This is a genomic window from Aequitasia blattaphilus (genome assembly GCF_024721305.1).
Taxonomy (GTDB): Bacteria; Bacillota; Clostridia; order Lachnospirales; family Lachnospiraceae; genus Aequitasia; species Aequitasia blattaphila.
In genome coordinates, this window is the sequence record NZ_JAMXOD010000011.1 from 1 (window position 1) to 57305 (window position 57305).

Consider the following 57305-nt stretch of genomic DNA (forward strand, 5'->3'; position numbering starts at 1 on the left):
AAGGCTTTGAATCTTACATTGAACGGTTCAAAAAGGGACTTGCCATTGAGCAATCAGCTATTGATCACTTTAAAGAATAATATAGAAAAAAATAAATACAGCCTGGGAGAAGAAATCAAGTTCTCTCAGGCTGGTTTTATAAGTGTAAATCTTCTATCAAATCAATAATTGCATCGATAGAATTCTGTTGTCCGGAATTCTGCATATTCTGAATAAAATCCTGTCGTTTCTCGTAAAGGCAGTTAATTCTCTCAACCAATACGGAAGTAGTCATATCATCTTCATTTAAAACCATACTAAAACCTTGATGTTCAAAAGAAGCAGCATTTAAAAGCTGGTCTCCACGGCTTGACTTTGCAGGAAGAGGAATCAAAAGATTAGGCTTTCGAAGTGCCAGCAATTCACAGATTGCATTTGCACCCGCTCTGGAAACCACAAGGTCAGCCAGGGCAAATATATCTTTCAACTCTTCTTTTATGTATTCAAATTGAGCATATCCTGTCGTACCTTCTAAAGCTTTATCCAACTTACCCTTTCCGCATAGATGAACCACTTGATAAGTCTTCAAAAGCTCAGGAAGAGCAGAACGAACCGCCTCATTCACAGAAACGGCACCAAGACTTCCGCCGGCTACTAAAATCACAGGTTTATCTCCCGTAAAGGATAAAAAGTTTTGTGCATTAATTTTATTTCCAGAAAGAAGCTCCTGACGAATTGGAGATCCTGTCAAAATGGCTTTCTTTTCAGGAAGAAGACCTACAGTTTCTGGGAAATTACAGCAAATCTTTGCAGCAGTTCGAATCGCTAATTTATTGGCAAGTCCAGGGGTCATATCGGACTCATGAATAATGACTGGAATTTTTCTGCTTTTAGCAGCATAAACAACGGGAACCGTTACAAAGCCTCCCTTTGAAAAAACAATCGCAGGATTTAAAACCTTCATCAGGCTTCGCGCCTCTTTGAAACCCTTTAAAATCCGTATGGGATCTGTAAAATTCCGAAGACTGAAATATCTTCGAAGCTTACCGGAAGATATTCCGTGATATGGTATTCCAAGTGTTTCGATTAAATCTCTTTCAATGCCATCATAAGTGCCAATATAGTGAACATCATAGCCAAGCTCCCTTAGTCTGGGAAGCAAAGCAATATTTGGTGTTACATGTCCGGCAGTTCCTCCGCCGGTTAAAACAATTCGTTTCATAAACGCACCTCGTTTTGGTTTGTCTGTCTTATGAAATTATAGCAGAATGGCACTAATAATTCCAGTAATAAGTTGAAAAGATACCCCTTTATAACGTATAATTTGAAGTTAGAGAAGGGAGTGGTTAAAATGATAGGAATTATTGGAGCAATGGAAGAAGAGGTTGCAGCTTTAATCGGAGAAATGAAAGAGATTTCATCGAAAGAAAAGGCCTCCATGATTTTTTATACAGGAAAGCTAATGGATCAGGAAGTTGTTATTGTTAGAAGTGGTATTGGAAAGGTAAATGCAGGTATCTGTACGCAGATTCTTGTGGACGAGTATCAAGTGGAAAGTGTCATTAATACAGGAATCGCAGGATCCCTGGATCCAGATATTAATATAGGAGACATCGTAATCTCCTCAGATGCGGTGCAGCATGATATGGATGCAACTGGATTCGGGTACGAAAAGGGACAGATTCCCAGAATGGACACAAAGGAATTTACAGCAGACAGGGAATTAGGAAAACGAATGAAAGTGGTGAATGAAGAAGTAAATCCAGACATCCAAACCTTTATGGGACGAATAGCAAGTGGAGACCAGTTTATTGCAGATGGGAAAATAAAGAACGACATTATTGAGGAGTTCCAAGCGAAGTGCGTGGAAATGGAAGGTGGGGCAATTGCTCAGGTGGCCTATTTGAATCACATTCCCTACGTAATCATTCGTGCAATATCAGATAAAGCAGATAATAGTGCAGAGGTAGATTATCCAACTTTTGAGAAACAGGCAATTCTCCATGTGACAAGATTGATGAAAGCGTACCTAAAAAGCCTATAATCTTGATAATATCAATCTGATTTGTTAAAATATAACGGCAACTAAAAACACAATAAAAGGAAACGAGGATTATACCAATGAAAAAAATCACTTTTGATTATTCTAAAGCAAGCAAATTTATTGCGGACCATGAAATGGAAAGCATGAAGAAAATAGCGTTGAATGCAAAGGATGAATTGCTTTCAAGAGAAGGTGCAGGAAATGATTTTCTTGGATGGATTGATTTACCTGTTCAATATGATAAAGATGAGTTTGCCCGTATCAAGCAGGCAGCAGATAAAATAAAATCAGATTCAGAAGTTCTGATTGTAATCGGAATTGGCGGTTCTTATCTTGGTGCAAGAGCAGCGATTGAATTCTTACGTCACAGCTTCTACAATACTGTGTCAAAGGAAGTTCGTAAGACACCAGAGATTTACTATGCTGGACAAAACATCAGTGGAACATACTTAAAAGAACTGATTGAAGTGATTGGTAACCGGGATTTTTCCGTAAACATAATTTCAAAATCTGGAACAACTACTGAGCCGGCGATTGCCTTCCGTGTATTTAAAGAAATGTTAGAAAATAAGTACGGGAAAGAAGAAGCAGCAAAGAGAATTTACGCAACGACAGATAAAGAACGTGGAGCCCTTAAAAATCTTGCCACTGAAGAAGGCTATGAAAGCTTTGTGGTACCAGATGATGTAGGTGGACGCTTCTCAGTATTAACTGCAGTAGGCCTTTTACCAATCGCAGTAAGTGGAGCGAACATAGACGCGTTGATGGAAGGTGCTCAGGAAGCAAGAGAAGAAGCTTTACAGGCAGACTTTGAAAACAATAATGCGCTTAAATACGCAGCAGTCCGTAATATCCTGTTCAGAAAAGGAAAGCTCGTTGAGATTCTGGCAAATTATGAACCAAACCTTCACTACGTATCGGAATGGTGGAAGCAGCTCTTCGGGGAAAGCGAAGGAAAAGATCAAAAAGGTATTTTTAATGCCAGCGTTGATTTGACAACAGACCTACATTCCATGGGACAGTTTATTCAAGATGGAAATAGAATTCTTATGGAAACAATTTTAAATCTGGAAGCACCATCAAAAGATATCGAGTTAAAAGAAGAAAAGGTTGATTTAGATGGATTGAATTACCTTTCCGGAAAAACAATGGACTTTGTCAATAAGAATGCTATGAATGGAACCATGCTTGCACATACGGATGGAAATGTTCCAAACCTTATGGTAAACATTCCAGCACAAGACGAACATTCATTAGGACAGCTGTTCTATTTCTTTGAGTTTGCAGTAGGAATCAGTGGATATATCCTGGGAGTAAATCCATTCAATCAACCAGGGGTAGAAAGCTATAAGAAAAACATGTTCGCACTTCTTGGAAAACCAGGATTTGAAGCAGAAAGAGAAGAACTTCTTAAGAGGCTATAAATGGAAAAGTTATACCAGAAACTTTGGAATTATTCAAATTCAGATTATTATGGATTTCATATGCCAGGGCATAAGCGAAACAAAGAGCTGATGAAAGAAAACTTTCCTTTCGAAATCGATATAACAGAGATTGAAGGATTTGATGACTTACATCATCCAAGAGAGATTTTAAAAGAATATCAGGATTTGGCGAAGAAAATATATAAAAGTAAAGCAGCCTATTTTCTGGTGAATGGAAGTACCGTAGGGATTTTGGCAGCCATTGCCAGTGTTGCAGGGAGAGGGGAAACTCTTTTGGTTGCCAGAAATGTCCATAAGTCTGTGTATAATGCCTTGGAGCTGTTTGACATACGTCCCGAGTATATATTGCCAAAGAACGGCATGATAACAGCGGAAGAAGTACAGGATGCTATTGCAAAAAATCCTCAGATAAAAGGACTTGTAATGGTGTCCCCTACATATGAAGGAATTGTTTCTGATATACAGAAAATTGCAGGCGTTCTTCATGAAAGTGGATTGCCTTTGATATTGGATGAGGCTCATGGAGCTCATTTTGGGTTTCATCCTATTTTTCCAAAGTCGGGAAATGAGCTAGGAGCGGATCTTGTGATTCAAAGTCTTCATAAGACCCTTCCTGCTCTTACCCAGACAGGACTTTTACACGTAAATGGACAAATTGTATCTTCAGACAAGGTGAAAAAATATTTGAGCATGCTTCAAAGCAGCAGTCCTTCTTACGTGCTTATGAGCAGTATTTGCAGCTGTCTTGATTTTTTAAAAGAAAAGAGTCAAGAGGCCTTTTTCTTGTATGGAAAAAACTTAAAGAAGCTCAGAGAAGAACTAAGAACCCTTCGGCATTTGAAGCTGTTGGAAGGCCATGAAATAGAGCCATCGAAGATAGTCATATCCACAAAGGGAACGAACCTTTCGGCGAAGAAGCTCTATGAAATTCTCTATGAAACGTATCATCTTCAAATGGAGATGACAGGAGCCGATTATGTACTGGGAATGACCAGTGTGGGGGATACAAAGGAAGGCTTTGAACGGCTGAAAAAAGCCTTGGTTGAGATTGATCAAGAATTGCAGTATCAGGAAGAAACTGAAAATGAAATAAATGAGGTCTTTCTTCCGGAAGTAATATTTACCCCCGGGGAGGCAAGTCAAAAGCCTGGTGAAAATTGTATGCTCCAAGACTGCAAGGGACGGATCGCAAAGAACTCGGTCTATTTGTATCCACCTGGAATTCCTATTTTGGTTCCGGGAGAAAGAATTACAAAAGCAGTCTATCATATGTTATTATGGTATAGTAAGAATGGATATATTTTAGAAGGGTTAAAAGAAACAGAGGTTGAGGTTGTGAAAAATGAATAAGCTATTTTATATCATGGGAAAGAGTGCTACCGGGAAAGACTCTTTGTATAAGCATATTAAGGAAGAAATTCCTTCTCTGAAAACGGTGGTTCCCTATACAACAAGACCAATTCGTGAAGGCGAGAAAGATGGGGAAGAGTATTACTTCGTAACAGAAGAGGATTTTAAAAAATTTAAAGAAGAAGGACGCATGATCGAGCAGCGTGCTTATCATACCGTTCATGGTGTCTGGCGATATGCCACTGTGGATGATGGACAAATTGATTTAAACAAAGGAAATTATTTAATGATTGGAACCTTGGAGTCCTATCAGAAGATGAAAGAATATTATGGAGAAAAAAATATTCTTCCATTATATATAGAGGTTGAAGACGGAGAACGCCTAATCAGGAGCATTGAACGAGAGAAAAGACAAAATGTTCCCAAATACGCAGAAACCTGCAGAAGATTTTTGGCAGATGAACAGGATTTTTCCAAGGAGAACTTGGAACAGGCAGGGATTACAAGAAAATTTACAAACGACAACATAAGGAAGGTCTTAGATGAGATCACAGAGGTAATCGTCAATGGAGAGCTTTAAAGACGTAATTGGACACAGTGAAATAATTGAATATATACGGAATGCAGTAAGCAGTGACAAAATAGCCCATGCTTATATTGTAAACGGAAATCAAGGGGCAGGGAAAAAGATGTTGGCAAAGCTTTTTGCAATGACGGTGCTTTGTGAAAACTCCAATACAGACCCATGTGGAACATGCCCATCTTGTTTACAGGCAGAAAGCATGAATCATCCTGATTTGATTTGGGTGAATCATGAAAAGCCGGCAACAATAGGTGTTGATGATGTAAGAGCTCAGATTAATAACACGATACATATAAAGCCTTACAAAAGTGAATACAAGGTTTATATTATGCCAGAAGCAGACAAGATGACGGAGCAAGCACAGAATGCATTACTTAAAACCTTAGAGGAACCGCCTTCCTATGTAATATTTTTACTCCTGACATCAAATGCAAAAGCATTGATGTCCACGATTACTTCCAGATGTGTGATTTTAAGGTTACGAAATATAAAAGAAACCTTGATTAAGAAGTACCTAATGGAGAACATGAATGTTCCGGATTATCAGGCCGAAGTAAGTGCAGCTTTTTCCCAAGGAAATTTAGGACAGGGAATAATGCTGGCAAAATCTGAGCACTTTAATGCTCTTATGGAAAGCGCTTTGCGCTTCTTAAGAAATGAAGACTCTTTGAAAATGGATGACTTGATAGAAGCAGTCAAAGAATCAACAAACTATAAAGTAGACTATTGTGATTATCTTGATATTTTTACGATATGGTATCGAGATATCTTATTATATAAAGCAACGAAAGATATTGATAAATTGATTTTCAAAAATGAAATTTCAAAAATAAAAGAGATGGCAAAGCATAAATCCTACGAAGATATTGAATTGGTTTTAAAGGGAATTGAGAACGCAAAAGAAAGACTAAGAGCCAATGTAAATTTCGATCTGGTAATGGAATTACTTTTCCATACAATGAAGGAGACAAATAGATGATAGAAGTGATTGGGGTGCGTTTTAGACCGGCAGGGAAAATATATTTTTTTGACCCGGGAAAATTCAATATCCACGTAAATGATAACGTAATTGTTGAGACCGCAAGAGGTATCGAATTTGGTCTGGTGGTGACTGGCAAGATTGAAGTTGAAGAAGAGAAGGTGATGCAGCCATTAAAACCAGTTATTCGAGTTGCAACAAAAGAAGATAAAAGAAAAGAAGAAAGAAATAAAGAAAAGGAAAAAGAAGCTTTCCGTATCTGTCTTGAAAAAATCAGAAGCCATAAGCTTGAAATGAAGCTTATTGAGGCAGAATATACTTTTGATAATAACAAGGTGCTTTTTTACTTTACAGCAGATGGAAGAATTGATTTTAGAGAGCTGGTAAAGGATTTAGCCAGTGTTTTCCGAACGAGAATTGAACTGAGACAAATTGGAGTCCGCGATGAAACGAAGATACGTGGTGGAATCGGAATATGTGGGCGGGCACTTTGCTGTCATACGTATTTGTCTGAATTTTCACCTGTGTCCATTAAGATGGCAAAGGAACAAAATCTATCCTTGAATCCGACAAAAATATCAGGAGTATGTGGAAGGTTGATGTGTTGTCTTGCGAATGAGGAAAAAGCATATGAAGAACTCAATCGGAAGCTTCCTTCGGTGGGAGATAGAGTCACAACTCCAGAAGGTTTAAAAGGCGACGTACAAAGCATTAATATTTTACGGCAATTGGTAAAAGTCGTTGTGGTTTTAGATGATGATGAAAAGGAAATCCGAGAGTATAAAGGAAGTGAATTGAAATTCAAAAAGGAACATAAAAAGAAGGGAATGAACCTTTCAAAAGATGAAATGAAGCAGCTTAAAAACCTTGAAGAAAAGAATGTAGAATCGAAATTAGATGATGAGTAGCAAAAATATAAAAGAACGAATAGATGACTTACAGGTAAAAGGATATGAGCTTATTCAAAACCAAGACCAGTTTTGTTTTGGAATGGATGCAGTTCTGTTATCTTCTTTTGCAAAGGTGAAGGCTGGAGAAAAGGCAATTGACCTGGGATGTGGAAATGGAGTAATACCCATTCTTTTAGAGGCAAAAAACAAAGGCGCACATTATACTGGATTGGAGATTCAAAAGGACAGTGCAGATTTAGCAATTCGAAATGTTGGCCATAATAAGCTTACGGATAAAATAGAGATTGTGGAAGGAGATATTAAAGAGGCAACCAAAATATTTGGTGCCTCATCTTTTTCTGTTGTTACGACGAATCCTCCTTACATGATTGCAGAGCATGGGTTACGGAATGAAAACAAGTACTTGGAAATTGCACGACATGAAGTTCTGTGCAAATTGGAAGACATTATCAGAGAAAGTGCAGGATTATTAAAGGAGAGAGGTCGTTTCTATATGGTACACAGACCTTTTCGCCTTGCAGAAATCATGAGTCTGATGACCCAATACAGGATTGAGCCAAAAAGAATGCAGCTTGTTCACCCCTACGTGGATAAAGAACCCAATATGGTTCTGATTGAAGGGTGTAAGGGCGGAAATAAGCGTCTTAAGATAGAGAAACCTCTTATTGTTTACAATAAGGATAAAAGCTATACGAAAGCACTATTAGAAATGTATGGAGAATAGAATGCGGGGAATATTATATTTATGTGGGACTCCCATTGGCAATTTGGAAGATATTACGCTAAGAGCCCTTAATATTTTAAAAGAAGCAGATGCTATTGCAGCAGAAGATACAAGAAACACAAAAAGACTGCTCAATCATTATGAGATACAAACACCTCTGACCAGTTATCATGAGCATAATAAGTATGATAAGGGAAGAATATTGATTGAAATGTTAAATGAGGGGAAAAGCATTGCTCTTGTAACAGATGCAGGAATGCCTGGAATTTCAGATCCCGGAGAAGAGTTAGTTAAGATGTGTATTGAAGAAGGGATTGAAGTGACGACAATTCCAGGACCCACCGCATTTGTGTCGGCTCTTATCTTATCTGGATTATCCAGCAGAAGATTTGTATTTGAAGCCTTCCTTCCAAGAGATAAAAAGGAACGAAGAGAGGTTCTTAATGGTCTTAAGAATGAAACGAGAACCATCATTCTTTATGAGGCACCTCATAGGCTGGCTCGTACTTTAAAAGAATTAGAAGAAACATTAGGAAACCGCAAGGCAGCGGTTGTAAGAGAACTGACAAAGAAATTTGAAGAAGCCATTCGTATGAATCTGACGGAGATCATTCAATCTTATGAGGAAACGCCTCCCAAGGGAGAGTGTGTCATTGTGTTGGAGGGGAAGAGCAAAGAAGAGGTAAAAAAAGAAAGCATTGAAATGTGGGAACAACAGTCGATTGAAGAGCATATGAACCATTATTTAAAAAAGAATTATGCTCAGAAAGATGCAATGAAAGCAGTTGCGAAGGACAGGGGCATTTCAAAGCGGGATGTATATAAACATCTGCTGGCAGACAAGGAGGATGAATAATGGCAAGTGTATCGCTGAAACAGGTGCATAAAACTTTTCCAAATGGATTTGAAGCGGTAAAAAATATAGATTTAGATGTAGAGGATGGAGAGTTTGTGGTCTTTGTAGGACCCTCAGGATGTGGAAAGTCAACAATTATTCGGATGGTGGCAGGGCAGGAAATGGTTACCTCCGGTGAAATAAAAATTAATGGTAAGCAGCTGAAGGAAATCAATCCAAAGGAACTGAGTATGGCCATGGTATTGCAAAATTACGCACTGTATCCCAAATTGACGGTGGAAGAAAATCTGGCATTTGGATTGGAAAAAAGAGGATATCCCAAAGAAGAGATTGAAGCGAGATCCAGAGAAGTGGCGGCAGACTTACATCTGGCGGATATATACAATAAGAAACCGAAATCATTAAGTGCAAGTCAGAGGCAAAGAGTTGCCTTGGGAAGAGCACTTATTTTGAAACCGGATTTATTGATATTAGATGAGCCCTTAGCTGGGCTGGAAAAAGAGATACGGGAATCAGTTGTGCAAAGTATGGCAAAAAAGCATGCTGAGATTAAGAATACAATTCTCTATGTAACACACAGTGTAAAGGAAGCAAAGATATTAGCATCTCAAATTGTGGTTATGAAAAGAGGAGAGGTAATCCAAAAAGGTACCTATAAAGAACTCTATTATAAACCAGAAAATGCCTTTGTTGCAGAGTTTATTAATGAGCCAGATATCAATCTGATTGATGGACAGTATGAAGTTCTGGAAGGAAGAGCCTATATTACAACTGAATTGGGAGAGTTTTATATAAAGCTTGAACAGAAAGAAATGGAAGAAATCCATAAGAGAAAAAGAGAAGTGATTGTGGGAATTCGACCGGAAGATATTACCCTTGGAAAAGGAAGAGAAAAAGATTCTGTTCGTTTCAGTAAAAGAATCGAAGGCGTTTTAAAAGAAGAGGAAAGTACACTTCTAACCATGCGCGTGGCAAACAGAAGCTTTAATACTCTGATGCGGGGGGAATATAAGGGGAAAGCAGATGCAGTCGAAGAATTTTGTGTTGAGACAGACCGCATCTACGTATTTGATCGCAAGACAAAGGAGCTTATCTTAGCAGAGAGTAAACTGAATATTAAACCAAATCAGTACTGCTGGAAAAGCTAAAAACGAATCCGATTACAAGAGTGATAATCTCCGTAATAGGAAATGAGAGCCACACCCCTGTCAAATGAAAGAGATAGGACAGACCCAGGGTGATGGGGAGAATAAGCAAAGCACCGCGGAGAATTGAAAGAATAAATGCCTGCTTAGCTTTGGTGATGGAATTCAAAATTGAAATGAGTACAATGTTCGTTCCGGCAAAAAAGAAAGCCGTAAAGTACCAGGTGATACCTTCTTTTGCAATGGTGGCCAGTTCAAGATTGTTTTCTTTATTGAAAATATTGACAATTGGAGTTTTAAATACAACCAGCAGTACGTAAGAAGCAGCGGCCAAAATAAGTGACATAATGAGAGCGTATTGACATATTTTCCTGATGTGAACTTTGTTCTTTCTTCCGTAAGCGTCGCTTAAAAGCGGCTGTATTCCCTGGGATATCCCCACAAATATGGAAGTAACCACAAGGGAAAGATTGGCAATAATTCCATAAGCGGCGACCCCAATATTTCCAGCAAGAGAGAGAATCACCATATTAAAGACAATCATTACAATGCCTGAGGCCAGTTCGGTTACGAAAGAAGAAGCCCCAAGTGAAAGGGTAAAAAAAGCTTTTTTAATTGAGTTGAAATCTTTTTCTAAATGAAAGGTGTTTTTCTTTTTCAGCAAATGAGTGGAGAGGATAAGCATGCTGATAATTGGTGACAAGCCAGTGGCAAAGGCAGCACCGAAAATCCCCATCTTAAGGGGAAATACTAAAATGTAGTCCAGTATGATATTGGAAAAACTGCCGATTAACATTCCTGCCATAGAGAGCTTGGGATTTCCGTCATTGCGGACAAAAGCAAGGAATACATTGTTTAAAATAAAAGCCGGTGAGAAAAGCAATAATACCCGGAGATAGGTTTGAGTCATTGCAAATACTTCCTCATTTGCCCCAAGTCTGGTGGCCAGAAAGGAAGAGCCAAAGAGCCCGAGAAAAACAAACAGAAGAGCAAAGAGCAAGGTCAGAATTAAGGAACAGGAAAAAATCTGATTGCCCTCTTTGCTATTTTTTTTTGCCTTTGCAATGGAGAAAGCGGTAGCTCCACCAATTCCAATCATCAGCCCACTTCCGTTAATAAAATTAAAGACAGGAATGGCCAGATTCAAAGCAGTAAGGCCCTTTGTTCCAAGACCAGCAGATACAAAAAAAGTATCGGCCAGAATATAACAGGATATGCCAATCATTCCCATAATATTTGCAGATGTATATTTAAAAAAAGATGATAGTAAATGATCTTGTCTCATGATTTTCCTCCATTAAAAAAACGTCACAATCTGCACCTTCAAAGACCTAATGGCGCAAATTACAACGTATTTCAACTTTACCCGGTGGCAAAGTAATATCCTCATTAAATTCCTGTTCATGATACTAAAGTCGTGTTTAAAAGTCAAGAAAAAGCAGGAAAAAAATTTCAGGTATTAGACAAGAGTTGCTTTCCTGTGTTAAAATGGTAGCTGGTTAAACGCAGGAAGATATAGGAGGAATACACATGATTCAGTTGTACGAAAAAGGTGTCTATCTTATCAGTGGTGTAGACATAGTAGAAAATGAGAATGAAGTAAAAAGCAGAATTGGCAAAGAGGTCTGCCAGGAAGAGGCAGCAAAAGGAACCATAGCTTATAGCATTTTAGAAGAACATAATGTTTCCGGAAATATGGAAAGACTTGAAATAAAATTTGATAAGTTAACCTCTCATGATATTACCTTTGTGGGAATTATTCAAACAGCAAGGGCTTCGGGATTAGAAAAGTTTCCGATTCCTTACGTACTGACAAACTGTCACAATTCACTTTGTGCAGTAGGCGGAACGATTAATGAAGATGATCACATGTTTGGACTTACTTGTGCAAAAAAATATGGTGGGATTTATGTACCTCCTCATCAGGCGGTTATTCACCAATATGCCAGAGAAATGCTGGCAGGCGGTAAGAAAATGATTTTGGGCTCTGATTCTCATACCAGATACGGTGCTCTTGGTACCATGGCTATGGGAGAAGGTGGACCAGAACTTGTAAAACAATTGTTAAATAAAACTTATGATATTAAAAAACCGGAAGTAGTAGCGATCTACTTGGATGGCAAGGTTTCAAATGGAGTAGGTCCTCAGGATGTTGCCCTGGCTATTATTGGAGCAGTGTTTGAAAACGGCTACGTAAATAACAAGGTTATGGAGTTTGTAGGTCCTGGAGTAGAGCATTTAAGCGCAGACTTTAGAATCGGTATTGACGTTATGACTACGGAGACAACGTGTCTCTCATCTATTTGGAAAACAGATGAGAAGATTAAGGAGTTTTACGATATTCACGGAAGAATAGAAGACTATGAAGAACTGAATCCAAAAGATGTTACCTACTATGATGGATGTGTTTACGTGAATTTAAATGAAATCAAGCCAATGATTGCTATGCCCTTCCATCCATCAAATGTATATACCATTGAAGAGGTGAATCAGAACTTAAAGGATATTCTTCATGAAGTGGAAAAGAAGGCAGCAGTCAGTCTTGGAGATGCAGTGGATTATCAGTTGATGGATAAAATTGTAGATGGAAAACTCTATGTGGAACAAGGAATCATTGCAGGTTGCGCCGGTGGAGGATTTGAAAATATTTGCGCGGCAGCAGATATACTAAAAGGAAAATACATTGGTTCAGATGCATTCACCTTAAGTGTTTATCCTGCCAGCACACCAATCTACACAGAACTTGCGAAAAACGGTGTCATTGCAGAACTGATGGAAAGTGGTTCTGTTGTTAAGACAGCTTTTTGTGGACCTTGCTTTGGAGCAGGTGATACACCGGCGAACAATGCATTCTCCATTCGTCATACTACAAGAAACTTCCCAAACAGAGAAGGCTCAAAGCTTCAGAATGGACAGATTTCCTCCGTTGCTCTGATGGATGCCAGATCTATAGCTGCAACATCTGCCAATAAAGGTTTCTTAACTTCAGCAGCAGATATAGATGTAGAGTATAAAGGTCAAAAATATCATTTTGACAAGAGAATATATGAGAATAGAGTATTTGATAGTCATGGAGAACCCGATCCAAGTGTAGAAATCCAGTTTGGACCCAATATTAAAGATTGGCCGGAGATGTCAGCTTTACCGGATAATCTTTTAATTAAGGTTGTTTCAGAAATACATGATCCTGTTACAACGACAGATGAATTGATCCCTTCAGGAGAAACATCTTCTTACCGTTCGAATCCTTTAGGACTTGCAGAATTTACTCTTTCCAGAAAAGACCCTGCATACGTAGGAAGAGCAAAAGAAGTGCAAAATGCCCAAAAGGCAATTGAAGCAGGAGGAAATCCCAAAGAAGCCAACGAAGAAGTGAAAAAGATTCTTGAAATATTGGAAAGTAAATGTCCGGAAAGCCAGTCAGGGGTCTTGGGAGTTGGAAGTACAATTTTTGCAAGAAAACCAGGAGATGGCTCTGCAAGAGAACAAGCAGCATCCTGCCAGAAAGTTTTAGGCGGCTGGGCAAATATTGCAAATGAGTATGCCACCAAGAGATACCGCTCGAATCTGATTAACTGGGGAATGCTTCCATTTATTACGAAGGAGAATCATGAGAACCTAAATTTCCATGATGGAGATTACATCTTTATACCAGATATCCGGAAAAGAGTTATCGATAAGGATACGGATATAAAGGCATATGTGGTTGGAGAAAACTTGAAGGAAGTTTCTTTCACGCTGGGAGATTTAACGGATGGGGAAAGAGATATTATTCTAAAAGGATGCTTGATTAACTACTACAGAGGATAGTAAAAGGACTGTTGCAAAGTATGACAAAAAAATATTTTGTAACAGTCTATTTTTTGCAACACTTTAGATCCATTTTTACTCTAATATATAGAAGACCCAAAAAAAGGGGGACAATTATGGAAAGCCAGAAGGAAAAATTCGAAAAACTTTATCAAGAGGTATACAAAGATTTGTATCGGTTTGCCCTGTGTATTGTAAGAGATGCAAGTGAAGCGGAAGATGCTGTATCAGAAGGGGTATTAATTGCCTATGAAAAATTTCATCAATTAAGGGATATTGGGTCTTTTCGCAGCTGGATTTTTACCATTGTTTCAAATGAGTGTAAGAGAAGCCTTAAGAGACGAAAAAAGGTGGTTTCAAATGCTATGAATCTGGTGCAGGAGCAAGAAGGGAAAGAGGTCAATTATGATTTACCAATTGATGTAAGAAATGCTCTTATGACATTGCCGCAGGACGAGAGGGCTATCATAGGTTTTTCTGTATTTGGAGGATACAATAGTGTACAAATCGGTGAAATGATGGGACTAAATGCCTCCACAGTCCGATCAAAAAGAAGCCGTGGTCTTCAAAAACTTGGTCCGTTGCTTCAGTAGAAAGGGGTTTGATGATATGGATAAAAATGAAAGAGAAATCCTGGATAAAATAAAAGAAAAGGTTTCCGATGTTGAGATTCCAAAAGAGATTACACCAGAAGAAATTAGTAAAAAGCTGGAACAGAAAAATAAAAGAAACACAGGGAGTATCACAAAGATTCTTGCAGCTGTTTTTGTATTGGTATTAATCAGTGGGGTTGTAGTATCCGGAGTTTTAAGACAGGTAAGTAAGAAAAATGAAGGAACAGACACACAAAAGGAGAGGGGTGTCACAGAGGCAGAACCCTATAGTGAGATTGCAGATTATCTGGAAAAATATTATGAAGGCATTAAAGCGGAGCCTTTTTTAGGCGATGGGATGATAATGGGAAAATCTGAGGAAGCAACAGGAACAACAGAACCTGCAGCAGAGGATATACAAATTACTGGAGCAGATTCATCCTACTCAGATACGAACCAACGCCATGGTGATGTAGGGGAAGGGGATATTGTAAAGACAGATGGGGAATACCTTTATATCCGGCGATCCAACCAAAATCAAGTTGAAATTGTTCAAGCTGATCAAGGTACTCTGAAGAAAATATCAACGATTCAGATGGAGGAAGAAGACTTAAAAATCAGTGAACTCTATCTCTGTGAAGATAAACTGATTATTACAGGTACAATCGGTGAAATGTGGGTATGGGGCGGATACGCTAAAGATACAGAAAGTGAGACCAAAGAAACTCAAGCTGTCGTCATGACATATAGTGTGGCAGATCGCAATAAGCCTGAATTAATTGGAGAATATACTCAAAGCGGATATTTGCAGTCGAGTCGGTTTGTAGACGGATATATGTATCTGTTCTCCGAATATATGGTTCCCTATGAATTTAACCGTGATCAAATTGATACTTTTATTCCAAAAGCCAATGGTGATTTTATCAAAGAAGCAGATATCTACATGCCTGGCGTTAAGCAGGCAAATCAATATCTCGTGGTATCCTCAATTGATATGGAGCATCCAGATGAAAGCATTGAGACAAAAGCTGTTTTATCAGAATACGGACAACTGTATGTCAGTGGGAATAGTATATTCGTGTATTCTCAAACATGGAAAGATGAGCAAAACCAGACAGAAATAAGAAAAATGTCCTATAAAGATGGTCGTATCAAAGGCTCCGGAAAAGCAACGATTGAAGGGTACATAAATGATAGCTTCTCTTTGGATGAGTATGAAGACCATTTGCGTCTGGTGATTACCAATAATGAGGATAATGCTCTTTATATATTAGATAAAGAAATGAAAATCACAGGAAAGATTACGGGACTTGCAAAAGGAGAGCAAATCTATTCGGCAAGGTTTATGGGAGACATAGGATATTTTGTAACCTTTAGACAGGTGGATCCTCTTTTCAGTGTGGATTTATCCAATCCTGAAAACCCAAAAGTCTTAGGTGCATTAAAAATCCCGGGCTTTTCAGAATATCTTCATCCTTATGGTGAGAATCTTTTACTGGGAATCGGATTGGATATGAGCGAAGATGGTATGTCAAATGGAGTGAAGCTTTCCATGTTTGATACAACAGATAAGGAAGATGTAAAGGAGGAAGATAAGATCATCTTAGAAGGAATTTTTTACAGTGATGTTTCCTATGATTACAAGGCGGCATTGGTTGACGTAGAGAGAAATCTGATTGGGTTTGGAGTAGATGGAGGAAACAAATATGTTCTGTATCGCTACTCAAAGGAAGAGGGATTTACAAAACTTTTAGAGGAAGAACTGATTGGAGGTTATGATGCCTCTCGTGGAATCTATATTGACGACTATCTTTATCTGATTAAAGGAGATGCAATTAAAAGCTATAGTTTAGAAGATTATAAAGAAGCAGGACAACTTATTCTTTAAGGAAAAACGCCTTCCCTACTGTATGTGGGAAAGGCGTTTTTGAATAACGGGACCAATGATCATTGCAATAACAATTTTAATAATATCCAAAGGAATGTAGGGAAGAACACCAATCGGAAGTCCTGCCAAAAAGGTAATGCCTAATTGGTGAGATAGCCAAAGAGTTCCAAAAGTATAAAGAATTGCTGTGGATATTACCATAGAAATAAAAATCAATACGAGATTTAATTTTTTCTCAACGGCATAGCCGGCAATAATACAGATAAACAAGTATCCAATAAGATAGCCGCCAGTAGGGCCTGCAAGCTTTCCGAAACCACCTGAAAATCCGGAGAAGACAGGAAGTCCAACCAGACCTAAAAGTAAATAAATACAACAGCTAATGACGGAGCCCTTCCAACCAAGTACATATACTCCAAGTAATAATACTAATGTAGTCAGGGAGATGGGAACCGGACTAATGGGTAAGGCGATTGATATAGGTGCTAAAATACAGGTGATTGCAGTAATAAGTGCAATAAGCACAAGTTTTTTTGTTGAAAAAAATGATTTTGTTTGTTCCATGTGAATAATACCTCTTTCCTTTTTTGTCTAAAAACAGTATATAAAGTCGAAAGAGAATTGTCAACCACTAAAATTAAAAGGTTGACAATGGAAGAGGATTGCATTTTATAAGAGAGTGATTTATGATATTTTACGAGAGTAGTCGTAATTAGCTATGCAGAATTTGAGGGAAAAGAGAATGAAATTGCTTAAAGGTGAAAGTAAATCAATCAAATCATTATACTATATGTTTTTTGTTGCATTAATTGTGATACCAATTTTAGTCACTCTAGGACTGGTACTCCTTTTCTTGAACCATCAGGTGACACAAAAAGGCAAGGAAAATATTGAACAGACACAAGAAAGTTTAGCATCTCTTCTACAGACAGAGATAAAAAATACATCTCTAAAACTATCACACCTCGTATATGTAAATGATAATGAAATTGTCAACATGGCATCGGGGATGGAAAACATTTCGGAAGATGAACAGTATAATTATAAAAGGAAAATGACTGAAACAACAAATTTTGTGATAGAACCGGTCAAGGATATTGTGTCTATAGGTTTTTATATGAAGAGTAACAAGAAGATTTTTTTTCGAAATGACATTGATATATCCATTGCATCTTTGCGAAAAGAAGATTGGTATAAAGAGGCTCAAAAAGAAAAAAATCAAATAGTTATAGGGGCCTATGATATTGGAGAAAAGAATCAGCTGATACAGAATGGAGGAAGAAATACCCTAATCCTGGTCTATTCTCTTTCGCCAAATAATTTCATAGACAGGGAGGAAAGGGTTGAGGCAATTTGTGCATATCAAATTTCAGGAGTTGTTGATAGAATTAAAAAGTATAACACAAAATATGCAAATGGAAAATCAGCATTAGGAATTACACAAATTGTGGATCAAAAAGGGAAGGATGTTTTTTCAGATGATAACATGGCAGGGCTTGAGAAAGGAAATATCGTCATTCAAACCCCTTTGTCAGTAGGAAATAATACATGGTATATAGAAAGCTATGTAAATCAGTCCGATTTGTCCGGTGGAAAATGTTATTGAATCACTGAAGGCGGTGGAAGACGGAAATTTAAATGTCAGAGTAGAGCCAAAGGGAACCAAAGAAATAAAAATGATGGCACATCAATTTAATGCAATGGTTAAAAGGTTAAGAAATTTGATTGCTGAATATGAAGAGAGAGTCAATAGCAAGGAGTTAACAGACGAAATACTCTTTGCAAAATTGTTACGAAATGAAATTGACTTTAAAATTATCAAACGGAATAATCCTGACTTGTTAACAGAGTCTTATATCTTACTAAAGTTTCACTTTGAAGAAGGCAATGAAAATGTATTGGAAATACTGGAACGAAACAATCGATTTGTAACAAGGTGTATTTCATATTTGCCGGATTCACACAGTATGCTATGTTATTACAGGGTGAATGAGGAAGACTATGAATATAAGCTGCTTCAAATGATTTCTGTATTGCAAAAGGCAGTGAATAAGGATAAGAACATCTCGTTTTCTGTATGTATCAGTACTTTACATCAAGGAATCATAGATATTTATGATACAGCAGACGAAGTAGATCAATTTATGCATGTGAGGCATCTTCTTGGGAAAAACTCAGTTATTAATTTACCAAGAGATATTGAATTTTGGAATCAAATAATTCGGCTGGAGTCACGATATGAAGAACTGGCAAAGGCGGTGTACGCATGCGATGAGAAGAAAATGAACGATGGAAAAAAGGAACTATTTACTTATTTTAATTCAGAGAATCTTGAAATAGGAAAGATGCATGTATATGCTGCCATACTGGCAATTTCAAAACAACTGGAGATTCACCAGGAAAGAATGACAGAGATATTCATGGAAGAATATAATTATATTGACAAAATTGATCGTATTATCAATATTAGGAATCTGCAGTTATGGGTTACAAACTATTTTGCGTGGATTATGGACTATTCTATGGCAAAACTAAAGATTAATGAGACAGATGTTATTGTAAAAGCAAAACGCTACATTGCAAATCAGTATGAGAACCCAGGGCTAAAGCTAAAGGATGTTGCGGAGTATGTGGGATTAAATGAAAAATACTTTACAAATCAGTTTTCTAAATCAGAGGGTGAGACCTTTACAAACTATCTTTTGGGGATACGCATGGAAAAGGCGAAAGAATTATTAAAGACAACAGACTTTAAAGTCTATGAGATTGCAGAGATGGTAGGATATCGAAATGTGGAACATTTTACAAGGTTATTTAAAAAATCAGAAGCAATTAGCCCAACCCAATATAGAAAAACGAAAGAAATATCATAAATGCAAACGATTCAACAAGGTGTCAAATATAAAGAAAATAACAATATATCAAGAAAAATTATAATAGAACAAGGTAAAATAGCAAGGATAACTCTATAATTCTCATTAGTAATTCGAAAACAAATGATGAGAAGGAGGAAAACAATGAAGAAGAAAATTGTATCATTACTATTAGTGGGTACACTCTTACTATCCATGACAGCGTGTGGTGGAAAGAAAGAAGAAGGGGGAAGCGGTTCCGGAGGCAAAAAGACGACAATTACATTTGCAATCTGGGATAATAACCTGAATGATTTTATTGAACAAGAAGATATGGTAGGTAAGTTTCAAGAAGAATATCCAGATATTGATGTCGAAGTCGAGAAACTAAAAGATGACTCTGAGTATTGGAATGCAATGAAAATGCGCTCATCTGCAAATGAATTACCAGATGTTATGTTTAACAAAACTTTTACATTATCAAGATTTAAAGATTATTTAGTGGATTTGTCAGATACAGAAGCCGCAAAGAATAATGAGCTGGCTGAAGGATATGGAATTGATGGGAAGATTCTTGGAGTTCCAATGACTGCAGGTTACGAATACGTATATTATTGGAAAGATATGTTTGAAGAGGCAGGAGTAGAAGTGCCAACAACCTGGCCACAGTTTATGGAAGCTGCACAGAAACTTCAAGATTACTATGGAAAAGATAATCCAGATTTTATGGGACTGGCAATCGGATTAAAAGATACCTGGACAGACTATCCATTTATGGAGTTCATGCCTTCTCTTGAATCTGGAAATGGACAAAATTGGAATACGATGGCAACAGAAGATGAACCCTTTAAAGAAGGAACAGATGTATATAATGCATTTAAAAAGGTAGATGAATTATTTAGTTCTTCTTCACTTGGTAAAGATCCATTGGGACTGGGAAATGATCAGGTGACAAGCCTGTTTGCTGCCAAGAAGGGTGGAATGATTGCTCTTGGTGATTGGGGACTGCAAAATATTGAAACCAACGCAGGTGATATTTCCCAGCTAGGCAGCTTCTATTTGCCAGCAAGAAATACAGAGTCGGATCCATTTAATGTAATCGTACAAGGAGATTCCTTCATGGGAGTTACCACACATAGTAAAAATCAGGAAGCAGCAATTAAATTTGTTGAGTGGTTTTATTCGGATGCATGGTATCCAGATTATTTAGATTACATCACTTCCGCATCTGCAATGACAACATTTCCAAAGGAGAAGCATGAGGTGCTTCAAGAAGCAGATGAATTAGCAGAGGATGCAAATTTTGTAATGTATGATGGAGGCGGGGATGATTTTCAGGCATTGCAAAATGAAACTACTTTTGACTACAAAAATTTAGGTGCGCAGATGGCTACAAAAGATTTTGATTTGGATAAGGCTCTTTCTGAATTAAATACAAGCTGGAAAGCAGCAAGAGAGAAGCTAGAGATTAAATAAACCAAAAAGGGCTGCTGTATAGCAGCTCTTTTAATTTGAGGAGATTGAGACATGAATAAGTTAACAAAGAAAAGAAGAAATTTCATTATTGTTTCTCTGATTATTCCAGTCGCTCTTTTAGTAGGCTTTGTACTATTTCCAGGTTTGGATCTATTTCGCATGAGTTTTACTAATTGGGATGGCTATTCACCAAAGATGGATTTTATTGGTTTTGATAATTTTGTAAGTATGTTTAAAAATAAGGATTTATGGTTGTCTTTAAAAAATAATGCTGTGTACTTTTTTATTCATTTATTAATGATACCAATTGAGTTAGGGTTTGCCGTACTTTTAACCAGCAAACTTCGGGCAGCAAAATTCTATAAAACTGTAGTATTTATGCCATATATTATTAATGGAGTGGCAATTGCATATGCATTTTCCTACTTTTTCTCACCAGTAAATGGAGCATTTAATTCAATCCTGAGTACAGTAGGGCTGGAGTCATGGATTCGGAACTGGTTATCAGACCCTAAGATTGTGAACTTCGTGCTGTCTTTTGTGTCTCTGTGGAGATTCAGCGGATATCATATTATTCTGTTTATTGCAGCATTACAGTCGGTACCTCAGGATACAATAGAAGCAGCAAGGGTAGACGGAGCAAACACTTTACAGATTTTTCGCTTCATACAAATTCCAGCAATAATGCTAATGGTAGATTTTGTTCTTTTTGATAATATAAGAGGAGCATTACAAGTCTTTGATATACCATTTGTCATGACTGGAGGAGGACCAGGATATGCGTCTTCCACCTTTACACTATACACGATTAACACCGCGTTCCAGTTCTCAAACTTTGGTTTGGCTTCAACAATGGCAATTGCAATTATGTTAATGATTATTGTCATCTACTTTATTCAAAATAAGTTGATACATGGAATAATCTTAAGAGACGGAGGTGGAAAAAATGACTAAAAGAGTGGCGCAGCAAGTGATAAAACAGCTGATTTGCATCGGAATGGTATTGGTCGTTATTGCACCAATCATATTGACCCTGTTTGCATCCTTAAAGACAGGGGCAGACATGGTGAACTCTTCTCCTTTAAGCCCGGGAAGTAATATCACCACAGAGAATTACGAAAACGTGCTTTCAAACCGATATCTTTTGGTTGGATTTAAAAATACAGGAATTATATTGGCAGTCTCTTTAGTATTTAACGTATTGTTTGGTACAATGACAGCGTATGTAATCGAACGCTTTGAGTTCAAAGGAAAGAAGCTTGTAGTAGGGTTGTTTTTTATGGGAATGCTGATTCCAACATTTGTAACAGAAATAGCCAGATTTCAAATCATCCAAAAGCTCGGACTCTATAATACATTAGGAGCTCCTATTGTGATATACATTGCATCGGATTTAATGCAGCTCTATATTTATCGGCAATTTATTCAAGGCTTACCGGTCTCACTAGATGAATCTGCATTATTAGATGGCTGTTCTTATTTCCGATTGTTCCGGTCTATTATTTTTCCTTTACTGAAACCGGCAACAGCCACTGTTTGTATTATTAAGGCAATTAACATAATAAATGATATGTATATTCCCTATTTGTATATGCCCAATAATAAACTTCGGACAGTAACAACATTTTTAATGAATTTTGCGAATGCCCAGCAAGGCTCTTGGCAAAAGCTGGCAGCAGGAATTATCATTGTTATGATTCCAACAATCATTATATATTTGATATTCCAAAAGTATATTTTGGCTGGTATATCAGCAGGAGCGGTTAAAGGCTAAGGAGGTTAGAAAATGGATAAAATTGTATGGCTGGATGACCCGGAAATTTATCGTGTCAATCAAATTGATTCTCATAGTGATCATGTGTGCTATGCTTCAAAAGAAGAAAGTGAGAGAGGAAAGAGTACATTAAGCCAATCTCTTAACGGGTCATGGTCATTTTTATACTCGGTCAATGCTAAAGTACGGCCAAAAGAATTCTACAAAGCTGATTTTGACAGTACAGGGTTTGATGAAATTCAAGTTCCAAAGCACATTGAGCTTGCAGGATACGATAGAGTGCATTATATAAATACTATGTATCCCTGGGAAGGAAGTGAATATAGGAGACCGCCCTATACTCTTGGAAAAGATACGTTGGAGAAGGGAATGTTTAGTGAAGCGGAATATAACCCTGTTGGCTCCTACATAAAGAAATTTGATTTGGATCAGGGTATGATTGGAAAAGACATATCAATAAAATTCCATGGTGTGGAACAAGCTTTCTATGTATGGCTTAATGGGGTTTTTATTGGCTATGGAGAGGACAGCTTTACACCGTCAGAATTTGATCTTTCACCTGAAATCCAGGAAAAAGAGAATATACTGTGTGTAGAGGTGCATAAAAGAAGTACAGCAGCCTTTTTGGAAGATCAGGATTTCTTTCGATTCTTTGGTATCTTTAGAGATGTAGAGCTTGTTGCCAGGCCGAAGCTTCATGTCGAGGACTTATGGATACAACCGGTTTTGACGAATTTGGAATCTGGAAGAATAAACTTAAGGGTACAAACAAAATCAAAGGTAAATAAAGGAAAAATTTGCTGCATCATTAAGAATCAGGACAACCATATCATTCACGAAAGTGAGGAAGTATTTTCAGAGACCATTCAATTTTCTGAAGTTATTGTAAGCAACCCGAACCTGTGGGATAATACAAACCCCTATCTTTATTGGTTAGAGTTGCTTGTGAAGACAGACACAGAAGAGGTAGTAGAATATATAAAGTATCCATTTGGATTTCGGAAAATAGAGATTCATCAAGGTGTTATGCAGCTGAATGGAAAGCGGCTTGTGATAAATGGAGTGAATCGCCATGAGTGGAGTCCCTATAACGGGCGTGTTATAGGAGAAGCAGAAAACAGAGGGGATATTGAAACTTGTAAAAAAAATCATATCAATTCCGTGCGTACCTCTCATTATCCATTCCAAATTCCATGGTATTATCTATGCGATCAAAATGGGATTTACGTAATGGCAGAAACGAATATGGAAAGCCATGGCTCCTGGCAGAAAATGGATCAGATTGAACCTTCCTATAATGTGCCAGGGGATATACCACAGTGGCGAGGTGCAGTATTAGATCGTGCAAGAACACAGTATTACCTTCTGCGAAACCATACCAGTATTTTATTCTGGTCTCTGGGAAACGAATCTTATGCGGGTGAAAACATTCGTTTGATGCATGAGTTTTACAAAAATGCAGATGAGGAACGGCTGGTTCATTATGAAGGAAATTTTCATAATCCAGATTATGAGGAGAGCATTTCAGATATTAAAAGTAGAATGTATGCTAAGCCATTGGAAATCAAAGAGTATTTAGATAATGAGCCAAAGAAGCCATTTATTCTTTGTGAGTATATGCATAATATGGGAAACTCATTAGGGGGGATGAAAGCATATATGGAGTTGCTGGATCGGTATGAAATGTATCAAGGCGGGTACATTTGGGATTTTATTGATCAGGCACTTTATGTCTATGATGAAATATCAAAGAAGCAAGTACTTCGATATGGAGGAGACTTTGGTGACCGACCTTCTGATTATGAATTCTCTGGGAATGGTATTCTGTTTGCCAATCGGGAGGAAAAGCCAGCGATGCAGGAAGTGAGGTACTATTATGGAAAATATAAATAAAGAGCTAAGTATTATATATGGAGATGTTACCCTGGGATTAAAGGGGGATGACTTTCACTATATTTTTTCTTATGCAAAAGGTGGTCTGGAGTCTTTGAAAAAGCAGGGACAGGAGTGGCTGTATCGTATCCCCATGCCCACCTTTTGGAGAGCAACAACTGACAATGACAGAGGAAATGGATTCTCCTATGCCTCAGCAATGTGGATGGGAGCAGACATGTTCTTACGTTGTATCAGCAAATATGTAAAAATCAATGGGGAAGAAATACCTTTTCCGGCAGCGCCTGAGAATAATAAATATAGCAATAATGAGAATGCAAAAGAGGTAGAGATTACATTTATCTATGAGACAAGTACCGTACCAAAAACAAGTGTTAGCGTAAGTTACACGGTGTTACCATCAGGGGAAATAAAGATACATATGCATTATAAAGGGAAAGATAATCTTCCAGGTTTACCCGTTTTAGGAATGAGATTTGTGTTGATGGAAAAAGCCGATGGATATAAATATGAGGGACTTTCAGGTGAAACCTATCCGGATCGAATGGAGGGAGGAGCATATGGAGTCCATCAGGTAGAAGGACTTCCAGTCACTCCGTATTTGGTACCTCAGGAGTGTGGCATGCATATGAAAACAAGATGGGCGGAAGTGGAAAGAAACAATCAGAGCATTAAATTTAGAGGCAAAGACGAATTTGCATTTTCATGTTTGCCTTATACATCTCAGGAATTAGAAAATGCAACCCATATGGAAGAGCTGCCTTTGCCCAGAAGAACCGTAATGGTGATTGCCAATAAAGTACGTGGAGTTGGAGGGATTGATAGTTGGGGATCAAAGCCAGGAAAAGATTATGAAATCCCGGGGGATCAGGACTATACTCTCCAGTTCAGTGTAAAATAAAGAGGGGAATTGACAGACTATTTATACAAATCGCAACAATAGTAAAATAACAAATAAAAAATAAATAAATAGTATTGACAAATAGAAAAGCCAATGGTATTATATACTCAACCTACAGGAAATCCAATAAAAAAAGCCTGACGAGAAAGGGTTTTCGGATTTCAAATCGGAACGAAAAGGAGGCTTGATCCATTGGACAATGTAGAGATGAAGACTCAATATGTTAGTGGTACAACAAATATTAGTTCCCGTAAATTAAGCCTTATAAAAAAGGTATAAAAAGACGGCAACAAAAAAAGTAATAAAAAATCGGAGAGATTTGTAGCCGCAGAAATGATTAAAATTTGTTGGCATATTGAAAAGAAAAATACCACCTCAAAGTTATCAGAAGATGCGTAAAGAAGCATTACCTGATATATCATGTAATATTAAATATATAAGAGTAAACGGTTTAAGAGGTAATAGCTTAGTACGGTTGTACACAAATGATAAGGGCTCTGTGTATGATTGAAACGGTTATAGGTACTTATTAACCAAAGTAATAATATATTTAAAGAGGAAGTATAATAAAGATACCATGAAAATGGACTTTGGGCGATTCATAAGAAGAATGAAAATTAATGAATTGAAAAAACAAAAAGTCATTATATAATAAAGATAACCAATGAAAATGTAATAACAGTCTGTAAAGGCGATGTTATTGGAGAATGAGGGTTATGAAATAAAGATAATGAAAAAAGTAAAAGGGAACTAGGTCGAGGTAGACCTCCGATTATAAAGAAAGTTAGATAAAACTTAATAGGGAAGTGGCCATTGCAGTCAAAAGATTGTGATGGCCACTTCTCTATTTTCAAGAAAATACTTGACAAATTTGTAGCGATGTATCATAGTTATTTCATAACTTGTTAAAGGAGAAATGAATCGATGAAATCAATAGCTTATCAGATTACAAATCAGAATATGATGATGTGTGGCTGTGGAATCATGATGATGATGAACACAGTTTCTTTTCCACGCATTAACATATCTGCAAAGTAAATTGATTTCTTAAGTTTTGTTTTGATTATAAATCAATGGGCGGATACATACATGCGTGTGTATCCGCCTTTTATATATGGAATTAAAAAGATAAAGGAGAGTAGAGTATGTCAGCGATTGAATTAAAAAAACTAACAAAAACATTTCAAACAAAAGACCATCAAGTAGAAGCGCTAAAAGATATTAGTCTTAAGATTGAAGAGGGTGAGATCTATGGGATTATTGGAATGTCGGGAGCAGGAAAGAGTACACTGGTACGCTGTTTTAACTTTTTAGAAAGGCCGACAAAGGGGCAAGTTCTAATTGAAGGGAAGGATCTTGGGGAACTGTCAGAAAAAGAACTGAGGAGACAGAGAAGTGATATAGCAATGATTTTTCAGCATTTCAACTTATTATCACAAAAAAATGTTGTAGATAATATTTCTCTTCCTCTCATTATACAAGGAGTCAAGAAAAGTGAGGCAAAGAAAAGGGCAAAGGAGCTGCTTAAAATTGTTGAGCTGGAAGATAAGGAAAAGGCATACCCCGCTCAACTATCAGGTGGACAAAAGCAAAGAGTTGCAATTGCAAGAGCCTTAGCCAGTGATCCGAAAATTCTTCTGTGTGATGAAGCAACATCTGCATTGGATCCACGAACTACGAAATCAATTCTTGAGCTTCTAAAAGAAATTAATAAAAATCTTAATATTACAATTGTAATGATTACACATCAGATGGAAGTTGTACGGGAGATCTGCCAAAAAGTCGCAATTATGGAAGAAGGTATTGTTGTTGAGGAGGGAGGCGTCGAGGAAATCTTTGATACACCCAAAACGAAGGCAGCCAAACGTCTGATTTTAGGAGATAAAAGTAAAGATGATGATATATTACAAGACTCAAAAGTAAAGGAATTGCTCAAAAGCGGAAAGAAAATTAGAATTGTATTTACAGAGAATTCAGCCTTTGAACCTGTTGTCAGCAATATGATTCTTAAGTTTAATACTCCCATCAATATTTTAGGAGCAGATACGAAGAATGTAGGGGGAATTGCAAAGGGTGAAATGCTTATTCAACTCACCGATGAAACGAAAAATGAAGAAGATATCATCACATATCTAAAAGAGCGAGGATTAAAAGTAGAGGAGGTAGAAGAAGATGTTTAGTAGTGAAGTTATACAGATGCTTATAACAGGAGTTGGCGAAACACTTTATATGACATTGGTTTCAACATTATTGGGATACATTATTGGATTACCTCTGGGAGTGCTATTAGCAGTATCAGACAGAGAAGGTATTAGGCCGAACGGGATACTGTATAAAGCATTGGATTTTATATCGAATATCATCCGAAGCATACCATTTTTGATTTTGTTAATCCTGGTGATCCCATTTACCCGGATGCTGGTAGGAAAAAGCTATGGTTCAACAGCGACGATAGTACCTCTTGTGATAGCGGCAGCACCTTTTATAGCCAGAATGGTAGAAGCTTCTATCAACGAAGTGGATAAAGGGGTTATTGAAGCAGCGAAATCTATGGGAGCTTCAAACTGGATTATTATAACCAAGGTATTATTGGTAGAGGCAAGAACATCCCTGATTTCAGGGGCAACAATTGCAACGGGAACCATCTTAGGCTATTCAGCTATGGCAGGTTCTGTAGGCGGCGGAGGCTTAGGAGCAATAGCAATTCGTTATGGATATAACCGCTATGAAACAGATATTATGCTGGTAACCGTTATTTTATTAATTGTTTTAGTTCAAGTGTTCCAAACGGTTGGAATGAAAACATCCACACGTTTAGATAGAAGAAAATAAGAAGGAGGAGAAACACATGAAAAAGAGAATTTTAGCAAGTTTATTAGCAGGAATATTGGTGATTGGACTTATGGTTGGATGCAGCAAAAAGGCAGAAACAGCGGATACAGATGAAGGTTCCAGCTCCGGTACAGAGACATTGACAATTGCAGCATCTGCAACGCCTCATGGGGAAATATTAGAAGAGGCAAAGAAAATCTTAAAAGAGGACGGAATTAATCTTGAGATTGAAATTTTTGATGATTACGTTCTCCCCAATGAGGTCGTGGAAAGCGAAGAGCTGGATGCAAATTACTTTCAACATGCGCCGTATCTGGATAGCTTTAATGAAGAAAAAGGAACTCATTTGGTAGATGCAGGCCAGATTCATTATGAGCCCTTTGGTATTTATCCGGGAACAAAAAATAATTTAGATGATTTAGAGGATGGGGACAGTATCGCAGTGCCAAATGATACAACCAATGAAGCAAGAGCACTTCTTTTATTAGAAGATAATGGAATTATTACATTAAAAGAAGGAGCAGGCTTAACTGCAACGGTAAATGATATTGATAAAAATCCGAAAAACATTAAGATTGAAGAGCTAGAGGCTGCTCAAATCCCAAGAGTAAAAGAGGAAGTGGCATTTGTAGTATTAAATGGAAACTATGCGCTAGAAGCAGGGTTCTCCGTTTCAAAGGACGCAATTGCATATGAAGAATCGGATTCTGAGGCTGCAAAAACTTATGTAAATATTATTGCAGTCAAAGAAGGAAATGAAGACGAAGCAAAGATTAAAAAACTGGTTGAGGTATTAAAGTCTGATGATATAAAGTCTTTCATTGAAACGAAGTATGATGGTGCTGTAGTGCCATTTGAATAGGAGATAAAGAAAAGGAAAGCATCCAAGTAAGGAGCTTTCCTTTTTTAAAACCTATTTGTCTTCAGATGGAATTATTTCAATCCAGTAACCATCAGGATCGATGATGAAATAAATACCCATATCGTTGTTCTCGAAGACAACACAATCCATTTCTTTATGTTTTCTTAAAGCTCCTTCATAATCGTCTACCTCAAGTGCAAGATGAAATTCATTGTCACCGAGATTGTAAGACTCTTTTTCCCAGTCTCTAAGCCAGGTAAGCTCCAAGGTATGCCTGCTGGAACCATCACCTAAGTATACCAGAATAAAGCTTCCATCCTCCGCTTCTTTTCTGCGGACTTCCTGAAGTCCTAAAGCTTCCTTGTAAAAAGCAAGGGATTTATCTAAGTCCATAATGTTGAAATTGTTATGTGCAAATGTAAATTTCATAGTAATCCACCTCGTTTAAGCTGTTTTTTTGAAAAGTACATTTTGATATTTTCTGAGTGCAAAAAATAGAATCATTCCAAGTACTCCACAAGAGAGAACCTCTCCAATTCCCACACTTAACATAAGCAATGGAATCGGTAGATTGATACCGTATCCAAAGCGTAAAATCATAGGAACAATGATGGTATTAGAAATAATTGGCGGCAGGGGAGCAAGATAAGGATTCTTTTTACTAAAGTAGTAAGTAAAAACAGCTCCAATTAAGGTCGCAACGCTACCAAAAACAATATCCGGCAGCATGGCTCCACCAGTAATATTTCCAATAAGACATCCCACAAAAAGGCCAGGGATGGCAGCTGGAGTAAAAGCTGGAAGTATGGTAAGTGCCTCTGCTATTCGTACTTGAACCTCTCCAAAGGAAATGGGAGCAAATACAAAAGTTAAGACAACATAAATAGCTGCAATCATCGCAGCCTGCACTAAAAATAAAGTACTTTTGTTTTTCATAATAGTTCATTCTCCTTAGTTTTGTTTTACGTGAGGATGGTTACGAACTCACGGTATTATTTTGGGCTACACCTGGTAAATATAAGGTGTGTAGCAACTGGTAGTATAGCATGGAGAGAGTGGGAAATCAATAAAAGTACAAAAAAAGTCTAAAGATAAACATTATCATTTGCCCCTCTTCTTTTCGTTTTCTTTTTTTGATAACATAGTTATGTAGGAGGGGCTACCATGGAGCCGAAGTTACCAATTTCTTAGCAAACCGCTGACACAAAATAATTTGGAGAAACCAATATGCATGAATATTATCAACAAAAAGCTCCACATCTAAAAAAACAAATGAATAAATACTTCCATGATTTATCACACCACCGTCTGCCCTCTTTATGAATTTGCTAAAACCGGTGGATACCTATCCTACATGCCTTACCTCTGCAATTTTGACTACATTATGTTCAGCAAGATGGGCGTCTCCCTTTATCGAGAGAAAACCTGTGCCGATGGCGATGAATACTGCGATTTCAAAGTGAAAGCAAATGCTCCCATCCCTCCCTATTGGCCTCCTCACATACTAGATAAAGACGACCCTCTTAAATAGTGTCTGCTTAAGCACCTCTTGCCGAAAATTTGTTGGATGTCAAGAAATCAATTTGTAATCCTCTTGTGTAAGTCTCCTTTTCAAAACACCAACAAGAAGTGGAGCATTTGCAGCCTCCGCACATTTAAATACCATAATCCGATCCTTATGGGTTGAAAAGTCATAAATACTACTGAGGATATTCATAATTTTCATCACATCATTATCGGTTTTGATTTCATCCTTTAAAAAATATAGAAGCTCCATAAGACATTGAATTTGGTTCTTATTTGTCTTAAGAGAGGCAATAGAGTATTTCACCACGCCATTTAAGTCCTGTGTGGCTTTGCATAAAGAAATCAAGAGATTTGTAATATCCTCAAAGCTTGATGCTGCCACTAAAGTAAGATAACCATTATAGGATTGCAGCTTCGAATAGGCACGCTCAAAGAAACTCTTTGTACGGATTGTATCCTTTTTGCTCAAATACCAATTGCCTAGTAAAAGATCATAGTCGGGGTGAGAAGCATTCCAGCTCATCCCCTGATTATATAACATAAGCAACGCCTCCTCACAATGCTCTGGTTTTTTACGAAGATAATATTGCATAAGGCCAATTTCCAAGGTAACCCGAAGCCCTGGCTCCACGTGCTTGAAGTTTTCCTTCTTAAAGATGCTTTTACACAATACAACTGCATCGTCATATTTCTTTTGGGCGATTAGATTAAGGGCGAAATACGTTTTAACATTATAGTCATCGGGCTTTTCCTCAATTAACTTGTGGAGCAAGTCCGTATTTCTGGAAACCTTATCTTTTCGCTGATGCTCCTCTTTCGAGTATCCCGTATGAAGGATGGTCAGCAAATTGTCAAAATACGTAGCGGTAATAGCAGTACTATTATTGTAAATAAGGGATTCGTGAATGAGTCCACGATAGCGGATTTCTGGCTGATTCCGAAAAACACGAATCTGTGTAATACGGGATTGAGCCTCTCCCTTTTCATTAATATTTACTAAGGGAAATGCAACAGACATGGTATGTCGGGGAATTCTTGGCAAGAGTTGCTTTAGTTTTTGTACCTCTTCCAAAGACTGAATATACTCATCGGCATCGAAAAAAAGAATCCATTTACCCGTTGCCTTTTCAAGACAATAGTTTTTAGCCTTGGAAAAATCATCTTCCCAGGGAATCTCATAGACGGTTGCCCCCATCTGCTTTGCAATCTCTACTGTTCTGTCCGTAGAGCCAGTATCCACGACAATCTGCTCATGGACAATATCCTTTGCCCATGACAAGGCTCTTTTTATGTTGTGTTCTTCGTTTTTGACAATCATACATTGTGAAATCATACGTACATCCTTTCCCTGTGAAATACTAAGTTCTATTTATATTGTCGGCAGAAAGTCCTCATTTATTAAGAAAAAAACCAAGACAAATTTGCCTTGGTTTTTCCTTCATGTGAATTATTGTAATAATTGCAGCACACCCTGTGGAATAGAGTTTGCTTGTGCAAGCATTGCCTGAGAAGATTGTACTAAGATATTATTCTTAGTATATGCCATCATCTCTTTTGCCATATCCACGTCACGTATACGGCTCTCAGCAGCAGTCATGTTTTCCGCATTAACACTTAAGTTATTAATGGTATGCTCCAAACGGTTCTGGTAAGCACCAAGAGAACCTCTTTGTGTAGATACCGTGTTAATCGCTGTTTTAATTGTATCAATTGCCTCATTAGCCTTCGTTACATCTGTAATATCCAGACCAGAAAGTCCTAATCCTGAGGCAGACATATCTGCGATTGAAACATTTAAGATGTCATCCTTGCTGTCACCAATCTGGAACTGTGTATCTGCAAAAGAACCATCCAACAGTTTCGTCCCATTAAAGTTTGTGCTCTCTGCAATACGATTAATTTCTTCGTTGAGAGAATCAATCTCAGCCTGCATAGCTACACGGTCTACACCGCCATTAGCAGCATCGTCATAGATACCATTTGCAGATTGTGTTGCCAGCTCAACCATACGGTTCATCATAGAGTGAACCTCTGTTAAGGAACCTTCAGCAGTTTGAATCAAAGATACTGCATCCTGTGCGTTCTTTCCAGCAGTCTCAAGACCAGTAATCTGAGCACGCATTTTCTCTGAAATTGCAAGACCGGCAGCATCATCACCAGCACGGTTGATGCGGTAACCAGAAGAAAGCTTTTCTAAGTTCTTGCCTACTGCAGAGTTGTTGTTTGTTAAGTTACGGTAAGAGTTGATTGCTGTAATGTTGTGTTGAATTCTCATAATAAATTCCTCCTTGAATTTGTTTCCCGGAAATTCCCTTTTCCGGAGTGTTTATTGTTTACAATTATATTATCGTCCCTGTTTTGAAAAACATAAGAGAAAAAATAAAAAAAATTATTTTGTATGACGGATGATTAATCCGGCAATGTTTTCAAGACCAGTTCTGGTACATACAGCCCCTTTTTCATAAGCGACCATAGGCATACCGTAGACGACACTGCTGGCTTCGTTTTGTCCAATCGTGTAAGCGCCGGCCTTTCTCATATGAAGAAGCCCTTGGGCACCATCATTTCCCATACCGGTCAGGATAATTCCGATGGCATTTTTTCCGGCAGAACGTGCTACCGAATCAAAAAGGATATCTACGGAAGGGCGATGTCCATTTACTTTATCGCCCTTGAAGAGACGAATAAAAAACCGGTCACCAATTCGAACAATCGTCATATGTGTCCTTCCCCCAGGGGCAAGAAGAGCAAGACCGGAAGTGATAGCGTCTCCGTCACGGGCTTCCCGAACCTCAAAGGCACAGAGTTTATTGAGACGCTCTGCATACATACGTGTAAAACCCTCGGGCATATGCTGGGTAATGACCATACCGGGAATGTCTGCTGGCAGATCCTTTAAAATTTGTACAGTTGCTTCGGTGCCGCCTGTTGAGGCGCCGATGGCAATAATATCAATATTTGTCCTGTTTGTCATAATAACCTCAATATTAGTTTATGGTTTGCGGTATGTAGAAGGCATTACATGTTCATAAGGAAGGTTTTGTGATGTGATGTTTTCTGAGTGTCCTATGAAAAGGTAACCTCCTTGATTCGTCGCATTAAAAAAACGTTTGCAAAGATTGTCTTTTGTTGTTTGGTCAAAGTAAATCATCACATTGCGGCAAAATATAACATCAAAACGCCTTTTAAATTGAATGGGTTCCATTAGATTAAAAGTGCGGAAGAGCACGTTTTCTCTGATTTCTGACACAACCTGATATTGGTTGGGGGTTGATGTTTTTGTGAAATATTTCGACTTAAAATCCTTTGGCATGCTTTCCAGTGACTCGCCAGAATAAACAGCCTTTTGAGCTAAAGAGAGAGCTTGGAGGGATATATCTGTAGCAAGAATACGGGTATCCCAATTGGAAAAAGCACTTCCAAAATATTCCTTCATCAGCATAGAAAGAGTATAGGGCTCTTGTCCTGAGGAACAACCAGCACTCCAGATGCTAAGAGTTTTGTCTTTTTTTGTTTTCTCAAGCCAAGGCAATACGGTATCCATAAAATATTCGAAATGGTTTACTTCACGCATGAAAAAGGTGTAATTTGTAGTTAAACGATTTAAAAGAAGATCGATGTCCTCTTTCTCACTATTATTAAGAATATGGTCAACATAATCGGTAAAGTTGGTATATCCCATTCCGGAGAGGACAGGAGAAAGTCGTCCTGTAATCAGCTGCCGTTTGTTGATCAAATTAATACCGTAGTTTTCTTTTACAAAAGAAACCAGCCGGGTGAAATCCTGATTATTTATATCGAACATACGAGTTTTTCACTTTCTAACAGTAATGCGACACTTCCATCTTTAAGTGTCATCAGATTTTTAGCAGGTTCATCCTCCTTCGGTGTTGGAAGAGGAGAAATGGTATTATCATCTAAATCTTGTACCTGCAAAACACTGTCAACAACGAGACCCATAAGCTGCTCGCTAATATTTAAGATGATAATACAGGTGGAATCACTATAAGGAGTACCTTCTTTACCCAGGCGTAAGCGCATATCCATAATGGGAATAATTTGTCCTCTTAGATTAATGATTCCTGGAATATAGTCCGGTACCTTTGGAACGGAACGGATTTTATAGTTGGTAATAATTTCAATTACCTGATCCGTTTCCACACCAAAAGTTAAATTGTCAGTTATAAACGTAAGATAGCTTGTCATTTTCTATACCTCGCTCTGTTTTTTTGGTGCCATAGCTTCGGCAAAAGCAGTATACACTCCGGCACCGTCTAGTATGATACTAATACTGCCATCCCCAAGAATTGTACAACCGCTGATCCCTGAGTTTTTGATTCCAAAATTATTTAAATAAGGAGGGAGGGGTTTTACAACTACTTGCTGTTCTCCAATTAGGCTGTCCACAAAGAGACAGTAAGATTTATCACCCGATTCAACCCAGATAAGAATACCTTCTGAAATATCGGAAACGCCTCTTTCTAAATCCAAAAGTCTGTTCAATCGGATAATTGGATAAAATTCACCAAGATATTGAATCATCTCTAAGCCATTTGTATCTTGAACTACTTCCTCAGCAGTAGCTTTAAAAGATTGTTTGATATTTGAGATTGGCAAGGTGAAGATTTCGTTACCCACAGCTAAATCCATACCATCAACGATTGCCAGCGTCAAAGGAATTTTTAAAGTTGTGGTACTGCCCTTTCCCCGCTCACTGGTAATGGTAACAGTGCCTCCGATCGTTTCTACATTTTTCTTTACAACATCCAGACCCACACCACGACCGGAATACTCCGTTACTTCAGTATTGGTGGAGAATCCAGGAAGCATAAGTAAAGATAAAATTTCTTTCTTGGTATAGGACTCTGCCGGTTTCGTTAGGAGACCGTTATTTTCAGCCTTACTTAGAATCGCATCCGTATCCATACCTTGGCCATTATCAGAAATCGTGATAATTACCTCTCCGCCAGTATGCTTTGCACTTAGGATTACCTCAGGTTGTTCCTGCTTCCCAGTATTTTTTCGCGTTTCCGGATCCTCAATTCCATGATCGATAGCATTCCGAACGATGTGCATCAAAGGATCAGAAATTCCGTCTACAATTGTTTTATCCATCTCTGTATCAGCGCCAATTAGAGTGAGCTTTACATTCTTGTTTAAAGCTTTGTTCATGTCCCGTACAATTCGGTTCATCCGTTGGAATACTCCGGATACAGGAACCATGCGAAGGGACATAGCAATATCTTGAAGCTCATCCGTAAGCTTACGCAGCTGTCTGGCGGATTTCAAAAAATTATCATCTCTTAAATTTTTTGCTGCTGGAGCAGAAACTACCATAGACTCTGTAATCACGATTTCTCCAACAATTGCAATCAGACTATCCAGTTTACTTAAGCTTACACTAATAAGATCTTGTTTGATAGCCGGTTTTGCCACCTCTGGTCCAGCCGATTTTGGAGTCTCTTTTTGAGTTTCTTTCACATGTGTAATCATTTCATAAGAGCGGATGCTTCCAGCATTCTGAATTTCTTCAATGGCTTCTTTGGCAAGAGGCTCCGTATCAAAAAAAAGTTTAAATCCATCTTGGAGGATACGCTCCGAACTGCCAGGATTCGTTTCGACGTCTGCCGGATAGAAAGTAAAGGATAAACCCTCCTGAGTAAGAGCATTAACCAACATAAAAGCGCGAAGGTTTTCCATGCCGCAGTCCTGATCAAAATGAACTAAAAGTTCATAATTCCCACTTGGAATATTTTCTTCCTTTTCACAAGAAGGAGAAACAGACTCTCCTTTTAACTTGCTGAGAAAATGATTGATACGAAGGGTTAAAGTATCCACATCGGTAGCCAATGCCTCGTTGTTTTTTACTTTTTCAAATTCTGCACGTAATGCATCCATTGACTCAAACATGAGCTCGAAGAGCTTTGTTTTCTGTTTACTGGCTAAGCTGTCCATACCGTTATCGCGGATGTAGAAAAAAAGATCCTCAATATGGTGGGAAATCTCCATGAGACTTTGATACTCCAACATAGCGGAAGAACCCTTTATCGTATGCATGTTGCGAAAAATCTGATTTGTGTCATCCGCAGAAAAGGTTCCAGAAGCTTCGGCATTAATCAATAACTCATCCAGCTCTGCAAGAAGGGAATCTGTTTCGAAAAGATAAGCCTCCAAGAGACTTTCATTCATATTATCCATAGTTTTATTACCTCAATTATTTATAGTTTAGAAAGTTGCATCAAGCGTATCTGTATGGTAATGTACAAATAGTATATCGACTCTTTTTAAGAAAAAATAAGAAGTATGGGGACAAAAATATGACAAATATTTTGAAAGTAACAACACCAGTTAGTGGTTATGGGAAAATCACGCCGGAACGAGTACAAGGAGATCAAAATACAACGAAGGCTGCAAGCCAGAAACTTGAGGGAAATCAAAGTAGCATCGCAAAATTTCGCTATGAGTCTAATTACGGCAGTTTTATCAAACAGCTGCAAGAAAACCTATTTCAGACAGGCGACTTTTCCAAAATTTTCAGTGAGGGACTGGGAGGGAACGAGTATCTGCATAAACTTCAGGAGTTTCGGACAGAATTAGTGGTAAATCCAGAAGATATTCCAGAAGTGTTTAAAACCTGGCACAATGCTTCGGCAAAATTTAGTGGTGATTTTTTTGGAGTATTTCGGGAGGTGCTTAATTCCAATGCACCATTGGAATTAAAAGCAGAAATATTAGAGTTTATTAGACGTTATAGTGATCTGTCAGACACACCAAGGATGCTTGAAAGCATTCGGCATACATTGACAGAAATTGAAGGACACATGTACCAGGAGGCAAGAAATCAGCTAAAAGAGTTAACGGCCAATCTGACCTTAGAGGGGACGAATGAAGAAATCCAGGCTGAACTGGGTTATATAAGGGAAAAGGTACTGCCATTTTTAAATCTGTATATCTCTCGAACCAATGAACGAGGAAGAATGAGAGATTTGTCAGCGCTTTTGGGAAATTTGCTGGGACGCTGTGAAAACGGGGCACCTAGTCGTGTAGAAGAGGGATTTGCAAACTTGATGAAATACCAGACTATGAACGCATATTTCCCGGATCTGGATTCTTCTGGGATTCTGCAATTTTTAGCAAACACAGATTATGAAAAAGCAAAAAGAGGACAGAAATGGGTAAAGAAGTTTCAAGAATTGGTTACGGAGGCAATGGCAGGAAAAGCCGGGAAAGAACAGCAAATTTTATTGAAAAACATGGTACATTCCACCTTGCTAAATGAGAGTGTGTATATGCCAGTTTTACATTCTATATTACCAATGCAGGTAAATGAAAATCTTACATTTGTGGAGATGTGGGTAGATCCGGACGCCGATAAAAGAACCTCCCAGGATGAAACGAAGCAAGGAACACAGAGTTTGATTAAATTTGATATTGAGAACGTAGGAAAATTTGATTTGTTTTTTTATCATCAGGAGGGGAAGGTTCGGATGCAGTTGAATGCGCCTGAAGCATTTAAAGAAACCCTTGGTCAGATAAAGACAGATATTGGAAAAATTATAAGAAACAATGATTTAGAAGTCGAGGAGCTTTTTGTGGAGACGGGAAAGGAAATGATTCCTCTTACAGAGGCCTTTCCACGAATTGTAGAAAAGGAGAATGTTGTAAATGTCAGAATATAACAGTAAACAAAAGGCAATAGCACTAAGCTATGACGAAGAAAACCAGGCAGCTCCTGTTGTGGTTGCTTCAGGCATGGGATTTATGGCGGAAGAAATACTTAAAGTAGCAGAAGAAGCAGGAGTGCCTGTTTATGAAGATAACTCCTTGGCAACCCTGCTTACGCAATTGGAATTGGGAATGGAAATCCCGGAAGAACTCTATCAGGTTGTGATTGACATTTACATGTATTTCTTAAATTTCAAATCAACACGATAAACGTATCTTCGAAGCTCTGATTCAGTACTAGAGGTAATATTTATAAAACGTGCACCATAGGTAAAGTCTTCTTGAGTTCTTAATATTTCAGCAGATAAATGAAGATTTTTATTTAGGGGAACAAAGGTAAAATGAATAATTTGCCCTTTATTAAGTGCCAGTGAACTGCTTAAACACAGTCCACCGGCACTTATATTGTTTATTTTTGCTACAAAAGGAAGTCGATTTCCACTTTCATCATGAGTTAACATATCTACTTCTGTATTAATCGGGACCTTGATATCACTGCGACGTTCAATTGTAGAAATGACCTGAACGACTTCACAGTGAACACGACATTTTTGCTCCCTTTTTGGGGTAATATACTCTTCATATCCTGAAAGCAGACATTCACAGGTAATTACGCCCCTAAAACGGTCAAAGAAAGAAATGGTCATCTCACTTCTTAAAATCTGGGAATAAGGTCTTGAAAAGCTAAGAGTAATAGCTTCCTTATCACTTACAAAAACTTCTGCATCACAGAGATAATTTTCGTTAGAGTCGTAAAGAGCGGCCTTTCGACAATTATAAAGCAGCATATTATGTTCCTTCCCTAATACTTATCATCCGTACCGGTGAGTGCCTCAAAGGAATGCTTGTCTGTTACTGGAGAAGAAAGGCTTTTAAAACGTTCCCGGTTAATATTACCTGTGTTTCGAATTTTAAAGCTCCCGATTAAATCTTTTAACACACGAGCCTGGCCGGAAAGCTCCTCGCTGGCAGCAGCTCCTTCTTCTGCTGTGGCAGAATTCGTCTGTATCACACTGGATATTTGTTCAATGCCGATGGTAACCTGTGAAATGGAGTCGGCTTGTTCTTTTGATACGGTAGAAATATTATTGATGATATCAACAACGCCTTTTGCGTGTTCGGAAACCTGTGTCATAGCCTGCGCCGTTGCATCTGCAATCTCGGTACCATTTTCAACTGCAACAATAGCATTTTCAATTAAGGCAGTTGTATTTTGAGCGGCATCCTGACTTTTTCCGGCAAGATTACGAACCTCATCGGCAACAACAGCAAACCCTTTACCTGCAGAACCTGCCCGGGCAGCTTCAACAGCAGCATTCAAAGCCAGAATATTGGTCTGAAAAGCAATATCTTCAATGGTTTTGATAATCTTATTTATTTCTCCAGAGGCTTCTTTAATTGCCGTCATAGCTTTGGTCATTTCATCCATCTTTTTGTTACCTTCAAAAATTTCAGTACCAGCTTTTTCTGACAATTCATTTGCCTTTTCCGCATTTTCCGCATTTCGCTTAACGGTTGCAGATATTTCGTTAATGGTTGCAGCCAGCTGTTCCACGGAACTTGCCTGCTCGGTAGCTCCTTGGGATAAAGCCTGGGTACCACTGGCCATCTGGTCAGCACCCACATCAACCTGGACAGAGGACTCAGCAATTTGTGCCAAAGTATTATTGAGACGTTCACAAATGCTATTAATCGAGTGAAGAAGAGGGGCGAAGTCACCAATATATAGTTCCTCATGACTGGAGGAAACGGTGAAATCCCCCTTGCTCATTCCTTCCAGTAATTGTTGTTCATCACGGATAATACCGGTTAACGAAGCAACAATGGTTTCAGAAGCTTCTTTCATCTCTTCTATCTCCGCACAGCCCTTCATTTCAGGAACTGGTGTAGAAAGGTCTCCTTTAGAAAGAGCTATTAAACGTTTTGCACCAGCCTGAATAGGTTTTGCCAAGTGTTTGTTCAGGCGAATTGTAACAATAATAATGACGATAATAGACAAGGCAAAAAGGAGTGTACAGATCAGTGTTGTAACGCTGGAGCCGGCACTCAACTCTTTGATGGTTTCTCTTCCAGTAGCCACTTTTTCATCACCTATTATATCTAAAGAATTGAAGGCGCTGTCATAAAGAGGCTCCAATGTATCGTGAGCCTTGTCTTCTAAAATCTCCATTTCAGCCGGTGAAGTAATGGATGAAATATTGGATGAATAGTCCAGAAGCGTGCTGCGGTAATCAGCATAAACATTTAGATATTCATCAAAAGCAGTCCGTGCCTCTTTTACCACAATATACTTCTCAATGGTTTCATTAAGTGTATCAAGAGTATCAATACTGGTAGCAGTCAAATCCTTGACTTGGGCAATCACTCCGGGATCATTGGAAGCAAGTGCGCCATAAAGATCTGATTTTGAATCCGCCAAAAGGGTTTTGGCTTCGCCAATGTCTCCCAGAGCAAATCCATAATTCTCCATTGCGGTGCTGTAGCGTTCGCCCATCCATTGATTAAACAGAATACTCACGGTATTTGACAGGTTTGTTAAGACGGCAACCAGTAAAAATGCGCTTATCAATCTTGATTTGATGGTCAGTTTATTTCTTCGTAATAGTTTCAACATTTTCTATACTCCTCTTCTTTACAAAATTTCTTTGGTTAATTTGAATATCGACACTTTATAAAATTAAATAAGGCGATGATGTATGTAATATTGCATAAAAATTTAGGAGGTAAAAAAAAAACATTTCCATTTTTTGTGACGAAAGTAGAAATTATTTCCCTGTTATTGACTGGAGATAATAACATAAAGTAATATAAAAAAACATTAAGTAATTTGGTGATGAACATTGAACTGTGCGAAAGCATAGGTGAGGAGCGTAAAATATGTCAAAAAGAATATCGACTGACGAAACGGTGTTGGGGGACATCGTTTGTGTTTCTACTAGGGACGATTATGAAATATGCTACCTAAATAAAGAAGGTAAGCAAATGTTCAATCGTCTTTCCTCTGATGGGAAAATAAACCCTTCATATCGTGAAATATTCAAAAGTTCAACAAAATCAGCAGACTCAAATCTTGATGTTCAAAGGATGGACATTACTTTAAAAGGAGAAAAATATCATCTGACAATTGCGAGAGATGTAAGTTACAAGGTTTATGATGCACTGACCAAGACAAAGAATCGACAGAGCTATATAGAGAAAGTAGCATATCTAAGAAAAAACAATAGCAGGAACATAGGAATTATGGTAATCGATATTGACAATTTGCGAAATGTGAATCAATCCTATGGTCATCGCTGGGGTGACGCAATGCTAAAGTATACGGCATCGGTTTTAAAAGACCACTTTGGCGATGAAGTGTATCGTGCCGGGGAAGACGAGTTTGTAGTCCTGACAGAAAAAACGACGGAAAAAAATTCCGGGAAATAGAAAAAGAGCTGCTGGAACAAGCCAAAGAGGATGAACAATTTCCCGTTTCTTTGGGGAGTGCATGGTTTACAGGAGAGATGGATCTGGAAGAGCAGATTTTTGGTGCTACGGACCGAATGCATTTAAACAAAAGAAACAGTTACAAGGGTGAAGCAGAGGGCAATGAGCAGTTTAAGTCAAAGCTGATTGAAAAGCTGCAGAAAGACATTGCAGATAATAGATTCCTTGTATATTTACAGCCTCAAATCAATTTGAAAACCGATGAAATCGGTGGAGTAGAGGCATTGGTCCGCTATCTTGATGAGGAAGGGAAAGTAGTCCCGCCGGTGTCCTTTATTGGAAAGTACGAAACAGAGGGAATTATCAACTATTTGGATTTACATATGCTGGAAATGGTTTGTGCTCTGATTAAAAAGTGGCGGGAACGAGGGAAAGAGATAAACAATATTTCTGTAAATTTCTCAAGAGTCACAATGATGGTAGCAGGAATAGTAAAGAAGATTCTAAGTATTTGTAACCGGTATGAGGTGTTGCCAGAGCAGATTACGATTGAAGTAACAGAAAGCATCGGATTACTAGAACGCCGTGAGCTAAAGACCCTCTTGGAAACCCTCCAAAAAGAAGGGTTCAAAATTTCTCTGGATGATTTTGGATCAAGGTATTCAGATCTTGCAATTCTTTCAATCACTAATTTCAACGAGATTAAGCTGGATAAAAGTCTGGTAGACACTATTGAAAGCAAAAGCAAGTCCAGAACGATTGCAGGATATGTCCTTCAAATGTGTATGGGGCTAGAACTTTCTCATACAATTGCGGAAGGAATAGAAAATATATCCCAGAAAGAAATCCTCAAACAGCTAGGCTGCGAGTATGGTCAGGGATACTTATTTGACAGACCATTGCCGGTAGATGAGTTTGAAAAAAAATATTTGAAGGAAAGGAGAAAAAGCGATGAGCATAAATAATATATTTGGAAAATCCATTGGGATGATGGGAAAATCCCTGGATTATCTTTGGACAAAACAAAAAGTCACCAGCAACAACATTGCAAATGCAGAGACACCAGGGTACAAGTCAAAATACGTTACATTTGAAGAGAATTTTAAAAGCAAATTGTTGGAGGCAAATACCAGGATTAAAGAAAACAGCAGTGAATCCGCAAGGCTTGATGGAAATAATGTAAATACAGAGGTCCAGATGATTGAGCTTACGAGAACTGCTTTGCAGTATCAGTATGGGATTGAGAGTGTCAATAAAGATTTCACACGACTTGGAACCGCAATAAAAGGGCAATAGGAGAGATAAAGAATGGAAAATAATTTTATATCACCAATCAAACCGGCAAACAGCCTAAATGAATTACACAGATTAAGTAAGACGAATAGTAGTGAAGGAACTTTTTTTAAAGGGATATTTGAGGATGCCGTTAGCACGGTGAAAGACTCTGAAAATAATCTTGCAAATCAACAGTACCTTCTGGCCACAGGACAAATTGATGATGCTCATACCGTGCAAGTAGCTGCATCAGAAGCACAGTTGGCAGTAGATATGCTGGTACAGTTGAGAAATAAAGCATTGGAGTCCTATAACGAATTAATGCGTACGAGTTTGTAGGTTGAGACATGGATAAAGTGAAGCAATATAAAGATAAAATTGACCAGCTTCTAAAAAAATATAATCGTAAGACAAAAATCACTTTTGTGATAGGGGTTCTTGGCATTCTAGCAGCGGCAATTATTGCGGCAACCCTCTTAAACCGTACAAGTTATACCGTTTTGTACACAGACATTACCCAGGATGAAGCGAATGAAATTATCGGAAAACTCGGGGAAATTGGTGTGGGTTATCGTTACGATAATAATGGAACGATTCGTGTGGATAAAGGAAAAGCAGATCAAGCAAGAGCAGATTTAGCAGCAGAGGGCTATCCAAAGAATGGGTTTTCTTATGATATTTTCACAGAAAATGCTGGGGGAATGACAACGGATTCCGAGAAGCAGACTTATAAACTGTATGAATTACAGAATCGTATCGGAGCAACCATTCGCTTGTTTGATGGAGTAAAGGATGCAAAGGTAACAATTGCATTATCAGAAGAAAAGAAATATGTCCTAAGCGAAGAAGATGAGGAAGAAAACTCATCGGCTTCTGTAGTGGTAACGATGAAAGACAGTGGAGCACCTTCCGACAAACAAGCATCTGCCATGCAACGTCTGGTAGCAAAGAGTGTACCTGGAATGCAGATGGAAAATGTGGCGGTTTTTGATGGAAACGGTATTGAAGTTACGACAAACAGTGGCAGTGGAGGCACATCAGGAAATGCGGCAGAGGAAATCGCTCGTTTGATAGAGTCCCAATTAACACAGAAAGTCTTAAATGTCTTAGGTCCCTTTTACGGAAGTGAGAACATACGAGTCTCGGCAAGAGGAAAGGTGGATATGGAAAAGGTGATTCGTGAATCTACAACCTATGAAACACCAGAAAAAATCAACCAGGATGATAAGACAGGGATTGTTGCCAGTGAGAGCACGACAAAAGATACCAGTAGTGCAGGCGGGACTGCTCAAGGCGTAACAGGCACCGAAGCGAATGCTGATCAAAGCGAATACAATGCGAACACAACCACAGAAGGAACCGGTACATCCTTAAGTGAAAGTGCAACCAGAGATTATCTAGTCAATCAAATCAAAGAACAAGGAGAGATTGATCCCGGTGTATTAAAGGATATGACAGTTTCTATTGCAATAAATAGCGAGAGCTTAAATGATTTAAACATGAATCAGCTGAGAGATTTGGTTGGGAATGCAACAGGAATCACAACGGAGGAGCGGCAAAGCAAAATCACCATTGTCAGTGCCCCCTTCTATCAGGAAGAGAAGAAGGAGACGGTTAATACTGTGAAGCTGGTAGAGCAGTTAAAAGCCAAATGGCCAATCTTCGGGATTGCAGGTGGTGGTCTGCTCTTACTGATAATAATCTTAATCATTATTAGGAAAATCAGGAAAAAGAAGCATCCGATAGATGAGGAATTTGAAAAATTTGTTATGCCGGAGACGGCAGTGAACCCAGATCTTCTGAATATGAAAAATGAAAAGAGCAGAGAATTGCGTGAGAATGTGAGAGGATTCGTGGACGAGAATCCGGAAATATCTGCCCAGATGATTAAGAATTGGTTAAACGGAGGAACACAAGATGGAGGCAACGCATCAGAGTAAAAAGGACAATTTGAAAATAGGTCAAAAGGCAGCAGCTGTGATTGCGGCATTGGGGGCAGAAAAAGCCTCTAAAGTATACAAGTATTTAAGCGAAGATGAGGTAGAGAAGCTGACACTGGAAGTTGCCAGACTGGGTCATGTGGAAGCGGAACAAACAGAAACGATTTTGGATGATTTTTACAAAACTTGTTTGACCCAGAAAGTTGTTACCGACGGAGGAATGGAATATGCCCGTGCAGTCTTAGAGAAAGCCTATGGGGAATCGGTTGCTCAAGAGCTGCTGAAAAAAGTTGGAAAGCATATGAAAGGCCGTTCCTTTGACTTTATCGGCAAGGGAGACACAAAAAACCTCATATCATTCTTACAACACGAGAGGCCTCAAACCATTGCCTTGGTACTGTCTTATGTGGAATCCAATCAAGCGGCAGAATTAATCAGCAACCTGGATGATGAAAAACGGTTGAAAGTGGTAGAGAGTATTGCCCGTATGGAGAGTGCATCACCGGAAGTGATTAAACTGGTAGAAAGTGAGCTGGCAAAGAAATTTGACAGCGTCTTAACAACAGACTTCACAAGAATAGGCGGTGTGGATTATATTGCAGGCGTCATGAATCATATGGATAGAAGCAGTGAAAAAGCTATTTTTGATGCCATGGCATCGAATGATCCAGAATTGGCAGACAACATCCGCAAGAAAATGTTTGTCTTCGAAGATGTCCTTGGTATGGATGACCGTTCTGTTCAGAGATTCATAAGAGAATGTGATATGAAGGATGTGGTTTATGCTTTGAAGAATGCCAGTGGTCAGATGCTGGAACTATTCTTTTCAAATATGTCAGCAAGAATGGCAGAGACCATTCAATCCGATTTGGAAGTAACCGTCAATGTACGTTTAAAAGATGTCGAAGAAGCACAACAGCGTATTGTTGCAATTATTCGTAAACTGGATGAAGAAGGCGAGCTAATCCTTGGTAAAGGTGGTAAAGATGATATCATCGCATAAAAAAGTTGAAGAAATTGATTTAAATATCCTTTTTCCCAGTTTTTCTACAGAGTCTGAAGAGAAAGAGAACCGGGAAGAAATTTATGAAGGAAGTGCTGAATTACTGCCAGGTATGGATGAAATTGATGAGATTGAGAGCCAGGCCGAAAGCATTTATGAGGAAGCAAGAGAGCGAGGATATAAAGAGGGTTTTGAAGAGGGATATAACGAAGGCTTTCAAAATGCTGCAAAACAAGTTGCAGCAGAGGCAGAGGCAGCAAAATTTCAGATGCTAAAAGAAATTGAAAGCACTTTAAAAGACCTAGAGCATAAAAAGGAGCAATTCCAGGAGCAGCATATGGAAGACTTGAAAAACATTGCCATTGCCATCGGCGAAAAGATTATTCAAACGAGCCTGCAAGCAAGTGATGATGTAATTAGAAGATTGATATTGACAGCAATTGCCAGAATGAAAAAAACAGCCTGGGCTAAAATTTATGTTGGAGGCGGAGGGCAGGAACTAAGCATTGAGGGAGATGAGAAGTTCTTAAAAGAGCTGGCAACACTGTCAGACAATGTCAAAGTCATTATTATCGATGAGGAAGAGTTGGGGTCTTGCTTTATCGAGACTCCGGAGGAGATTGTAGATGCCGGAGTACAGACACAAATGGGGAATATTAAAGATATAGTCGAGAATGCCAGGGTATAAGAGGAGAGCTGTTATGTTACAACATATTCCGGAAATGATTAAAAATTCCAGGACAATGAATTATATTGGCAGAGTAGAAAATATCATCGGAATGACGATTGAAGCGTCTGGTGGAAGCGCCAATATTGGTGATATTGTAATGATTCAAAATGATGAACAAAAGAAAGAAATACCTGCAGAAGTAGTTGGGGTTCGAGATGATCGTTTACAGCTGATGGTTTATGAAAGTATGCAGGGAATCGGTTCGGGCTGCTATGTAACCAATACGAAAAAACGGTTGAAAATACCAGTGGGAGAGTTTTTGAGAGGACGGGTAATCGATGCTTTAGGCAATCCAATCGATGGAAAAGGAGCTTTTGTATCCGAACAATATTATTATGTGGAAAATACCATGACCAATCCATTAAGCAGACCTCCGATTCAAGAAGAATTAGGATTTGGAGTCAAAGCAATTGATGGGTTAAATACCATTGGAAAGGGACAAAGAATTGGAATTTTTGCAGGAAGTGGTGTGGGAAAAAGTACTCTGCTTGGCATGATCGCAAGAAATGTAGAAACAGACATCAATGTAATTGCATTGGTAGGAGAACGAGGCCGGGAAGTGCGAGAGTTTATTGAAAAGGATCTGGGACCTGAGGGAATGAAACGTTCCATATTGGTTATTGCAACCTCAGATCAGCCGGCCATGATGAGAATGAAGTGTCCTATGGTCGCAACCACTATTGCAGAATACTTTAGGGATCAAGGGAAAAATGTTCTTCTGATGATGGACTCTCTTACCAGATTTGCCATGGCACACAGGGAAATTGGCCTGGCAACGGGAGAGCCGCCTATTGCCAGAGGATATACACCATCTATATATGCAGAGTTCCCAAAGCTATTAGAGCGAAGTGGAAACTTTGAAAAGGGCTCCATAACTGGAGTATATACAGTCTTAGTAGAGGGAGATGATACAAATGAACCAGTAGCAGATACGGTTCGCGGTATTTTAGATGGTCACATCGTTCTTACAAGAAAACTTGCAAACAGAGGACACTTTCCGGCGATTGACATTAGTTCCAGTATATCTCGTCTTATGAGTTCTATTATTGGACCTGAGCATAAAGAAGCAGCAGCCAAACTTCGGGATATCATTAGTCTTTATGAACAAAATGAAGATTTAATCTCCATTGGTGCATATAAAGCTGGATCGAATCCGAAGTTAGATGATGCAATTGAGAAGATTAATGCTGTTACAAGTCTTGTGAAACAGCAAATAGAAGAACGTTTTTCCAGTAAAGAAACTGTGGAGATGATGAAGAAAATTGTTGGATGAGGAGTAAAAGATGAAAAAATTCACCTTTGCATTGGATAAGGTATTACGTTACAAGAGGCAAATAGAGAGAAACTTGCGGAATGAGCACGCCTATATTGTACAGGAGATCAATCAGCAGGAAAAAGTAATTGAGGACTTAGAAAAAGAGTATGACAAGCTTGCCCATGAATTTGAAGAAATCAAGCAAGTGGGAGCAACAGTAAAAAGCCTTCGGGTGTATGAAGATTATTTTAATACACTGAGGCAGAGCATAATTATGGAAGAACAACTACTGCATTTATTGCGACAAAAAGAAGCACAAAAGCGGAAAGAGGTTATTACTGCGAAACAGGAAACTTCATCTATTGACATACTGAAAGATAAACGTAAGGAAGAGTATACAAAAGAGTTAAGAAAGAATGAAGAGCGGGAATTAGAAGAATTTGTTGCGAGCACGATGCATCAAGCCAAAGGGGCGTAATTCACCAAAACAATAAATAAATTTGGGGGAAAGGAGGAGAGAAGGATGAATCAAATCGTTACTTTATTTGCGGAAATGATGCCAAAGTCAGCCAACACAGCCTTTAAAAAGACAGAAAATAGTGAACTGATAATCAATTTTGGAGAGCTGCTGAAAAAGCAGGAAGAAGAGATACCACATCTTGTGCTGGCAGATAATCCATTAATGGTTTTACAGAGGATTGAGGATCAGTCAAACACTTGGGGAATGACAGATAATAAAAGTACATCGGTGCAAGAAATCACTACAGGAGAGATACCTGTATCAGAGAAATTACCATCAGATATATCCATACCTGATGCTGTACAAGGGGATATACAAATAGCAGCTGAAACCACTTCGAATCAAAGCATATCTGAGCAGCCAGTATCTCAAAAACCAAAGCAAGAACAATGGGTACCGGATACGTCGGTATCAGAAAAGCCTTTCCCAGAAAAATCTCAATTAGAACCAGAGATACCTGTGAAGGAAGAAAAGTCAGAAAGCACCCATGAGCTGCTGGAGCAGAACACAAATTTGGTACAAGGAAATCACACCGGTGAAATACAAAAACCGAAACAGATAAAAGGTATTTCCTTACCGGAACCAGTAGCTGTAGAGGATCTGCCAGAGGTGGTTGTGAAAGGCATCCAGCAAGGGAAAAATAACTTTGAAATCAAGTTGAATCCTGTTCATCTAGGTGAAATTACGATTCAGGTTACACAAGAAGAAAAGGGGCAAGCAATTATATCCCTAGTCTGTAAGGAACCAGAAACACTACAAGTATTGACAAATAATTCAAAAGAGTTGGCAGGGTTAATTGAAACCAAACTTGGAACACCATGCCAAATCGTAAATGAATCACCAAAATCAGACTATCTGGAGCAACAAGGTGAGCATTCAAAGGAAGACCAAAACCAACAGCAGAGCAAAAGGCAGAACCAATCAAAGACAAGAGACCAGGTAGGAGAAGAAGATTTTCTTCATCAATTACGTTTGGGGTTAATTTAGACAAAGGAGGAAGAAAGATGCCAGATATTACAGGCGTTAGTGGATTCACCAACTATGCTGCTCAAGCAACAACTTTGAGCGGAGGAGGCGGTGGCGGTGCATTATCTGTAGCAGGTACCGGCACTGGTGGCGGGTTAAGCATTAATGACTTTTATAAATTGCTTGCAGCTCAGATGCAGTATCAAGATGCTGATAATCCAATGGATACCAGCCAGATGATGGCACAAATGGTACAGACACAGATGATTTCTGCGATTTCTCAAATGTCGCAAATCAATACTATTACCTACGCGAATTCTCTTGTAGGAAAAGATGTAGTCATGGCAGAAGTAGATGAGACCACGGGGCAGTTTACCGGAGAGCATACAAAAGGAAAAATCGAAGGCCTGATTATGGGAGATAGTCCAATTATATTTGTCAATGGTGAAGCATATACATTAGCGCAAATAATGACAATTGGAGAAGTACCAGAAGAGTTCCTGGATCCGGAAAAAGATCCAGAAGGGGAAAACCCAGGAGAGCCTGGAGAACCAGGGGAACCAGAGATACCAGAAGAAACAATTTAAAAAAAGAGGGAGAAAAAAATTATGGTTAAATCAATGTACGCGGCAATTGCCGGACTTCGAACGCATCAATCAAAAATGGATGTTATCAGTAATAACATTGCAAATGTAAATACTTGGGGATATAAATCAAGATCTGCAAACTTCCAGGATGCTATGTATCAAAACCTTGTCAATTCAACAGGAGGTAATACAGCAAATGGAGGAAGCGGTGGGGTCAATGCTTCTCAGGTAGGTTATGGAGTAAATATGGGATCCATTTCAACAAACTTTGCAACAGGAAGCTGGGGCTATACCGGAAGAAGTCTTGACTGCATGATTAATGGAACAGGATTCTTTATTGTAGGACCAATGAAAGAAGGGGATATTTCAGCTGATGATATCAGTGACAGTGGTCTTTCTCTTTCGAAGGTGGGAATTTTCTCCGTTGATAACAATGGCTATCTGGTAGATGGAGACGGGAACTATGTATATGGGTTTGCTCCAGACGGTGAAGGATATGATACCTCGAAGCTGGAACCGATTAAAGTGCCGGGAGATCCCAGTGAGATTGCAACATATACCATCAAAAAAGATGGAACAGTAAGCTGCGTAACCACAGAAGATGAAACTATTACAATTGGTCAGATTGCAGTTGCTTCTGTATCCAACCCAAATGGACTTAGCCAAAGCAGTGGTTATCTCTATGAAATCGGAGAAAATGCTGGTTCAGTAGCAGGTATTCCTACGACTGCAGCAACAGGAGACATCCTAAGCAATTATCTGGAAATGTCCAATGTGGATTTATCAACAGACATGGCAAATATGATTACAACCCAGAGAGGATATCAAGCCAACACAAAAATTATCACCGTAACAGATGAGATGTTAGAGCAGCTTGTAAACATGAAACGTTAAAAGGAGATATTGTGATTGAGTTGACAAAAATAAACGGTGAAGTAATTCTCATAAATTCCCTTCAAATCGAGTTTATAGAATTAATACCGGAATCGAAGATTATTATGATGAATGGAAAATATCACATTGTTGTAGAAGATAAGGATGAAATCATGAAACGAGTGATTCGTTTTCATCAGGCATCACATGAAAAAAGTCAGTATGGAGAGGAGGCGTAGAAATGGATTTAACAACTATAATTGGGGTTTTAGGCGGAATGGCTTTTATCATTAACGGAATTGTAGGAAGTGGTAAACTTGATAATTTTGTCGATATACCCAGTGTGGTAATTGTTGTTGGTGGAACAATATGCGCTGTAATTGCAAGTTTCCCTTTCAGTATGCTGAAAAATGTAGGTGCTCATATGAAGAAGTTGATTTCAAACAAGGCATACAAGGTGGAACCGGTAATTAACGATTTGGTTGAGTTTGCTCAGATTGCCAGGAAAAATGGCTTATTGGCTTTGGAAGAGAAAGCCAATAAGCTAAAAGATCCATTTTTTAAGCAAGGTATTATGTTGGTGGTAGATGCCACTGAGCCAGATAAGGCAAGGGAGATGCTGGAAATGGAGCTGGATGCAATGGTTGCCAGGCATGAAGAAGAAATCGCTATTTATGATAAAGCAGCATCATATGCTCCGGCATTTGGTATGATTGGAACCTTGATAGGATTGATTAATATGCTTATGAGCATGGATTTGTCACAAGGGTCATCAAGCTCCCTGGGACAAAATATGGCAGTAGCAATGATTACAACCTTTTATGGATGTATGTTAGCAAACTTGATTTTTTCACCAATTGCAAAAAAGCTACGTATTCGCAATGAAGAAGAAGTGCTCTACAAGCAAATTATTATTGAAGGAGTAATCGATATTCAAGCCGGTGTGAATCCTAAAAACATAAAAGAAAAAATGGTATCACTACTACAGCAGAAGCGGCAGAGAGTGCTTCTGGAAGGAAAAGGAAGTAAGGGTAAAGGAAAAGGGAATGCAAAAGAAATGAAAGCAGGTAGTCCTTCATGAAAAAACGTGAAAAAAAGCAAGAAGAAAGTGGAAGCTGGATGGATACCTATGGGGATATGGTGACTTTGCTACTGTGCTTTTTTGTACTGCTTTATTCTATTTCCAGTGTGGATCAGGTAAAGTGGGAAAATTTAGTAAAAAGTATGAACCCGGAAGCGGCAGAGGCTTCGCAAATTGTGACAAAGGAAGGAACCGTTGATGGGACAGAGAATGTGCCTGGTGTCAATGGAACAGAAATAGACTCACAGTTTGATGAATTGTATGACAACCTGTTGGAAATCAAGGAGAACATGGGAGACAGCAGTGCCATTCAGGTGGCAAAGGGAGATGGATATCAATTTATTACCTTTAAAGACAGTGTTTTTTTTGATGGAGACAGTTACATCTTAAGAGATGAGGGACGCAATGTGTTGGAAGCTTTTGCGTCAGCAATTTCTCCGGCAGCCGCTGCAATTAAGGAAATTCAGGTATTAGGACATACTACTCAGGTAGATCCCAGCCTGCCAAACGAAACGGTAAACGATCGATTGCTTTCTGCAAATCGGTCTGCAATGGTCGTCTCTTATATTCAGGATAAAAATATTATTGGACCTGAGAAGTTGGTCAGCATAGGTTATGGACAGCACCGGCCGATTTCGGGGTTTGGAACAGAAGAAGAACGAACTCTAAACAGACGAGTCGAGATGTTGATTACGAAGACGGGTTCTGTGGAAAAGAGTTTGAACGAATACTATGAACAAGTATATCAGGAGTAAAAATTAATGGCTGAAGTATTAACCCAAAGTCAGATTGACGCACTGTTAAGTGAGATGGAGAATCCGGATACAAATCAACCGGAGAAAAAAACTGAAAACGAAAAACCGGAGTACAAGAAATATGATTTTTACAGTCCGAAGAAGTTCACCAAAGAACGTCTAAAGATGATTAATAATATTTATGATAATTACACCCGGATTGCATCTTCAAGAATCAATAGCATCTTACGCGCCAATTGTGAGATGGAGGTTATTTCAGTGGAGGAACAGCGTTACCATGAATTTAGTAATGCACTCAGTGAAAATGACATTATTGTATTGCAGCCCCTGCATCTTTCGGATAAGGCAAAGGCACCTCCAATGGTAGCTCATATTAGCTCAGGACTGATGTTGGGGATGATGGATCGCCTTTTAGGGGGAAGTGAAAGCGACGAGTATGTCAGTGCTGATTACTCGTATACAGAAATTGAATTGGTTCTCTACAAGAAGATGATGGGCTATCTTCTCGGTGTGACAGAAGATGCATGGAGCAGTTACTTAAAAGTAACCTGTAAGGATTTAAAGTTTGAATCAAATCCTGGTATGTTTCAAGAGGTCAGTGGGGAGGCTCCGGTAGCAATTATACTGATTAATGTGAGGATGAATAAGGTAGAAGGCAGAATTACGGTGTGTATACCGGGGAATTTGCTGGAACGTATATTTACATATATAGATAAGCAGCGAAATACAGGAACGTATGAAGATGGTCTTCCAGGAGGAAGAGAGCAGATTCTGGAACAAATCAAGGATAGCTCTCTAACAGTGAAAGCAGAATTGGGAAAAGCACAGCTAACTCTTGGGGATATACGGAATCTATGCATTGGGGATGTAATTGATTTACGTAAAAACAAAGACGAAGAGATTACCTTATACGTAGAAGAGCAGCCCTGGTTTGAATGTGCATTAGGGGCATATAAGAAATACGCTGCAGCAAAAGTGACAAATAAGATAACGAAGAAAGAGGTAAAGGCAAATGGCTAAGATTATGGTAGTAGATGATGCGGCATTTATGCGCATGATGGTGAAAGACACACTAACAAAGGGAGGATACACAGAGATTTGTGAGGCCGGTGACGGAGCAGAAGCAGTACAGATGTATCAAGATGAACGACCGGCACTTGTTTTAATGGATATCACTATGCCTAACATGGACGGGTTAGAGGCCTTAAAAGCAATCAAGGGAATAGATGGGGCTGCAAATATCGTAATGTGTTCGGCAATGGGACAGGAATCGATGGTAATAGATGCCATTAAATCTGGGGCAAAGGACTTTATTGTAAAGCCTTTTAAGCCCGATAGAATTTTGGATACTGTGGAGAAAATTGTGGGAAAATAGAGGGGGAGTAAAATGTCATTTTTAAGTTCACTTAATATTAGCGCATCTGGTATGACGGCACAACGCTTGCGGCTGGATGTAGTTTCAGAAAACATAGCCAATATTGAAACCACACGAACAGAGGTGGGAACACCTTATCGTCGCAAACTGATTAAACTGGAAGCAAAAGATGATTTTCGAACTGCTATGGAAAGAGCGGAATCAGCAGGAAATACTGGCGGTGTTCGGGCCACTCAGATTTTGGAAGACGAGACAGATTTAAAGTCTGTGTATAATCCGACCCATCCAGATGCCAATGAAGAAGGGTATGTGATGATGCCAAATGTAGATCTTGTACAGGAAACAGCAGATGCGATGGCTGCTACAAGAGCGTATGAAGCGAACGTTACTGCGTTTAATACTGTGAAAGCAATGGCACAAAAGGCACTAGAAATTGGAAAATAGAAAGTAGGAATGGAAGATGGACAATAATATATTAAGCACCATGGAAAGAGATGTCATCGGTGAAATTTTGAATATCAGCTTAGGTGCTTCTGCAACGGCGATTTCCAAAATGCTTGATCGGCGTATCGAAATTACAATTCCTTCTGTGAATTTGGTGAAAAAAACGGAATTGGCATTTGCTCATCTAAATCCAGCAATCGGTGTTGGGATTGCATACGTTGAGGGGTTAGAAGGCAGCAATGTGATGTTTCTGAAACAGGATGATGTGCGAATGATTGTATCCTTGTTAATGGGGACAGAGATTTCACCGAAAGATTTTGTGTTGGATGAAATGACGATCAGCGCTATCTGTGAAGTTATGAACCAAATGATGGGAGCATCTGCGACAGCTCTGTCTGAACTGTTGGAGCGTCCGGTTAATATCTCTACACCGGAGCCTTTTGCAGAGGATGAAGAAGCAGTATATAAAGAGAAGTACTTGAAAAATCAAGAGGACTTGGTAGTAGTAAACTTTGACTTGCATGTAGAAAATGAATTGAAGAGTGAGTTTGTCAATATTATTCCCCTTGAAATGGCCAAAGAATTAGTGGCAGGGTTCCTAAAAGATATGGCACCAAAAGAGCCGGCTCCAATTGAGCCAGAGTCTCAAGCACCAGAACCCCAAGCTCCAGAGTCTCAAGCACCAGAAGTAAAAGAGAGTGCTGCTGGGGAACAAGGGGCAGTGATGGAATCCATTCAAGAGATGATGAAAATGATGCAGGCACAAATGAATCAGCGTGACCCCAAAATGATACAGGCGGAGATGGCACCAAGACCCAATCTAAATGCTGGAAACGAGATGATTACACCCGAAGAGCAGGAAGAGAATATGGGACTGATTATGGGCGTGCCAATGGAGGTGTCAGTAGAAATAGGGCGTACCAGAAAGCTGGTAAAAGACATCTTAGATTTAAATAAAGGGTCATTAGTGGTGCTGGATAAGCTAACGGGTGAGCCGGTTGACTTATATGTGAATGGACAGTGTGTTGCAAGAGGCGATGTGGTGGTTGTAGAAGATAATTTTGGTGTACGAATTACAGAGATTCTGACAAAAGAGCTTGTCGCGGCAGAGTAAAGGAGAAAAAGATGTTTAAGGAGATGATTACAGCTATCGGAACACTTTTGATCATCTGTGTTTTTTTATATATGGTATATTTTCTTACCCGGCATTTGGGGAAAATCGGAAAAGTAAGAGGAAATGCTAAGTATATGAAAATCTTGGACCAAATGTCAATTGGCCAAGACCGATCCTTGATGATTGTTCAGATCAATAGTGAGTATTTACTTTTAGGAGCTACAGGACAAGAAATCAAGGTATTAGAAAAATTAGAGGAAGTCGAGAGGGTTAATGAGGGAGAAGATAGTAATCCTGAATTACCGGATTTTAAGCAACTGATGGAAAAGCTAACAAAGAGAAAGAAGTAGATTTATGGAAAGTAGTTCACTTATTAATATCAATGGAAACCAAATACCTTCTTTAGAAATACTTGTAACATTAACAATTGTTACAATGCTGCCTTCAATTGTCATTATGACGACTTCATTTGTTCGTATTATCATCATCTTATCATTTACAAGAAATGCTTTAGGAGTACAGCAGACACCACCGAATATGGTTCTGGTGGGAATCGCACTTTTTTTAACACTCTTTATTATGAGTCCGGTGATTAAAGTGGTGGACGAAAATGCGTATCAGCCATATAAAAGTGGCTTAATTACACAAGAAGAAGCCCTTCATAGAGCGGAAGAACCTTTGAAAGAGTTTATGCTGAAACAAACAGAGAAGAGTAGTCTTAAGATGTTTGCAGACATTGCCGGAGTAGATACAAAAAAAGTGGAAGCGAAAGATATGGAATTAACAGTGGTGATACCTTCTTTTATGACCAGTGAGTTAAAAAGAGGATTTATGGCAGGCCTGCTGTTGTTTTTACCCTTTTTGCTGATTGACATTATTGTATCTAGTACATTGATGTCAATGGGGATGATTATGCTTCCGCCAGCAACAATTGCTCTTCCCTTTAAAATATTGTTATTTGTAACATTGAATGGTTGGGAACTCCTGTTTTCAACAATTGTGAAGAGTTTTAATTATTGACGTGGAGGTGAGAAGAATGCTGACAACAGGAGAAATTATGGACTTGTTATATCGACTGTTTCTTATGGCAGTTAAGATTGGCGGTCCGATTATCATAATAAGTATGGTGGTCGGTGTTGTGATTTCGATTGTTCAGGCTGCAACGCAGATTAATGAGCAGACTTTGACCTTCGTTCCGAAGTTGATTGTAATAGGAGTCATGTTAATTGTAATGGGAAATAGCATGCTAAAGAGCCTGCAGGAATTTACTCTCTATGTATTTGGTATGATAGCTGGTTAGGAGGTAACATGCTGTTTAGTCTAGTCTTGATGCGTATGTCGGGATTTATATTTTTAAATCCGGTTTTAGGGAGGAAGGATATCCCAGCCTATTTTAAGGGAGCATTTGCCTTTGTTTTAGCCTACTGTCTTTATCCAACGGTTACAGGGGAGGTACCAGAGGTAAGCGGTGGAATTGTCTATGGAATATTACTTTTGAAAGAGTTTGCTGTTGGATTTGTTCTTGGATTCGTGATGCAGCTTTTTGAAATGGTTGTTACTTATGGAGGAGCAATCATAGACTTTCAAATGGGATTGTCTATGTCCACTGTTTATGACAGTCAAAATGGTACACAAATTGCTTTAACAGGTAATATTTTGCAAATCTATTATTATTTACTTTTTTTTGCAGTGGATGGCCATTTAATGTTAATCAAAATCATAAGTGATTCATCAAGAGTTGTGCCTTATGGAAGTATTAGCATTGGGGAAGAGGCAGCTCAAGCAATTCTAATGATCTTTATCCAATGTATT

61 protein-coding genes (1 of these 61 running past the window's edge) are annotated in these 57305 nt (G+C 38.6%); 48 read left to right on the forward strand and 13 right to left on the reverse strand.

Translation table 11 applies throughout. The annotated features are described in order from the left end of the window. Positions 1 to 136: 136 nt before the first annotated feature. Positions 137 to 1201, reverse strand: coding sequence for an undecaprenyldiphospho-muramoylpentapeptide beta-N-acetylglucosaminyltransferase (locus NHH15_RS08580; RefSeq protein WP_262066248.1), 1065 nt, complete (start codon positions 1199 to 1201; stop codon positions 137 to 139). 129 nt (positions 1202 to 1330) lie between these two features. On the opposite strand from NHH15_RS08580, the gene NHH15_RS08585 reads away from it, so the two are divergent. The 9 genes from NHH15_RS08585 to NHH15_RS08625 all read left to right on the forward strand — a co-directional run bounded on the left by NHH15_RS08585 (position 1331) and on the right by NHH15_RS08625 (position 10019). Beyond that, entirely contained in the window at positions 1331 to 2023 is a 693-nt protein-coding gene (locus tag NHH15_RS08585; protein ID WP_262066249.1) for a 5'-methylthioadenosine/adenosylhomocysteine nucleosidase, read from the forward strand. 77 nt (positions 2024 to 2100) lie between these two features. Beyond that, the gene (locus NHH15_RS08590) at positions 2101 to 3447 is read left to right on the forward strand and encodes a glucose-6-phosphate isomerase (RefSeq protein ID WP_262066250.1); all 1347 of its coding nucleotides are present in this window, start codon (positions 2101 to 2103) and stop codon (positions 3445 to 3447) included. Continuing rightward, positions 3448 to 4818 carry an aminotransferase class I/II-fold pyridoxal phosphate-dependent enzyme gene (locus NHH15_RS08595; RefSeq protein WP_262066251.1) on the forward strand — a complete coding sequence of 457 codons (1371 nt, stop codon included), beginning with the start codon at positions 3448 to 3450 and terminating at the stop codon, positions 4816 to 4818. It abuts the gene before it with no gap. Continuing rightward, positions 4811 to 5398, forward strand: coding sequence for a nucleoside/nucleotide kinase family protein (locus NHH15_RS08600; protein ID WP_262066252.1), 588 nt, complete (start codon positions 4811 to 4813; stop codon positions 5396 to 5398). The genes NHH15_RS08595 and NHH15_RS08600 overlap by 8 nt, the downstream gene beginning before the upstream one ends. Then, the gene (gene holB, locus NHH15_RS08605; protein WP_262066253.1) at positions 5385 to 6380 is read left to right on the forward strand and encodes a DNA polymerase III subunit delta'; all 996 of its coding nucleotides are present in this window, start codon (positions 5385 to 5387) and stop codon (positions 6378 to 6380) included. Before NHH15_RS08600 ends, holB begins: the two co-directional genes overlap by 14 nt. After that, positions 6377 to 7288: a PSP1 domain-containing protein gene (locus NHH15_RS08610; RefSeq protein WP_262066254.1), complete on the forward strand. Its 912-nt coding sequence runs from the start codon at positions 6377 to 6379 to the stop codon at positions 7286 to 7288. The genes holB and NHH15_RS08610 overlap by 4 nt, the downstream gene beginning before the upstream one ends. After that, a complete protein-coding gene (locus NHH15_RS08615; RefSeq protein ID WP_262066255.1) occupies positions 7278 to 8015 on the forward strand; it encodes a tRNA1(Val) (adenine(37)-N6)-methyltransferase in 738 nt (245 codons plus the stop codon). Before NHH15_RS08610 ends, NHH15_RS08615 begins: the two co-directional genes overlap by 11 nt. A 1-nt stretch (position 8016) precedes the next feature. After that, the gene (rsmI, locus tag NHH15_RS08620; protein WP_262066256.1) at positions 8017 to 8871 is read left to right on the forward strand and encodes a 16S rRNA (cytidine(1402)-2'-O)-methyltransferase; all 855 of its coding nucleotides are present in this window, start codon (positions 8017 to 8019) and stop codon (positions 8869 to 8871) included. Continuing rightward, the gene (locus NHH15_RS08625) at positions 8871 to 10019 is read left to right on the forward strand and encodes an ABC transporter ATP-binding protein (RefSeq protein ID WP_262066257.1); all 1149 of its coding nucleotides are present in this window, start codon (positions 8871 to 8873) and stop codon (positions 10017 to 10019) included. The genes rsmI and NHH15_RS08625 overlap by 1 nt, the downstream gene beginning before the upstream one ends. On the opposite strand, the gene NHH15_RS08630 is transcribed toward NHH15_RS08625, so the two are convergent. Further along, a complete protein-coding gene (locus tag NHH15_RS08630) occupies positions 9988 to 11301 on the reverse strand; it encodes an MATE family efflux transporter (RefSeq protein WP_262066258.1) in 1314 nt (437 codons plus the stop codon). The two genes, NHH15_RS08625 and NHH15_RS08630, sit on opposite strands and share 32 nt — an antisense overlap. Positions 11302 to 11546: 245 nt before the next feature. Between NHH15_RS08630 and NHH15_RS08635 the strand changes: the two genes are divergently transcribed. The 3 genes from NHH15_RS08635 (at position 11547) to NHH15_RS08645 (ending at position 16307) form a co-directional block, all read left to right on the forward strand. Beyond that, positions 11547 to 13826 (forward strand): hydratase, encoded by a 2280-nt coding sequence (locus NHH15_RS08635; protein WP_262066259.1) that lies wholly within the window; start codon positions 11547 to 11549, stop codon positions 13824 to 13826. A gap of 116 nt (positions 13827 to 13942) precedes the next feature. After that, complete coding sequence (locus tag NHH15_RS08640) at positions 13943 to 14419, forward strand: RNA polymerase sigma factor (RefSeq protein ID WP_262066260.1); 477 nt, start codon at positions 13943 to 13945, stop codon at positions 14417 to 14419. A 16-nt stretch (positions 14420 to 14435) separates the two neighbouring features. Further along, positions 14436 to 16307 carry a beta-propeller domain-containing protein gene (locus NHH15_RS08645; protein WP_262066261.1) on the forward strand — a complete coding sequence of 624 codons (1872 nt, stop codon included), beginning with the start codon at positions 14436 to 14438 and terminating at the stop codon, positions 16305 to 16307. A 15-nt stretch (positions 16308 to 16322) separates the two neighbouring features. Here the strand turns inward: NHH15_RS08645 and NHH15_RS08650 are convergent, their stop codons facing one another. Further along, on the reverse strand, positions 16323 to 16871 hold the full coding sequence (locus NHH15_RS08650; RefSeq protein ID WP_262066262.1) for a biotin transporter BioY: 549 nt from the start codon (positions 16869 to 16871) through the stop codon (positions 16323 to 16325). 178 nt (positions 16872 to 17049) lie between these two features. Between NHH15_RS08650 and NHH15_RS08655 the strand changes: the two genes are divergently transcribed. From NHH15_RS08655 to NHH15_RS08700, 10 genes are all read left to right on the forward strand, one after another. Then, positions 17050 to 17913, forward strand: a complete 864-nt coding sequence (locus NHH15_RS08655; RefSeq protein WP_262066263.1) for a hypothetical protein — start codon at positions 17050 to 17052, stop codon at positions 17911 to 17913. Continuing rightward, positions 17897 to 19180, forward strand: coding sequence for a helix-turn-helix domain-containing protein (locus NHH15_RS08660; RefSeq protein WP_262066264.1), 1284 nt, complete (start codon positions 17897 to 17899; stop codon positions 19178 to 19180). Before NHH15_RS08655 ends, NHH15_RS08660 begins: the two co-directional genes overlap by 17 nt. Positions 19181 to 19324: 144 nt before the next feature. Beyond that, on the forward strand, positions 19325 to 20635 hold the full coding sequence (locus NHH15_RS08665) for an ABC transporter substrate-binding protein (protein ID WP_262066265.1): 1311 nt from the start codon (positions 19325 to 19327) through the stop codon (positions 20633 to 20635). 51 nt (positions 20636 to 20686) lie between these two features. After that, positions 20687 to 21589: a carbohydrate ABC transporter permease gene (locus NHH15_RS08670; protein WP_262066266.1), complete on the forward strand. Its 903-nt coding sequence runs from the start codon at positions 20687 to 20689 to the stop codon at positions 21587 to 21589. Next, complete coding sequence (locus tag NHH15_RS08675) at positions 21582 to 22409, forward strand: carbohydrate ABC transporter permease (RefSeq protein ID WP_262066267.1); 828 nt, start codon at positions 21582 to 21584, stop codon at positions 22407 to 22409. Before NHH15_RS08670 ends, NHH15_RS08675 begins: the two co-directional genes overlap by 8 nt. 12 nt (positions 22410 to 22421) lie before the next feature. Further along, positions 22422 to 24302, forward strand: a complete 1881-nt coding sequence (locus NHH15_RS08680; RefSeq protein ID WP_262066268.1) for a glycoside hydrolase family 2 TIM barrel-domain containing protein — start codon at positions 22422 to 22424, stop codon at positions 24300 to 24302. Next, positions 24286 to 25203, forward strand: a complete 918-nt coding sequence (locus NHH15_RS08685; RefSeq protein WP_262066269.1) for a beta-galactosidase small subunit — start codon at positions 24286 to 24288, stop codon at positions 25201 to 25203. The genes NHH15_RS08680 and NHH15_RS08685 overlap by 17 nt, the downstream gene beginning before the upstream one ends. Positions 25204 to 26348: 1145 nt before the next feature. Next, positions 26349 to 27383, forward strand: coding sequence for a methionine ABC transporter ATP-binding protein (locus tag NHH15_RS08690; RefSeq protein WP_262066270.1), 1035 nt, complete (start codon positions 26349 to 26351; stop codon positions 27381 to 27383). Next, entirely contained in the window at positions 27376 to 28035 is a 660-nt protein-coding gene (locus tag NHH15_RS08695; protein WP_262066271.1) for a methionine ABC transporter permease, read from the forward strand. The genes NHH15_RS08690 and NHH15_RS08695 overlap by 8 nt, the downstream gene beginning before the upstream one ends. A 16-nt stretch (positions 28036 to 28051) precedes the next feature. After that, a complete protein-coding gene (locus NHH15_RS08700; protein ID WP_262066272.1) occupies positions 28052 to 28897 on the forward strand; it encodes a MetQ/NlpA family ABC transporter substrate-binding protein in 846 nt (281 codons plus the stop codon). 51 nt (positions 28898 to 28948) lie between these two features. Here NHH15_RS08700 and NHH15_RS08705 read toward each other — a convergent pair whose 3' ends face one another. Together NHH15_RS08705 and NHH15_RS08710 are read right to left on the reverse strand one after the other, a co-directional pair. Beyond that, complete coding sequence (locus NHH15_RS08705; RefSeq protein WP_262066273.1) at positions 28949 to 29326, reverse strand: VOC family protein; 378 nt, start codon at positions 29324 to 29326, stop codon at positions 28949 to 28951. 15 nt (positions 29327 to 29341) lie between these two features. Next, positions 29342 to 29833, reverse strand: a complete 492-nt coding sequence (locus NHH15_RS08710) for a QueT transporter family protein (protein ID WP_262066274.1) — start codon at positions 29831 to 29833, stop codon at positions 29342 to 29344. A 352-nt stretch (positions 29834 to 30185) separates the two neighbouring features. Here NHH15_RS08710 and NHH15_RS15870 point away from each other — a divergent pair, with 352 nt between their 5' ends. Further along, positions 30186 to 30428 (forward strand): L-2-amino-thiazoline-4-carboxylic acid hydrolase, encoded by a 243-nt coding sequence (locus NHH15_RS15870; protein WP_262066275.1) that lies wholly within the window; start codon positions 30186 to 30188, stop codon positions 30426 to 30428. A 39-nt stretch (positions 30429 to 30467) separates the two neighbouring features. Here NHH15_RS15870 and NHH15_RS08720 read toward each other — a convergent pair whose 3' ends face one another. The 6 genes from NHH15_RS08720 to NHH15_RS08745 form a co-directional block, all read right to left on the reverse strand. After that, positions 30468 to 31757 carry a glycosyltransferase family 2 protein gene (locus NHH15_RS08720; protein ID WP_262066276.1) on the reverse strand — a complete coding sequence of 430 codons (1290 nt, stop codon included), beginning with the start codon at positions 31755 to 31757 and terminating at the stop codon, positions 30468 to 30470. A 114-nt stretch (positions 31758 to 31871) separates the two neighbouring features. Beyond that, the gene (locus NHH15_RS08725) at positions 31872 to 32699 is read right to left on the reverse strand and encodes a flagellin N-terminal helical domain-containing protein (protein WP_262066277.1); all 828 of its coding nucleotides are present in this window, start codon (positions 32697 to 32699) and stop codon (positions 31872 to 31874) included. Positions 32700 to 32813: 114 nt separating this feature from the next. Continuing rightward, complete coding sequence (locus NHH15_RS08730; protein ID WP_316044070.1) at positions 32814 to 33398, reverse strand: CheB methylesterase domain-containing protein; 585 nt, start codon at positions 33396 to 33398, stop codon at positions 32814 to 32816. A gap of 18 nt (positions 33399 to 33416) precedes the next feature. Then, the gene (locus tag NHH15_RS08735) at positions 33417 to 34229 is read right to left on the reverse strand and encodes a CheR family methyltransferase (protein WP_262066278.1); all 813 of its coding nucleotides are present in this window, start codon (positions 34227 to 34229) and stop codon (positions 33417 to 33419) included. Continuing rightward, positions 34217 to 34630, reverse strand: a complete 414-nt coding sequence (locus tag NHH15_RS08740) for a chemotaxis protein CheW (RefSeq protein ID WP_262066279.1) — start codon at positions 34628 to 34630, stop codon at positions 34217 to 34219. Before NHH15_RS08740 ends, NHH15_RS08735 begins: the two co-directional genes overlap by 13 nt. A 3-nt stretch (positions 34631 to 34633) precedes the next feature. Beyond that, on the reverse strand, positions 34634 to 36622 hold the full coding sequence (locus NHH15_RS08745; protein WP_262066280.1) for a chemotaxis protein CheA: 1989 nt from the start codon (positions 36620 to 36622) through the stop codon (positions 34634 to 34636). Between the two features lie 119 nt (positions 36623 to 36741). Between NHH15_RS08745 and NHH15_RS08750 the strand changes: the two genes are divergently transcribed. After that, the gene (locus NHH15_RS08750) at positions 36742 to 38103 is read left to right on the forward strand and encodes a hypothetical protein (protein ID WP_262066281.1); all 1362 of its coding nucleotides are present in this window, start codon (positions 36742 to 36744) and stop codon (positions 38101 to 38103) included. Then, positions 38090 to 38359 carry an EscU/YscU/HrcU family type III secretion system export apparatus switch protein gene (locus NHH15_RS08755; protein ID WP_262066282.1) on the forward strand — a complete coding sequence of 90 codons (270 nt, stop codon included), beginning with the start codon at positions 38090 to 38092 and terminating at the stop codon, positions 38357 to 38359. Before NHH15_RS08750 ends, NHH15_RS08755 begins: the two co-directional genes overlap by 14 nt. Here the strand turns inward: NHH15_RS08755 and NHH15_RS08760 are convergent. After that, on the reverse strand, positions 38323 to 38937 hold the full coding sequence (locus tag NHH15_RS08760) for a PilZ domain-containing protein (protein WP_262066283.1): 615 nt from the start codon (positions 38935 to 38937) through the stop codon (positions 38323 to 38325). The genes NHH15_RS08755 and NHH15_RS08760 overlap by 37 nt on opposite strands. Before the next feature lie 14 nt (positions 38938 to 38951). Continuing rightward, entirely contained in the window at positions 38952 to 40763 is a 1812-nt protein-coding gene (locus NHH15_RS08765; protein ID WP_262066284.1) for a HAMP domain-containing methyl-accepting chemotaxis protein, read from the reverse strand. A gap of 263 nt (positions 40764 to 41026) precedes the next feature. Here NHH15_RS08765 and NHH15_RS08770 point away from each other — a divergent pair, with 263 nt between their 5' ends. The 23 genes from NHH15_RS08770 to fliR all read left to right on the forward strand — a co-directional run. Further along, the gene (locus NHH15_RS08770) at positions 41027 to 41575 is read left to right on the forward strand and encodes a GGDEF domain-containing protein (RefSeq protein ID WP_262066285.1); all 549 of its coding nucleotides are present in this window, start codon (positions 41027 to 41029) and stop codon (positions 41573 to 41575) included. 77 nt (positions 41576 to 41652) lie between these two features. Then, positions 41653 to 42540 (forward strand): EAL domain-containing protein, encoded by an 888-nt coding sequence (locus tag NHH15_RS08775; RefSeq protein WP_262066286.1) that lies wholly within the window; start codon positions 41653 to 41655, stop codon positions 42538 to 42540. Continuing rightward, a complete protein-coding gene (locus NHH15_RS08780) occupies positions 42527 to 42871 on the forward strand; it encodes a flagellar basal body rod protein FlgB (RefSeq protein ID WP_262066287.1) in 345 nt (114 codons plus the stop codon). Before NHH15_RS08775 ends, NHH15_RS08780 begins: the two co-directional genes overlap by 14 nt. Before the next feature lie 12 nt (positions 42872 to 42883). Then, positions 42884 to 43189 (forward strand): flagellar hook-basal body complex protein FliE, encoded by a 306-nt coding sequence (locus NHH15_RS08785; RefSeq protein ID WP_262066288.1) that lies wholly within the window; start codon positions 42884 to 42886, stop codon positions 43187 to 43189. 8 nt (positions 43190 to 43197) lie between these two features. Continuing rightward, entirely contained in the window at positions 43198 to 44790 is a 1593-nt protein-coding gene (fliF, locus tag NHH15_RS08790; protein ID WP_262066289.1) for a flagellar basal-body MS-ring/collar protein FliF, read from the forward strand. Then, the gene (gene fliG, locus NHH15_RS08795; protein WP_262066290.1) at positions 44768 to 45793 is read left to right on the forward strand and encodes a flagellar motor switch protein FliG; all 1026 of its coding nucleotides are present in this window, start codon (positions 44768 to 44770) and stop codon (positions 45791 to 45793) included. The genes fliF and fliG overlap by 23 nt, the downstream gene beginning before the upstream one ends. Then, complete coding sequence (locus NHH15_RS08800; RefSeq protein ID WP_262066291.1) at positions 45777 to 46481, forward strand: FliH/SctL family protein; 705 nt, start codon at positions 45777 to 45779, stop codon at positions 46479 to 46481. The genes fliG and NHH15_RS08800 overlap by 17 nt, the downstream gene beginning before the upstream one ends. 13 nt (positions 46482 to 46494) lie before the next feature. Then, complete coding sequence (fliI, locus tag NHH15_RS08805; protein WP_262066292.1) at positions 46495 to 47796, forward strand: flagellar protein export ATPase FliI; 1302 nt, start codon at positions 46495 to 46497, stop codon at positions 47794 to 47796. A gap of 10 nt (positions 47797 to 47806) precedes the next feature. After that, a complete protein-coding gene (fliJ, locus tag NHH15_RS08810; protein WP_262066293.1) occupies positions 47807 to 48256 on the forward strand; it encodes a flagellar export protein FliJ in 450 nt (149 codons plus the stop codon). 45 nt (positions 48257 to 48301) lie between these two features. After that, positions 48302 to 49285, forward strand: a complete 984-nt coding sequence (locus NHH15_RS08815; RefSeq protein WP_262066294.1) for a flagellar hook-length control protein FliK — start codon at positions 48302 to 48304, stop codon at positions 49283 to 49285. Positions 49286 to 49302: 17 nt separating this feature from the next. Further along, on the forward strand, positions 49303 to 49851 hold the full coding sequence (locus NHH15_RS08820; RefSeq protein WP_262066295.1) for a flagellar hook capping FlgD N-terminal domain-containing protein: 549 nt from the start codon (positions 49303 to 49305) through the stop codon (positions 49849 to 49851). 21 nt (positions 49852 to 49872) lie between these two features. After that, positions 49873 to 50745 (forward strand): flagellar hook-basal body protein, encoded by an 873-nt coding sequence (locus NHH15_RS08825; protein WP_262066296.1) that lies wholly within the window; start codon positions 49873 to 49875, stop codon positions 50743 to 50745. Positions 50746 to 50756: 11 nt separating this feature from the next. Beyond that, positions 50757 to 50963, forward strand: coding sequence for a flagellar FlbD family protein (locus tag NHH15_RS08830; protein ID WP_262066297.1), 207 nt, complete (start codon positions 50757 to 50759; stop codon positions 50961 to 50963). A gap of 2 nt (positions 50964 to 50965) precedes the next feature. Beyond that, on the forward strand, positions 50966 to 51805 hold the full coding sequence (locus NHH15_RS08835) for a motility protein A (protein WP_262066298.1): 840 nt from the start codon (positions 50966 to 50968) through the stop codon (positions 51803 to 51805). Further along, positions 51802 to 52560: an OmpA/MotB family protein gene (locus tag NHH15_RS08840; RefSeq protein ID WP_262066299.1), complete on the forward strand. Its 759-nt coding sequence runs from the start codon at positions 51802 to 51804 to the stop codon at positions 52558 to 52560. Before NHH15_RS08835 ends, NHH15_RS08840 begins: the two co-directional genes overlap by 4 nt. Before the next feature lie 6 nt (positions 52561 to 52566). Next, positions 52567 to 53580 (forward strand): flagellar motor switch protein FliM, encoded by a 1014-nt coding sequence (locus tag NHH15_RS08845; protein WP_262066300.1) that lies wholly within the window; start codon positions 52567 to 52569, stop codon positions 53578 to 53580. Then, entirely contained in the window at positions 53573 to 53935 is a 363-nt protein-coding gene (locus NHH15_RS08850; protein ID WP_262066301.1) for a response regulator, read from the forward strand. The genes NHH15_RS08845 and NHH15_RS08850 overlap by 8 nt, the downstream gene beginning before the upstream one ends. A 12-nt stretch (positions 53936 to 53947) precedes the next feature. Further along, complete coding sequence (gene flgC / locus NHH15_RS08855) at positions 53948 to 54379, forward strand: flagellar basal body rod protein FlgC (protein WP_262066302.1); 432 nt, start codon at positions 53948 to 53950, stop codon at positions 54377 to 54379. A gap of 16 nt (positions 54380 to 54395) precedes the next feature. Then, entirely contained in the window at positions 54396 to 55493 is a 1098-nt protein-coding gene (gene fliY, locus NHH15_RS08860; protein WP_262066303.1) for a flagellar motor switch phosphatase FliY, read from the forward strand. 11 nt (positions 55494 to 55504) lie between these two features. Further along, on the forward strand, positions 55505 to 55843 hold the full coding sequence (fliO, locus tag NHH15_RS08865; protein WP_262066304.1) for a flagellar biosynthetic protein FliO: 339 nt from the start codon (positions 55505 to 55507) through the stop codon (positions 55841 to 55843). Between the two features lie 4 nt (positions 55844 to 55847). Beyond that, a complete protein-coding gene (fliP, locus tag NHH15_RS08870) occupies positions 55848 to 56513 on the forward strand; it encodes a flagellar type III secretion system pore protein FliP (protein ID WP_262066305.1) in 666 nt (221 codons plus the stop codon). A 16-nt stretch (positions 56514 to 56529) separates the two neighbouring features. Then, on the forward strand, positions 56530 to 56793 hold the full coding sequence (locus NHH15_RS08875; protein WP_316044071.1) for a flagellar biosynthetic protein FliQ: 264 nt from the start codon (positions 56530 to 56532) through the stop codon (positions 56791 to 56793). Between the two features lie 8 nt (positions 56794 to 56801). Beyond that, positions 56802 to 57305, forward strand: partial view of a flagellar biosynthetic protein FliR gene (gene fliR, locus NHH15_RS08880; RefSeq protein ID WP_262066306.1) — the 5' portion only. Its footprint extends 243 nt past the window's final position; the window shows 504 of its 747 coding nt (coding positions 1–504); it begins with the start codon at positions 56802 to 56804; the stop codon falls past the right edge of the window.

Excerpts from the sequence above, each read along its gene's own strand:
- NHH15_RS08580 (WP_262066248.1), bottom strand. The coding sequence starts at position 1,201 with ATGAAACGAATTGTTTTAACCGGCGGAGGAACTGCCGGACATGTAACA.
- NHH15_RS08585 (WP_262066249.1), top strand. The coding sequence starts at position 1,331 with ATGATAGGAATTATTGGAGCAATGGAAGAAGAGGTTGCAGCTTTAATC.
- NHH15_RS08590 (WP_262066250.1), top strand. The coding sequence starts at position 2,101 with ATGAAAAAAATCACTTTTGATTATTCTAAAGCAAGCAAATTTATTGCG.
- NHH15_RS08595 (WP_262066251.1), top strand. The coding sequence starts at position 3,448 with ATGGAAAAGTTATACCAGAAACTTTGGAATTATTCAAATTCAGATTAT.
- NHH15_RS08600 (WP_262066252.1), top strand. The coding sequence starts at position 4,811 with ATGAATAAGCTATTTTATATCATGGGAAAGAGTGCTACCGGGAAAGAC.
- holB (WP_262066253.1), top strand. The coding sequence starts at position 5,385 with ATGGAGAGCTTTAAAGACGTAATTGGACACAGTGAAATAATTGAATAT.
- NHH15_RS08610 (WP_262066254.1), top strand. The coding sequence starts at position 6,377 with ATGATAGAAGTGATTGGGGTGCGTTTTAGACCGGCAGGGAAAATATAT.
- NHH15_RS08615 (WP_262066255.1), top strand. The coding sequence starts at position 7,278 with ATGATGAGTAGCAAAAATATAAAAGAACGAATAGATGACTTACAGGTA.
- rsmI (WP_262066256.1), top strand. The coding sequence starts at position 8,017 with ATGCGGGGAATATTATATTTATGTGGGACTCCCATTGGCAATTTGGAA.
- NHH15_RS08625 (WP_262066257.1), top strand. The coding sequence starts at position 8,871 with ATGGCAAGTGTATCGCTGAAACAGGTGCATAAAACTTTTCCAAATGGA.
- NHH15_RS08630 (WP_262066258.1), bottom strand. The coding sequence starts at position 11,301 with ATGAGACAAGATCATTTACTATCATCTTTTTTTAAATATACATCTGCA.
- NHH15_RS08635 (WP_262066259.1), top strand. The coding sequence starts at position 11,547 with ATGATTCAGTTGTACGAAAAAGGTGTCTATCTTATCAGTGGTGTAGAC.
- NHH15_RS08640 (WP_262066260.1), top strand. The coding sequence starts at position 13,943 with ATGGAAAGCCAGAAGGAAAAATTCGAAAAACTTTATCAAGAGGTATAC.
- NHH15_RS08645 (WP_262066261.1), top strand. The coding sequence starts at position 14,436 with ATGGATAAAAATGAAAGAGAAATCCTGGATAAAATAAAAGAAAAGGTT.
- NHH15_RS08650 (WP_262066262.1), bottom strand. The coding sequence starts at position 16,871 with ATGGAACAAACAAAATCATTTTTTTCAACAAAAAAACTTGTGCTTATT.
- NHH15_RS08655 (WP_262066263.1), top strand. The coding sequence starts at position 17,050 with ATGAAATTGCTTAAAGGTGAAAGTAAATCAATCAAATCATTATACTAT.
- NHH15_RS08665 (WP_262066265.1), top strand. The coding sequence starts at position 19,325 with ATGAAGAAGAAAATTGTATCATTACTATTAGTGGGTACACTCTTACTA.
- NHH15_RS08670 (WP_262066266.1), top strand. The coding sequence starts at position 20,687 with ATGAATAAGTTAACAAAGAAAAGAAGAAATTTCATTATTGTTTCTCTG.
- NHH15_RS08675 (WP_262066267.1), top strand. The coding sequence starts at position 21,582 with ATGACTAAAAGAGTGGCGCAGCAAGTGATAAAACAGCTGATTTGCATC.
- NHH15_RS08680 (WP_262066268.1), top strand. The coding sequence starts at position 22,422 with ATGGATAAAATTGTATGGCTGGATGACCCGGAAATTTATCGTGTCAAT.
- NHH15_RS08685 (WP_262066269.1), top strand. The coding sequence starts at position 24,286 with ATGGAAAATATAAATAAAGAGCTAAGTATTATATATGGAGATGTTACC.
- NHH15_RS08690 (WP_262066270.1), top strand. The coding sequence starts at position 26,349 with ATGTCAGCGATTGAATTAAAAAAACTAACAAAAACATTTCAAACAAAA.
- NHH15_RS08695 (WP_262066271.1), top strand. The coding sequence starts at position 27,376 with ATGTTTAGTAGTGAAGTTATACAGATGCTTATAACAGGAGTTGGCGAA.
- NHH15_RS08700 (WP_262066272.1), top strand. The coding sequence starts at position 28,052 with ATGAAAAAGAGAATTTTAGCAAGTTTATTAGCAGGAATATTGGTGATT.
- NHH15_RS08705 (WP_262066273.1), bottom strand. The coding sequence starts at position 29,326 with ATGAAATTTACATTTGCACATAACAATTTCAACATTATGGACTTAGAT.
- NHH15_RS08710 (WP_262066274.1), bottom strand. The coding sequence starts at position 29,833 with ATGAAAAACAAAAGTACTTTATTTTTAGTGCAGGCTGCGATGATTGCA.
- NHH15_RS15870 (WP_262066275.1), top strand. The coding sequence starts at position 30,186 with ATGATTTATCACACCACCGTCTGCCCTCTTTATGAATTTGCTAAAACC.
- NHH15_RS08720 (WP_262066276.1), bottom strand. The coding sequence starts at position 31,757 with ATGATTTCACAATGTATGATTGTCAAAAACGAAGAACACAACATAAAA.
- NHH15_RS08725 (WP_262066277.1), bottom strand. The coding sequence starts at position 32,699 with ATGAGAATTCAACACAACATTACAGCAATCAACTCTTACCGTAACTTA.
- NHH15_RS08730 (WP_316044070.1), bottom strand. The coding sequence starts at position 33,398 with ATGACAAACAGGACAAATATTGATATTATTGCCATCGGCGCCTCAACA.
- NHH15_RS08735 (WP_262066278.1), bottom strand. The coding sequence starts at position 34,229 with ATGTTCGATATAAATAATCAGGATTTCACCCGGCTGGTTTCTTTTGTA.
- NHH15_RS08740 (WP_262066279.1), bottom strand. The coding sequence starts at position 34,630 with ATGACAAGCTATCTTACGTTTATAACTGACAATTTAACTTTTGGTGTG.
- NHH15_RS08745 (WP_262066280.1), bottom strand. The coding sequence starts at position 36,622 with ATGGATAATATGAATGAAAGTCTCTTGGAGGCTTATCTTTTCGAAACA.
- NHH15_RS08750 (WP_262066281.1), top strand. The coding sequence starts at position 36,742 with ATGACAAATATTTTGAAAGTAACAACACCAGTTAGTGGTTATGGGAAA.
- NHH15_RS08755 (WP_262066282.1), top strand. The coding sequence starts at position 38,090 with ATGTCAGAATATAACAGTAAACAAAAGGCAATAGCACTAAGCTATGAC.
- NHH15_RS08760 (WP_262066283.1), bottom strand. The coding sequence starts at position 38,937 with ATGCTGCTTTATAATTGTCGAAAGGCCGCTCTTTACGACTCTAACGAA.
- NHH15_RS08765 (WP_262066284.1), bottom strand. The coding sequence starts at position 40,763 with ATGTTGAAACTATTACGAAGAAATAAACTGACCATCAAATCAAGATTG.
- NHH15_RS08770 (WP_262066285.1), top strand. The coding sequence starts at position 41,027 with ATGTCAAAAAGAATATCGACTGACGAAACGGTGTTGGGGGACATCGTT.
- NHH15_RS08775 (WP_262066286.1), top strand. The coding sequence starts at position 41,653 with ATGGATCTGGAAGAGCAGATTTTTGGTGCTACGGACCGAATGCATTTA.
- NHH15_RS08780 (WP_262066287.1), top strand. The coding sequence starts at position 42,527 with ATGAGCATAAATAATATATTTGGAAAATCCATTGGGATGATGGGAAAA.
- NHH15_RS08785 (WP_262066288.1), top strand. The coding sequence starts at position 42,884 with ATGGAAAATAATTTTATATCACCAATCAAACCGGCAAACAGCCTAAAT.
- fliF (WP_262066289.1), top strand. The coding sequence starts at position 43,198 with ATGGATAAAGTGAAGCAATATAAAGATAAAATTGACCAGCTTCTAAAA.
- fliG (WP_262066290.1), top strand. The coding sequence starts at position 44,768 with ATGGAGGCAACGCATCAGAGTAAAAAGGACAATTTGAAAATAGGTCAA.
- NHH15_RS08800 (WP_262066291.1), top strand. The coding sequence starts at position 45,777 with ATGATATCATCGCATAAAAAAGTTGAAGAAATTGATTTAAATATCCTT.
- fliI (WP_262066292.1), top strand. The coding sequence starts at position 46,495 with ATGTTACAACATATTCCGGAAATGATTAAAAATTCCAGGACAATGAAT.
- fliJ (WP_262066293.1), top strand. The coding sequence starts at position 47,807 with ATGAAAAAATTCACCTTTGCATTGGATAAGGTATTACGTTACAAGAGG.
- NHH15_RS08815 (WP_262066294.1), top strand. The coding sequence starts at position 48,302 with ATGAATCAAATCGTTACTTTATTTGCGGAAATGATGCCAAAGTCAGCC.
- NHH15_RS08820 (WP_262066295.1), top strand. The coding sequence starts at position 49,303 with ATGCCAGATATTACAGGCGTTAGTGGATTCACCAACTATGCTGCTCAA.
- NHH15_RS08825 (WP_262066296.1), top strand. The coding sequence starts at position 49,873 with ATGGTTAAATCAATGTACGCGGCAATTGCCGGACTTCGAACGCATCAA.
- NHH15_RS08835 (WP_262066298.1), top strand. The coding sequence starts at position 50,966 with ATGGATTTAACAACTATAATTGGGGTTTTAGGCGGAATGGCTTTTATC.
- NHH15_RS08840 (WP_262066299.1), top strand. The coding sequence starts at position 51,802 with ATGAAAAAACGTGAAAAAAAGCAAGAAGAAAGTGGAAGCTGGATGGAT.
- NHH15_RS08845 (WP_262066300.1), top strand. The coding sequence starts at position 52,567 with ATGGCTGAAGTATTAACCCAAAGTCAGATTGACGCACTGTTAAGTGAG.
- NHH15_RS08850 (WP_262066301.1), top strand. The coding sequence starts at position 53,573 with ATGGCTAAGATTATGGTAGTAGATGATGCGGCATTTATGCGCATGATG.
- flgC (WP_262066302.1), top strand. The coding sequence starts at position 53,948 with ATGTCATTTTTAAGTTCACTTAATATTAGCGCATCTGGTATGACGGCA.
- fliY (WP_262066303.1), top strand. The coding sequence starts at position 54,396 with ATGGACAATAATATATTAAGCACCATGGAAAGAGATGTCATCGGTGAA.
- fliO (WP_262066304.1), top strand. The coding sequence starts at position 55,505 with ATGTTTAAGGAGATGATTACAGCTATCGGAACACTTTTGATCATCTGT.
- fliP (WP_262066305.1), top strand. The coding sequence starts at position 55,848 with ATGGAAAGTAGTTCACTTATTAATATCAATGGAAACCAAATACCTTCT.
- NHH15_RS08875 (WP_316044071.1), top strand. The coding sequence starts at position 56,530 with ATGCTGACAACAGGAGAAATTATGGACTTGTTATATCGACTGTTTCTT.